The organism is Kitasatospora sp. NPDC059812, assembly GCF_042732075.1.
In the GTDB taxonomy this organism is placed as follows: domain Bacteria; phylum Actinomycetota; class Actinomycetes; order Streptomycetales; family Streptomycetaceae; genus Kitasatospora.
In genome coordinates, this window is record NZ_JBHWIO010000037.1 from 1 (window position 1) to 52,310 (window position 52,310).

Annotated in this window: 41 protein-coding genes; 23 read left to right on the forward strand and 18 right to left on the reverse strand. The window is 73.6% G+C overall.

What is annotated here, in order from left to right; genetic code table 11:
* A partial coding sequence (locus ACFV6D_RS19950; protein ID WP_380560626.1) for a mechanosensitive ion channel family protein occupies positions 1–1,239 on the reverse strand: 1,239 nt, incomplete at its 3' end.
* 436 nt (positions 1,240–1,675) lie between these two features.
* Here ACFV6D_RS19950 and ACFV6D_RS19955 point away from each other — a divergent pair.
* Entirely contained in the window at positions 1,676–2,320 is a 645-nt protein-coding gene (locus tag ACFV6D_RS19955; protein ID WP_063349454.1) for an HNH endonuclease, read from the forward strand.
* Between the two features lie 112 nt (positions 2,321–2,432).
* Here ACFV6D_RS19955 and ACFV6D_RS19960 read toward each other — a convergent pair whose 3' ends face one another.
* The gene (locus ACFV6D_RS19960; protein ID WP_380560627.1) at positions 2,433–6,485 is read right to left on the reverse strand and encodes a beta-N-acetylglucosaminidase domain-containing protein; all 4,053 of its coding nucleotides are present in this window, start codon (positions 6,483–6,485) and stop codon (positions 2,433–2,435) included.
* A gap of 295 nt (positions 6,486–6,780) precedes the next feature.
* On the opposite strand from ACFV6D_RS19960, the gene malQ reads away from it, so the two are divergent.
* Both malQ and ACFV6D_RS19970 read left to right on the forward strand, forming a co-directional pair.
* Positions 6,781–8,868 (forward strand): 4-alpha-glucanotransferase, encoded by a 2,088-nt coding sequence (malQ, locus tag ACFV6D_RS19965; protein WP_380560639.1) that lies wholly within the window; start codon positions 6,781–6,783, stop codon positions 8,866–8,868.
* A 119-nt stretch (positions 8,869–8,987) separates the two neighbouring features.
* Positions 8,988–9,221 (forward strand): hypothetical protein, encoded by a 234-nt coding sequence (locus ACFV6D_RS19970; protein WP_079135908.1) that lies wholly within the window; start codon positions 8,988–8,990, stop codon positions 9,219–9,221.
* Between the two features lie 164 nt (positions 9,222–9,385).
* Here ACFV6D_RS19970 and pepN read toward each other — a convergent pair whose 3' ends face one another.
* Together pepN and ACFV6D_RS19980 are read right to left on the reverse strand one after the other, a co-directional pair.
* The gene (gene pepN, locus ACFV6D_RS19975; RefSeq protein WP_380560628.1) at positions 9,386–11,968 is read right to left on the reverse strand and encodes an aminopeptidase N; all 2,583 of its coding nucleotides are present in this window, start codon (positions 11,966–11,968) and stop codon (positions 9,386–9,388) included.
* A gap of 165 nt (positions 11,969–12,133) precedes the next feature.
* Complete coding sequence (locus ACFV6D_RS19980; RefSeq protein ID WP_380560629.1) at positions 12,134–13,837, reverse strand: PQQ-binding-like beta-propeller repeat protein; 1,704 nt, start codon at positions 13,835–13,837, stop codon at positions 12,134–12,136.
* Positions 13,838–14,243: 406 nt separating this feature from the next.
* Between ACFV6D_RS19980 and ACFV6D_RS19985 the strand changes: the two genes are divergently transcribed.
* The 3 genes from ACFV6D_RS19985 to ACFV6D_RS19995 all read left to right on the forward strand — a co-directional run bounded on the left by ACFV6D_RS19985 (position 14,244) and on the right by ACFV6D_RS19995 (position 19,242).
* Complete coding sequence (locus ACFV6D_RS19985) at positions 14,244–15,422, forward strand: ROK family transcriptional regulator (protein ID WP_063349467.1); 1,179 nt, start codon at positions 14,244–14,246, stop codon at positions 15,420–15,422.
* Between the two features lie 245 nt (positions 15,423–15,667).
* The gene (dxs, locus tag ACFV6D_RS19990; protein ID WP_363368836.1) at positions 15,668–17,575 is read left to right on the forward strand and encodes a 1-deoxy-D-xylulose-5-phosphate synthase; all 1,908 of its coding nucleotides are present in this window, start codon (positions 15,668–15,670) and stop codon (positions 17,573–17,575) included.
* A gap of 137 nt (positions 17,576–17,712) precedes the next feature.
* A complete protein-coding gene (locus ACFV6D_RS19995) occupies positions 17,713–19,242 on the forward strand; it encodes a glycosyltransferase family 39 protein (protein ID WP_244293472.1) in 1,530 nt (509 codons plus the stop codon).
* Positions 19,243–19,318: 76 nt separating this feature from the next.
* Here ACFV6D_RS19995 and ACFV6D_RS20000 read toward each other — a convergent pair whose 3' ends face one another.
* From ACFV6D_RS20000 to ACFV6D_RS20020, 5 genes are all read right to left on the reverse strand, one after another.
* Complete coding sequence (locus ACFV6D_RS20000; protein WP_063349469.1) at positions 19,319–21,448, reverse strand: 3-hydroxyacyl-CoA dehydrogenase NAD-binding domain-containing protein; 2,130 nt, start codon at positions 21,446–21,448, stop codon at positions 19,319–19,321.
* Positions 21,449–21,450: 2 nt separating this feature from the next.
* On the reverse strand, positions 21,451–22,695 hold the full coding sequence (locus ACFV6D_RS20005) for an acetyl-CoA C-acyltransferase (protein ID WP_063349470.1): 1,245 nt from the start codon (positions 22,693–22,695) through the stop codon (positions 21,451–21,453).
* A 238-nt stretch (positions 22,696–22,933) separates the two neighbouring features.
* Complete coding sequence (locus ACFV6D_RS20010) at positions 22,934–24,178, reverse strand: ribonuclease D (protein ID WP_380560630.1); 1,245 nt, start codon at positions 24,176–24,178, stop codon at positions 22,934–22,936.
* 163 nt (positions 24,179–24,341) lie between these two features.
* On the reverse strand, positions 24,342–25,076 hold the full coding sequence (locus ACFV6D_RS20015) for a response regulator transcription factor (protein WP_063349472.1): 735 nt from the start codon (positions 25,074–25,076) through the stop codon (positions 24,342–24,344).
* Between the two features lie 320 nt (positions 25,077–25,396).
* Positions 25,397–26,059, reverse strand: coding sequence for a DUF3000 domain-containing protein (locus tag ACFV6D_RS20020; RefSeq protein WP_063349473.1), 663 nt, complete (start codon positions 26,057–26,059; stop codon positions 25,397–25,399).
* Between the two features lie 146 nt (positions 26,060–26,205).
* Between ACFV6D_RS20020 and hemE the strand changes: the two genes are divergently transcribed.
* A complete protein-coding gene (gene hemE / locus ACFV6D_RS20025) occupies positions 26,206–27,309 on the forward strand; it encodes a uroporphyrinogen decarboxylase (RefSeq protein ID WP_063349474.1) in 1,104 nt (367 codons plus the stop codon).
* A 67-nt stretch (positions 27,310–27,376) separates the two neighbouring features.
* On the opposite strand, the gene ACFV6D_RS20030 is transcribed toward hemE, so the two are convergent.
* Positions 27,377–28,339 (reverse strand): DUF4349 domain-containing protein, encoded by a 963-nt coding sequence (locus ACFV6D_RS20030; RefSeq protein ID WP_380560631.1) that lies wholly within the window; start codon positions 28,337–28,339, stop codon positions 27,377–27,379.
* 88 nt (positions 28,340–28,427) lie between these two features.
* The gene (locus ACFV6D_RS20035) at positions 28,428–28,880 is read right to left on the reverse strand and encodes a DUF523 domain-containing protein (protein ID WP_380560632.1); all 453 of its coding nucleotides are present in this window, start codon (positions 28,878–28,880) and stop codon (positions 28,428–28,430) included.
* 44 nt (positions 28,881–28,924) lie between these two features.
* Between ACFV6D_RS20035 and ACFV6D_RS20040 the strand changes: the two genes are divergently transcribed.
* From ACFV6D_RS20040 to hemQ, 3 genes are read left to right on the forward strand one after another with little or no spacing between them, the layout of a single operon-like run.
* Complete coding sequence (locus tag ACFV6D_RS20040; RefSeq protein ID WP_380491379.1) at positions 28,925–29,515, forward strand: Uma2 family endonuclease; 591 nt, start codon at positions 28,925–28,927, stop codon at positions 29,513–29,515.
* 34 nt (positions 29,516–29,549) lie between these two features.
* Complete coding sequence (gene hemG / locus ACFV6D_RS20045) at positions 29,550–30,983, forward strand: protoporphyrinogen oxidase (protein ID WP_380560633.1); 1,434 nt, start codon at positions 29,550–29,552, stop codon at positions 30,981–30,983.
* A complete protein-coding gene (gene hemQ / locus ACFV6D_RS20050) occupies positions 30,980–31,705 on the forward strand; it encodes a hydrogen peroxide-dependent heme synthase (protein WP_063349479.1) in 726 nt (241 codons plus the stop codon). The genes hemG and hemQ overlap by 4 nt, the downstream gene beginning before the upstream one ends.
* 52 nt (positions 31,706–31,757) lie before the next feature.
* Here hemQ and ACFV6D_RS20055 read toward each other — a convergent pair whose 3' ends face one another.
* From ACFV6D_RS20055 to ACFV6D_RS20065, 3 genes are all read right to left on the reverse strand, one after another.
* Positions 31,758–32,540: a TIGR04222 domain-containing membrane protein gene (locus tag ACFV6D_RS20055; protein WP_380376780.1), complete on the reverse strand. Its 783-nt coding sequence runs from the start codon at positions 32,538–32,540 to the stop codon at positions 31,758–31,760.
* A 69-nt stretch (positions 32,541–32,609) separates the two neighbouring features.
* Positions 32,610–33,707 (reverse strand): TIGR04222 domain-containing membrane protein, encoded by a 1,098-nt coding sequence (locus ACFV6D_RS20060; protein ID WP_380343866.1) that lies wholly within the window; start codon positions 33,705–33,707, stop codon positions 32,610–32,612.
* A gap of 73 nt (positions 33,708–33,780) precedes the next feature.
* Positions 33,781–35,094: a DUF692 domain-containing protein gene (locus ACFV6D_RS20065; RefSeq protein WP_380560634.1), complete on the reverse strand. Its 1,314-nt coding sequence runs from the start codon at positions 35,092–35,094 to the stop codon at positions 33,781–33,783.
* A gap of 268 nt (positions 35,095–35,362) precedes the next feature.
* On the opposite strand from ACFV6D_RS20065, the gene ACFV6D_RS20070 reads away from it, so the two are divergent.
* From ACFV6D_RS20070 to ACFV6D_RS20105, 8 genes are all read left to right on the forward strand, one after another.
* Positions 35,363–36,283, forward strand: coding sequence for a GNAT family N-acetyltransferase (locus ACFV6D_RS20070; RefSeq protein WP_380560635.1), 921 nt, complete (start codon positions 35,363–35,365; stop codon positions 36,281–36,283).
* 116 nt (positions 36,284–36,399) lie between these two features.
* Complete coding sequence (locus tag ACFV6D_RS20075; RefSeq protein WP_063349484.1) at positions 36,400–37,203, forward strand: hypothetical protein; 804 nt, start codon at positions 36,400–36,402, stop codon at positions 37,201–37,203.
* Positions 37,204–37,324: 121 nt separating this feature from the next.
* Complete coding sequence (locus ACFV6D_RS20080; RefSeq protein WP_380560636.1) at positions 37,325–38,338, forward strand: MBL fold metallo-hydrolase; 1,014 nt, start codon at positions 37,325–37,327, stop codon at positions 38,336–38,338.
* A gap of 105 nt (positions 38,339–38,443) precedes the next feature.
* Entirely contained in the window at positions 38,444–40,309 is a 1,866-nt protein-coding gene (locus tag ACFV6D_RS20085) for an ATP-binding protein (RefSeq protein ID WP_380560637.1), read from the forward strand.
* Positions 40,306–40,737 carry a roadblock/LC7 domain-containing protein gene (locus ACFV6D_RS20090; RefSeq protein ID WP_363368868.1) on the forward strand — a complete coding sequence of 144 codons (432 nt, stop codon included), beginning with the start codon at positions 40,306–40,308 and terminating at the stop codon, positions 40,735–40,737. The genes ACFV6D_RS20085 and ACFV6D_RS20090 overlap by 4 nt, the downstream gene beginning before the upstream one ends.
* On the forward strand, positions 40,734–41,087 hold the full coding sequence (locus tag ACFV6D_RS20095; RefSeq protein WP_063349488.1) for a DUF742 domain-containing protein: 354 nt from the start codon (positions 40,734–40,736) through the stop codon (positions 41,085–41,087). Before ACFV6D_RS20090 ends, ACFV6D_RS20095 begins: the two co-directional genes overlap by 4 nt.
* A gap of 55 nt (positions 41,088–41,142) precedes the next feature.
* A complete protein-coding gene (locus ACFV6D_RS20100; RefSeq protein WP_380343892.1) occupies positions 41,143–41,751 on the forward strand; it encodes an ATP/GTP-binding protein in 609 nt (202 codons plus the stop codon).
* A complete protein-coding gene (locus tag ACFV6D_RS20105) occupies positions 41,748–42,938 on the forward strand; it encodes a cytochrome P450 (protein ID WP_380427221.1) in 1,191 nt (396 codons plus the stop codon). The genes ACFV6D_RS20100 and ACFV6D_RS20105 overlap by 4 nt, the downstream gene beginning before the upstream one ends.
* 128 nt (positions 42,939–43,066) lie before the next feature.
* Here ACFV6D_RS20105 and msrB read toward each other — a convergent pair whose 3' ends face one another.
* From msrB to ACFV6D_RS20125, 4 genes are all read right to left on the reverse strand, one after another.
* Complete coding sequence (msrB, locus tag ACFV6D_RS20110; RefSeq protein ID WP_063349491.1) at positions 43,067–43,471, reverse strand: peptide-methionine (R)-S-oxide reductase MsrB; 405 nt, start codon at positions 43,469–43,471, stop codon at positions 43,067–43,069.
* 22 nt (positions 43,472–43,493) lie between these two features.
* Positions 43,494–44,924, reverse strand: a complete 1,431-nt coding sequence (gene murC / locus ACFV6D_RS20115; RefSeq protein WP_380343849.1) for a UDP-N-acetylmuramate--L-alanine ligase — start codon at positions 44,922–44,924, stop codon at positions 43,494–43,496.
* 104 nt (positions 44,925–45,028) lie between these two features.
* Positions 45,029–45,490, reverse strand: coding sequence for an indole-3-glycerol phosphate synthase (locus ACFV6D_RS20120; protein ID WP_107452931.1), 462 nt, complete (start codon positions 45,488–45,490; stop codon positions 45,029–45,031).
* Positions 45,491–45,556: 66 nt separating this feature from the next.
* Positions 45,557–46,324: a pyrimidine reductase family protein gene (locus ACFV6D_RS20125; RefSeq protein WP_380427841.1), complete on the reverse strand. Its 768-nt coding sequence runs from the start codon at positions 46,322–46,324 to the stop codon at positions 45,557–45,559.
* Positions 46,325–46,426: 102 nt separating this feature from the next.
* On the opposite strand from ACFV6D_RS20125, the gene zapE reads away from it, so the two are divergent.
* From zapE to ACFV6D_RS20150, 5 genes are all read left to right on the forward strand, one after another.
* Positions 46,427–47,473: a cell division protein ZapE gene (gene zapE / locus ACFV6D_RS20130; protein WP_380376808.1), complete on the forward strand. Its 1,047-nt coding sequence runs from the start codon at positions 46,427–46,429 to the stop codon at positions 47,471–47,473.
* A 129-nt stretch (positions 47,474–47,602) separates the two neighbouring features.
* On the forward strand, positions 47,603–47,911 hold the full coding sequence (locus ACFV6D_RS20135; protein ID WP_380343844.1) for a helix-turn-helix domain-containing protein: 309 nt from the start codon (positions 47,603–47,605) through the stop codon (positions 47,909–47,911).
* 43 nt (positions 47,912–47,954) lie between these two features.
* A complete protein-coding gene (gene uvrB / locus ACFV6D_RS20140) occupies positions 47,955–50,048 on the forward strand; it encodes an excinuclease ABC subunit UvrB (protein WP_063349496.1) in 2,094 nt (697 codons plus the stop codon).
* A 293-nt stretch (positions 50,049–50,341) separates the two neighbouring features.
* Positions 50,342–50,920: a TerD family protein gene (locus tag ACFV6D_RS20145; protein WP_063349497.1), complete on the forward strand. Its 579-nt coding sequence runs from the start codon at positions 50,342–50,344 to the stop codon at positions 50,918–50,920.
* A 279-nt stretch (positions 50,921–51,199) separates the two neighbouring features.
* Positions 51,200–52,180: a TerC family protein gene (locus ACFV6D_RS20150; RefSeq protein ID WP_063349498.1), complete on the forward strand. Its 981-nt coding sequence runs from the start codon at positions 51,200–51,202 to the stop codon at positions 52,178–52,180.
* Positions 52,181–52,310: the final 130 nt, after the last annotated feature.

Consider the following 52,310-nt stretch of genomic DNA (forward strand, 5'->3'; position numbering starts at 1 on the left):
TCTCACACCCCCCCCCCCCCACCCCCCGTGGGTGGGTATTCTCGGGGGATCGGATATGTGTAAAAGCCACAGGTCGTCGGCCGGCCTCGGCGCCGGTATCGGTTCGGTCGCCCGGTACCGGGGCGAGGTCGGGTCGGACAGCGCGGACGGCGGCGCCGGCTCGGTCGCGGGGGAGATCACCACCCCGGTGGCCGGGGCCGCCGTCGCCGCGGCGGCCACCGGCGCGGCCTCCTCCTTGACCTTGATCCCGGCCTGGTCGAAGGCCGTCTTCAGGCGCTGGCGCAGCGCCCGGGACACGGCCGGCGCCTTGCCCGGCGCGGTCCGCGCCTCGATCCGCACCATCACCGAGTCCGCCGCGACCGACTCCACGCCCAGGATCGACACCGGTGCCCAGACCAGCTCGTCGTACGGCGACTCCTTGGACAGCGCCTCGGCCGTCTCCTGGATCAGGTCCTCGACCCGCAGCAGGTCCTCCTTGTACCCGACCTGCACGTCCACCGAGGCGGTCGACCAGCCCTGGCTCATGTTGGCGATCCGCTTCACCTCGCCGTTGCGGATGTACCAGATCTCGCCGTTGGCCCCGCGCAGCTTGGTCACCCGCAGGCCGACCTCCAGCACCGTGCCGGCGGCCACCCCGGTGTCGATCTCGTCGCCGACGCCGTACTGGTCCTCCATGATCATGAAGACCCCGGAGAGGAAGTCCGTCACCAGGTTGCGGGCGCCGAAACCGATCGCCACACCGGCCACACCGGCGCTGGCCAGCAGCGGCGCCAGGTTCACGCCCAGTGCGGACAGCACCATCAGCGCGGCCGTGCCCAGGATGGAGAACGACGCCACGCTGCGCAGCACCGAGCCGATCGCCTCCGACCGCTGCTGGCGCCGCTCCGGGTTCACCACCCCGGTGTTGGCCAGCAGCCCGCCGAGCCGGCTCTCCTCGTGGTGGTCGTGCGAGCGCGCCATCCGCGTGATCAGCTGGGTGATCAGCTTGCGCACCACGGCGCGCAGCACCAGTGCCAGCAGCACGATGAAGACGATCCGCACCCCGCCGGCCAGCCAGCCCTGCCAGTGCGTGTCGAACCAGCTGGCGGCCTGCTTGGTGGTGTCGCTGACCTCCTGCGCGCTGGTCGGGATTCTCAGGTCCAGCTGCGGCAGCTGCGGCGCGGTCGGGCTGGGCGCCGGTGTCGGAGTGGAGAGCGTCGAGGACGCGTCGGCGATACCGGTGGCGCCGGAGCGGAACACGTGCGGGCCTTCCTGCAAGGGGGCGTGGCGGGCCCGCGCCGCGGCACGCGGCCCGCGGACCGTCCGCCTCAGCCTAACCGGCGCCGAACACCCGACCGGACACGCCGAAGGGCGTACGGAGCAACGCGAACGCCCCGTCAGCGCACCGGTGCGCTCCCCCGGACGACGGGGTCGGCCGCTGCTCCGACCGGCCGAGCGCTCCCCCGGGAGGGCCACGGGCGGCACCCCGAGGGCACCCGGGTGCAACCCGACCTTCCCCAGGGCATACCGGCTATGACAGAAGCCACACCGGAAGTTCACACCAGGTCCGTTACACAGGAGTGGTGGCGCCGTACAAAGGCGTAAGGCGACACTGGGGGAGATCGCGCACCAGTTGTGCGATCCAACCGCTCGTCCCGGCGCGAGCCACGCGCCGCAGGCGTCCAAGGAGGCATCCGTGCCGCATGTCCTGGTCCTCAACGCGTCCTACGAGCCACTCGGCGTCGTATCGATGCGCCGCGCACTCATCCTGGTCCTCAACCACAAGGCGGTCAGCCTGGAGGACTCGGAAGTCACTCTGCACAGCGCCACCAGCGCCCTTCCGGCGCCGTCCGTCGTCCGCCTGACCCGCTTCGTCCGGGTCCCGTTCTGCGGGCCCGTCCCGCTCACCCGCCGGGCGCTGTTCGCCCGTGACCACGGCCGCTGCGTCTACTGCGGGGCCGCCGCCACCAGCGTCGACCACGTCATCCCGCGCAGCCGGGGCGGCCAGCACCGGTGGGACAACGTGGTGGCGGCCTGCCGCCGCTGCAACCACACCAAGGCCGACCGCCACCTCACCGAACTCGGCTGGCGGATGAAGCGCCCACCGGCCCCGCCCAGCGGCCTCGCCTGGCGGATCATCGGCACCGGCATCAAGGACCCGCGCTGGCGCCCCTACCTGGAGCCGTACGGCGGCTCCGACCAGTTGCGCGCCCCGCAGTGGGGCGAGTACGAGCACCTCGACCATACCGAGCAGGGCCTCCCCGTCCCGCTCGGCCGGGCGCACTCGGCCCACTCCGCCCCCGTCCGCCGCGGTGAGCAGCCCGAACCGCTCTCCGCCTGACCCCGCTCCACAAGGGCCAGCCCGTCATATCGTCGGTACGCCTCATGGGCCGCCGCGCCCCCCACCGGGGAGCACGGCGGCCCGCCGCGTTGTCCGGTGGGGGGTGCGGTGACTACTTCTTCGGCGGCGCTGTCCCGCCCGTCGTGCCGCCTGTCGTGCCGCCTGTCGTACCGCCCGGAGTCCCGCCCGCCGGGGGCGTGGCCGGGGCGCTCGGAGCGGTCGGGGCCGTGGTCGGGGCCGTGGGCGCGGTGGTGGGCGCGGTGGTGGCGCCGCCGTCCGGCTGGGCCGGGGGGACGGTCGGCGGCTGCGACGGGGCGGGCGGGGTGACGGCGTACAGCTCGACGCCCCACAGCGAGTAGCCGTACTTGTTGGCCCGGGCCACGCCCTGCACCCGGAGGAACCGGGCGCCTGGCGCGTCGAAGCGCACGGTCTCGTCGCCACCCCTGCCGTTGTCGACCGTCGCCGCGTCGGTCCAGGTGGTGCCGTCCGCCGAGACCTGGAGCCGGTAGGCGGCGGCGTACGCGGCCTGCCAGTGCAGCACCGCAGCGCCCAGGTGGGTCGTCTGCGGCAGTTCCAGCTGCACCCAGGCGTCGTCCTTGGCGGGGGAGGACCAGCGGGTCTTCGGGTCACCGTCGGTGACCGCCGCGGCGGGGAAGTTCGGCGTCTCGTCGCCCGAGGAGGTGGCCTTCGCGTGGAGCGCCAGGTCCGGACCGCTGGTCGGCGGCACCACGTGCACCTGGAGCACCTGCTTCACGGTGGTGGCGCCGGCCACGAACTGCACCGGCACCTGGTACGTCCCGAACGGCGTCCCGGGATCGGCGCTGACCAGCAGCGGCACGCCGATGCGGCCGCCGCGCGGCACGGTCACCCCGGCCGCCGGGGTCACGGTCAGGCCCTTGGCCGCGGTCGGCACCTCGGTGCGCAGCTCGCCGGTGGTCCCCTCGGGGCGGCCGGCCTCGACGGTGGCCCGGGTCTGGGCGGGCGCGGCGGCGCCGGTCACCACGTCCAGGGTCGGGTCGGACAGGCTGAGCCGGGCCGCCGGGACGTCCGCGTACCAGGGGATCACCTGGTTGACCACCGGCGGGTCGCCGCCCGGTTTCCAGGTCAGCCGGAACGCGTCGGCGGCCTGCCCGCCGGCCGGCAGCTCGTTGTAGCCGGGCTGCACGGTGCCGATGTCCGTCCAGCCGCCGTCCGAGCGGCGCACCGAGACGGTGGCGGTGGCGTGCACGCCCGGGTCGGTGAGTACGGTGAGCCGGTCGAGCGGGCGGGCGGCGCCCAGCTCGACGGTGAGCGGCTCGTCCTGCGCGGTGGGCGGCTTGGCGGCCCGGTACGCGGTGTCCGGGTTGCCGTCCAGCACCGCGGACGCCGAGGAGCCGGGCAGCGCGGCGGGGCCGCCGGTGACGCTGGCGGGGGCGTCGTCGGGCGCGGTGACGGTGAACTCGCGCACCGCGACGGCGGTCTTCTGGGCGGCGGTGGCCCGCAGCCGCACGGCCCGCACCACCGGGCCGGCCGGCAGCTTGGCGCTGACCGACTTCTGGTTCTTGACCACGGCGAGCTGCTTCCAGCCGCCCTCGCCGGTGCTGTACTCCAGCACGCCGTCGTGGAGGTAGTCGTCGACCGCGCTCCGGCCGTCCGGCCCGTTGCCCCAGGAGCCCATCAGCACGGTGACGGCGCCGACCGGGCGCCCGCCGCCGAGGTCGACGCCGACCGCGTCGCCGGGCTGCGGGGGAGCGGAGCTCCAGTAGAACGTGTCGGCCACGCCGTCGGTCATCAGCGCGGGCAGGTGGTCGTGCGCGGTGCCCATGGTGGTGGTCGGGGTGATCCCGCCGCCGGCCACCCCGGCCCAGTTGTCGGCGGCCTGGACGGCCCGCTCCAGGAACGGGGCGAGCACGTCCGCGCCGATCGTGGCCGGGCTCTGCGCGAGCTGCTCGCGCAGCCGGTTGAGCTCCACCCGGGCCTTCCAGGCGGCCGCGCCGTCGCCGCCGTGCTGGGCCAGCAGCATGTCCAGCGAGGACTGTCCGGCCAGCCCGTAGTCGTGCAGCGGGGCGAGCCAGGGCGCGGCCTCGGCGGCGAGCTGGGCGGTGGCCTGGGTGCCGGCGAGGGTCTGCTGGGCGGTGGCCATCGCGGCGAAGGCGTCCCGCAGGGGCGCGGCGGCCTCTATCAGCTTGGCAAGGTCCGACGCGGTGCCGGAGGTGGGCTCGGCGGCGGCCCAGAACCGGTCGAGCAGCGGCGTCAGGTAGCCGGACTCCTGCTTGGACAGCGGCGAGGAGGAGCTGTTGCCGGCCAGCGCGGTGACCGCGGACAGGGCGGTGCCGGCGGGCGTGCTGCCGGCGCCGGTCGGGCCGGCGAGCGAGCGCACCGCAGCCTGCCAGGAGTCCTCCGGCCGGTAGCCGGCCGGGTTCCAGGCGAAGTCGCCGGCCGTGGCGAGGGCGATCCGGGAGGCCACCGGCTGCTGCATGGCACCGGTGAGCATCACCGCCGAGCGGGTGGCCACCTCCGGTTCGCGCCCGGTGTAGGCGCCGAGGAAGAGCCGGTCCGGGCTGGCGTCGTTGACCGGGTAGTTGTCCATGGTGACCAGCGGGTGGCCGTACAGGTCGCCGGTCTCGGCGGCCTGGGCGCCGGTGATCTTCTCCGGGATCACCCCGCCCCCGCTCCAGGCCACCTGCACGCCGTCCGGCAGCGCCGCGGCCAGCGCCTTGCGGTACGGCGTGACGCCCTGCTTGTGGTATTCGGTGGGCACGACGGACAGCGGCGCCAGGCCCGGGTTGCGCGCGATCAGCCGGTCCCGCACCTTGGTCACCAGCGCGGCCTGCGCCTTGGCGGCCGCGGCCGGGCCGGTGCCGTACGTGTCGCGGTCGTCGCCGCAGTGCCACTCGTCGTAGCTGACGTCCAGGAACTGGAGCTGGAAGGCGGTGAAGCCGAGCTTGCGCAGCCCGTCCAGCTTGGCCACCAGCGCGTCCACGTCCTTGCCGGAGCTGAAGCAGAGCGACTGCCCCGGGTCGATCGCGTAGCCGAGCGTGACGTGGTCGCGCCGGGCCAGGCCGCCCAGTTCGCGCAGCTCGTCGGCCTGGGCGGCGGGGTAGGCGTCGCGCCAGCGGGAGAGCCGGAACGGGTCGTCACCGGGGGCGTAGAGGTAGAAGTTCTGCTTGGAGCGGCCGAGGAAGTCCACCTGGTCGAGCCGCTGCTGCGCCGTCCACGGGCTGCCGTAGAACGCCTCCGCGGTGCCGCGCACCGGCGCGCCGCTCGGCCAGTCCCGCAGCGTGATCCCGGGCAGGCCCAGCCCGGCGACGCCCGGCGCCTGCCCCTGCCCGGCCGGGACGGCGGCGAGCAGCTGGCGCAGGCTCTGCGCGGCGTAGAAGGTGCCCACCGCATCCGCGCCCGCCAGCACCACCGCGCCGTACGTCCCGCCGCCCTGGGCCGGCAGCTGACCGACCGACAGCACGTACCCGCCGGCCGGCATGCCCGCGGTCGAGGGGGCGGCGCCGTCCTTGCCGCCGGCCGCGGCGGACAGCGCGCGCAGCGCCCGGTCCGTCCGGCCGTCGGCGCCCTCGGCCGGTCCGCCGACGTACACCACCAGCGACCCGGCGGCCGGCGCGTCGGCGTCCGGATCCGGGGTCACGGTCGTCGCCCCGGCGACCTCCAGCACCTCCCGGACGGCGTCCAACGCCCCGAGGTCCGCGTCCGGCGCCGGCACCAGCGTCACCGCGGCCGGCACCGCGACCGGCTTGCCGGCCACCGTCTGCTCCTGCGGCCGCGGGAACACCTGCGGGTTCGTCATGCTCCCCAGCGGCGTCTGCGGCGCGCTGCTCACCACGTCCGGCCCCGCCGACGCCGCGTACGCCGCCGACGGCACCGGCCCGGCCAGCAGCCCGCCGACCACCGCCGCCGCCGCGACCCCCGCCGCGATCTGCAGGGTCCGCCGCCCCGGCCGCCCCGCCGCCCGCCGGGCCCGCTCCGCCCGCACCGACGCCAGCAGCGGTTCCGTCCCCTTGAGGCCGGCGATCAGCCGATCCGCCGTCCTGGGCGCCAGTTGACGGCACGTCCGTGCCGTGGCCCGCCGCGCCGCCAGCGCCGCCGGGTGGTACAGCACCTCCCGCAACGCCGCACTCCGCTCCAACCGCTGCCGCAGCCGCCGCCCGGCCACAACGGACACTCGGGCTTCCACAGGAGCCTCCTCGCCAGGCCTGGACCACATCGCCGCAACCCCACCAGCTACCCAACCCGGTGTCAACGCGGCCGCCCGCTATGCCGGGTCTGCCCCGGTTCAAGCATTCGGTCCGGGGCCGCGGCAGCCCCCGGCCGCCAGGCCGATCCGACCGCGCGGTCGTGTCGCGCAGCGTCGTCGGGCCGTCACCCGGGTAGGACTGTGGTCGTCCTGACCAGGCGTTGCCGAGACATCGCAGGAGCCGCGAGTGGCCGCTTATCTCGACCGTGACGGAGCCGACGGGCTGAGGGTGCCGATGCAGGACGCGCCGCCGCCACCGCCCGAACTGGTGGCGCTGGCGCAGGCGTACGGGGTGGACACCCGGTACCCCGGGCCGGGGGGTGTGACCGTGGGGGCGCGCACGCTGGTCGCGGTGCTGGGGGCCCTGGGGGTGGCGGCGGGGACGCCGGAGCAGGCGCGCGAGGCGCTGGAGCGTCACCGGGCCGCGCAGCAGGCCCGGTTGCTGCCGCCCTGCGTGGTGGTCCGTCAAGGGCGGCGGACGGCACTGGACGTGCCGGCCGACGCGCGGCTGCACGTGGAGCTGGAGGACGGCGGGGTGTGGGAGCTGCCGCGCGGCCACTCGCACTGGCTGCCGCCGGACCTGCCGCTGGGGCGGCACACGCTCAGGGCGGAGAGCGGCGAGGGCAAGGCCCAGGCGGCGCTGATCGTCGCACCGGAGAAGCTGCCCCCGCTGCCCGGCTACAGCTGGGGCTTCCTCGCCCAGCTGTACTCCGTCCTGTCCGACCGCTCCTGGGGCATGGGCGACCTCGGCGACCTCGCCGAGCTGGCCCGGTGGGCGGGCGCCGGCCTCGGCGCGGGCTTCGTCCAGATCAACCCGCTGCACCAGGCGCTGTCCGCCGCCCCCGCCGCCCCCACCGACCCGTCCCCCTACCGCCCCTCCTCCCGCCGCTTCGCCGATCCGGTGCACCTGCGGGTCGAGGCCGTCCCCGAGTACGCCTATCTGACGGGTGACCAGCGCGCCGAGGCGGAGGAGCTGGGCCGCCGGGCCGCCCGGCTGCGCGACGAGGTGCTGGGGCACGACGGCCTGATCGACCGGGACGCCGTCTGGGCGCTCAAGCGCGAGGCGCTGGAACTGCTGCACGAGGTGCCGCGCGGCCCCGGCCGCCAGGCCGCGTACGAGGCCTACCAGCGCCGCGAGGGCGACTGGCTGCGCCGGAACGCGCTGTGGAACGCGATCGCCGAGGTGCACGGCGCCGACTGGCACGGCTGGCCGAAGGGGCTGCGTCACCCGGACGGCCCACAGGTGGGGCGCGCCTCCCGGGAGCTCGCCGACCGGGTCGAGTTCCACCGCTGGCTCGCCTGGCAGGTCGACCAGCAGCTCGCCGAGGCCCAGGGCGCGGCCCGGCAGGCCGGCATGCCGGTGGGCCTGATCCACGACCTGGCCGTCGGCGTCCACCCGGACGGCGCGGACGCCTGGGCGCTCCAGGACGTGCTGGCCGGCGGCATCTCCGTCGGCGCCCCGCCGGACGCCTTCAACGCCCACGGCCAGGACTGGGGCCTGCCGCCCTGGCGCCCGGACGCGCTGGCGGCGGCCGGCTACACCCCGTACGCGGAGCTGCTGCGCGCGGCGGCCCGGCACGCGGGCGCGGTCCGGATCGACCACGTGATGGGCCTGTTCCGGCTCTGGTGGGTGCCGGACGGCCACCCGCCGACCGAGGGCGCGTACGTGCGCTACGACGCCGAGGCGATGCTCGGCGTGCTGGCCCTGGAGGCGCACCGGGCCGGGACGGCGGTGATCGGCGAGGACCTGGGCACGGTGGAGCCGGGCGTCCGGGAGGAGCTGGCGGCGCGCGGGATCCTCGGCACCTCCGTGCTCTGGTTCGAGCGGGACTGGCAGGCGGCGGGGGAGATCCTCGCCCCGGACCGCTGGCGCCCGGGCTGCCTGGCCACCCTCACCACCCACGACCTGCCGAGCACCGCCGCCCGGCTCTCCGGCGAGCACGTCGAGCTGCGGCACCGGCTCGGGCTGCTGGCCCGTCCGCTGGGCGAGGAGCAGGAGGAGGCGGTGGCCGAGCTGGCGGACTGGCGGGCCGAGCTGACCGCGCGGGGGCTGCTCGCGCCGGGCGAGCCGCTGTCGATGCCGGTGCTGTACCGCTTCCTGCGCGCGACCCCGGCGGAGCTGGTCGGCGTCTGGCTGCCGGACCTGGTCGGCGATCCGCGCCCGCAGAACCTGCCCGGCACCTGGGACCAGTACCCGAACTGGCGCCTGCCGGTCGCCGACGGCGCCGGCGACCCGGTCACCCTCGACCGCCTGGCCGCCACCCCGGCCGCCCGCCTGCTCGCCCACCTGCTGGCCCCGCCCGGCGCCCACCCCGCCGTCTGACCCCGCCGTCCGACCCCGGCACCTGATCCCGCCGCCTGACCCCGGCACTGCGGACGGCCCCCTTCCGGAAGGCCGACCCCGACGCGCGGGGGGTCATAAGCGGCGGGTAAGTTGGAAACGTGGACAAGAGGAACGCTTTGCGAGCCGGCGCGGTCTCCGCAACGGTCACGCTGATGATGCTGCTGTCGTCGCCCGCCATGGCCCTCACCAGGGACGACGGCGACGACCCGGGTCCTGGCCTGAGCGTCGGCCAGACCATCGGCCTGTACGTGCTGATCCCGATCGCCGCCTTCGTGATCATCGCCGCCCTCGCGGGCCTGCCGTACGGCAAGGGCAAGGGCAAGAAGAAGTAACCACCGCGTCCACCAGGACCTGCACGACCCCGAAGGGGCACCGGAGATCTCCGGTGCCCCTTCAGGCGTTTCCAGCACCTTGACGGCGCCCGACGGCGCCCCAACGGAGCCCCGTCGGCGCCCGAAGGGACCCCGGACGGGGTCCCGACGGGCGCCTCAGCAGGTCAGCGGCCGGCGCCCGCCGCCCGGTCGACCGCCTGGGCCTTGAGCGCGCGCTCGATCCCGGCCCGGGCCTCGACGACCTGGCGCCGCAGCGCCGGTGCCGGCTCGGCCTCGGTCAGCCACGCGTCGGTCGCGTCCACGGTGGCCTGCGTGACCTGCAGCGCCGGGTACAGCCCGCCGATGATCTGCTGCGAGATCTCGTGGCTGCGGGTCTCCCAGACCTCCTTGACGGCGGCGAAGTACTTGGCCGCGTACGGCGCGAGCAGCTCGCGCTGGTCGGACTGCTGGAAGCCCGCGATGGTCGCTTCCTGGACGTAGTTGGTGAGGGTGTCCGACTCGACGACGGCGGTCCAGGCCTCGGCCTTGGCCTCGGCGGTGGGCCGGGCGGCGCGGCAGGTGGCGGCGTGCTCCTGGCCGGCCGCGGTGTTGTCGCGGGCCAGCTCGGCCGTCACGGCGGCCTCGTCGGCGCGCCCGGTGGCGCAGAGCCGGGTGAGCAGGGTCCAGCGCAGCTCGGTGTCGACGGCGAGGCCCTTGATCTCGGCGGTGCCGTCGAGCAGGCCGGCGAGCAGGCCGAGCTGCCCGTCGGTGCGGGCGACGGAGGCGAGGGTGCGGGCCCAGGAGAGCTGGTGGTCGCTGCCGGGCTCGGAGGAGCGCAGGTGCTCCTCGGCGGCGTCGGCCCACTGGGCGAGGCCCTGCTCGCGCCAGTCGGGGTCGGTGTAGGCGTCGAGGGCGAGCCGGACCTGGCGCTGCACGGACTGCACGACGCCGATGTCGCTCTCCCGCCCGATGCCGGAGAGGGCGAGCGCCAGGTAGTCGCGGGCGGCGAGTTCGCCGTCGCGGGTCATGTCCCAGGCGGAGGCCCAGCACAGGGCGCGCGGCAGCGACTCGGTGAAGCCGCCGAGGTGCTCGGTGACGACGGCCATCGAGTCCTCGTCGAGCCGGATCTTGGCGTAGGAGAGGTCGTCGTCGTTGAGCAGCACGACGGCCGGGCGGTGCCGGCCGACGAGCTCGGGCACCTCGGTGCGCGGGCCGTCGACGTCGAGCTCGATCCGGTCGGTGCGCACCAGCGCGCCGTCGGCGAGCTCGTACAGGCCGATGGCGATGCGGTGCGGGCGCAGCACGGCCTCGCCCTTGGCGCCGGCGGGCAGCGCGGGGGCCTCCTGGAGGACGGCGAAGGACTCGATCTCGCCGTCGGTGTTCAGCGTGATGGCGGGCCGCAGCACGTTGATGCCGGCGGTCTCCAGCCAGGCCTGGGACCAGGTCCGCAGGTCGCGGCCGCTGGCCTCCTCCAGGGCCCCGAGCAGGTCGGCGAGCCGGGTGTTGCCCCAGGCGTGGCGCTTGAAGTAGGTCTGCACGCCCTGGAAGAAGGCGTCCTGGCCGACGTACGCCACCAGCTGCTTGAGCACCGAGGCGCCCTTGGCGTAGGTGATGCCGTCGAAGTTGACCTGGACGTCCTCCAGGTCGTTGATGTCCGCCATGATGGGGTGGGTGGAGGGCAGTTGGTCCTGCCGGTAGGCCCAGGTCTTCATCTGGTTGGCGAACGTGGTCCAGGAGTTCGGCCACTTGGAGCCGGGGGCCTCGGCCTGGCAGACGGCCTCGGCGAAGGTGGCGAAGGACTCGTTGAGCCAGAGGTCGTTCCACCACTCCATGGTGACGAGGTCGCCGAACCACATGTGGGCGAGCTCGTGCAGGATCGTCGCCGCGCGGGCCTCGTAGGCGGCGTCGGTGACCTTGGAGCGGAACACGTACTGGTCGCGCAGGGTGACGGCGCCCGCGTTCTCCATCGCGCCGGCGTTGAACTCCGGGACGAACAGCTGGTCGTACTTGGCGAACGGGTAGGGGAAGTCGAACTTCTCCTGGAAGTAGTCGAAGCCCTGCTTGGTGACGGTGAAGATGTCCTCGGCGTCCAGGAACTCGCGCAGCGAGGGGCGGCAGTAGACGCCCAGCGGCACCTTCTGGTCGCCGTTCTCGTAGGTGTCGAAGACCCCGACGTACGGGCCGGCGACGAGCGCGGTGATGTAGGTGGAGATCCGGCCGGTGGGCTCGAACGTCCAGACCTGCGCGGCGCCCTCGCCGACCGGGGTCGGGGTGGGCGAGTTGGAGACCACGACCCAGCCGGTGGGGGCGGTCACGGTGAACGCGAACGCGGCCTTCAGGTCGGGCTGTTCGAAGGAGGCAAAGACGCGGCGGGCGTCCGGCACCTCGAACTGGGTGTACAGGTAGGTCTCGCCGTCGACCGGGTCGACGAACCGGTGCAGGCCCTCACCGGTGTTGGTGTAGGCGCAGTTGGCGACGACGCGCAGCTCGTTCTCGGCGGCTAGGTTCGGCAGCGGGATCCGGCTGTCGGCGAAGCTCTCCGGGTCGAGCGGCGCGCCGTTGAGGGTGATCTCCTCGACGCTCGGCGCGACGAGGTCGATGAACGTGTCCGCGCCGGGGGTCGTGGCCGTGAACCGGACCACGGTGGTGGACCGGAAGGTGCCTCCTTCGCGGGCCGAACTCAGGTCGAGCTCGATGTCGTACGCGTCCACGTGGAGGAGGTCGGCCCGGGTGCGGGCCTCCTCGCGGGTCAGGTTGGTGCCGGGCACTCGCTGCACTCCTTCGTCAGGCTGATGGGGCGAATCCTCCCATGACCCAACGGACGGGCTCCCGGAATAATCACAGGCGGGGCGGGTCCGGACAGATCGCCCGTTCCCGCCCCGCCAGGACGGGCCCCGAGGGCCCGCGTTCGAGGAGTGCTCAGCCCCCCGCCGTCACTTCTTCCACTTGGTCAGCGGTGCGTCGGAGCTGCCGCGGCGGAAGGCGTACACCGCGCTGCCGTCGTTGGAGAGGACGTACTCGGACATGCTCATCCCGATGTCCAGGCCGTTGGGCATGGCCATGGTGCCGAGGTCGGTCATCGAGCCGTCGGCCGGCGAGAGCGTCACCAGCCGGGCGGGCTTGTTGTAGCCCTGGCTGACGATGGCGCGGACCTTGCCGTCCTTGTCGGTGCCGGACACCAGCCGGATGTCCTGGCTGGACGTGGCGCTGGCGGCGGACCAGATCCGCTTGCCGGTGGTCAGGTCGTACGCGTTGACGGCCGACTTGGCGCCGGTGATCTGGGCGTACAGGGTGGTGCCGCTGACCACGTTCTGGGTGTAGGCGTCGGACTGGCCGGACAGCCGCAGGCTGTCCGCGCCGGGCTCCTTGACCGACATCTGGTTGCCGGGCTTGTTGCTCTTGTCGAACGGCAGGATGTAGTCGCCGTTGGGGCCGCTGCTCATCAGCAGCACCAGCGGCTGGTCCTGGACGACCTTGTCGATCCGCTCGATGCTGCCGGTGAGGGTGATCGGCGTGCTGGCGGCCTTGCCGCTGTCGGCGTCCACGACGACCAGCTGCGACTTCGGGCCGGAGCCGCCGTAGCAGCGGTCGCTGACCGCGATCTGGCTGCCGGCCGCGCGGCCGTAGAGGCTGCAGTCCTTGTCGCGCGGCTGGAACTGCCAGGCCGCCGAGCCGTTGTCGATGTTCAGGCCGCCGACCACGTTGCCGCCGATGGCGACCACCTTGTCGGTGACGCTGAGCGTCGGCGAGGACATCCGGTCGGTGGAGACCTTGACGCTCCAGAGCAGCTTGCCCTGGCTGACGTCGACGGCGCCGATGGTGGAGCAGTCGCTGTCACCGGTGTTGAAGGAGACGGCGGCGATGTTCTTCGAGTTGGTCGAGTAGGAGGCGGTGCACACCTCCTTGCTGCCGGCCGGGACCGGGATGTTCCAGGCCTCCTTGCCGTCGGAGGTGTTGTACGCCCGGATGCCGGTGCTGTCGGCGCGCACCGCGACCTTGTCGCTGCCCCAGATGCCGAGCAGCTGCGAGCCGCTGTCCCCGGTGGCGGCCTTGGGGGCGTTCCAGGCGATGTTGTACCCGGCCCCGCCGGTGTTGCCGCCGGTGCTGCTGCCGGTGGTGCCGTCGGCGGTCGGGGCGTTGGTGACGGTGCCTCCGGAGGTGGTGGTGCCACCGGACGTGGTGGTGCCGCCGGAGGTGGCGTTCGGCGTGGGGTCGGGGTCGTTGCCCTTGAGGAGCACGACCAGCCCGGCGACGATGGCGATCGCCAGGACGCCGCCGATGATCCCGCCCCACAGCATCACGGGGTTGCGCTGCTTGGGCGCGGGGGGCACCGGCGCGCCCGGGTAGTACCCGGGCTGCTGCTGCGGGTATCCGTAGCCGGCGCCGTAGGCCTGCCCGCCGTCCGGCGCGCCGTAGGCGCCACCGGGCATCGGGTCGTACGGGCCGACCGGCGCACCGGCCGGCGGCGGCGGAGCCTGGCTGGGGAAGGCGGCCGCGGTCGGCGCGTACGGCTGGTAGCCGGCACCGGCACCGGCACCGGCGGCGGGCGGCTGCGCGGGCGGAGCCGGCGGCTGGGCCGGCGGCGGCCCGGCGGGCGAGGCCGGGCGCGGGATCGCCGCGCCGTCGAGCTGTGTCATCTGGTCCGCCACGGCGGCCGGGTCCACGCCGCCGGGCGGGCGCCCGAACGAGACGCCCCGATTGTCCTGCGGGCTGCTGCCCGACGCTTCGCCTGCCCCCGGCGTAGGGTGATCCCCTGCCATCTGATTCCCCGTCATTCCTGGAAGCGTCCCCCTGCCGATACCGCCCCGCGGTCCGGGGGGACGCGTGAGATAGGGCACCATGCTAGTGGCGAGTGTTTTTCGGTCGAACCCAGGACTCCGCAGGCCCGTTTCCGTCCGTTCCCCCGCCGCTTCCGGGCCCGCCGCCACCGGCCCCCGTCGTACCGCCCAGGTCCGATCCGCGCCGATCCACGGCACAGGCCCTACCCTTCAGGAGTTGAAGGGGACGTCCGGCGGAGGGGTCCCCGCCCTGGGAGGGTGGATCATGTCGACGGACACACCGGGCTCGCAGTCGTCCTTGCACCGGGCGAACCTGGAGCGGGTGCTGCGCGCGGTGCGGACGGCCGGTTCGCTGACCCAGGCCGAGATCGCCCGCGGCACCGGCCTGTCCGCGGCCACCGTCTCCAACATCGTGCGGGAGTTGAAGGAGAGCGGCACCGTCGTGGTCGCCGACACCTCCTCCGGCGGCCGGCGGGCGCGCAGCGTCTCGCTCAGCGGGGACGCGGGCATCGTGGTGGGCATCGACTTCGGCCACACCCACCTGCGGGTCGCGGTCGGCAACCTCGCGCACCGGGTGCTCGCCGAGGAGAGCGCCCCGATCGACGTGGACGTCTCCGCCGCGCAGGGCTTCGACCGGGCCGAGGCGATGGTGGAACGGCTGCTCCGCCAGGCCGGGTTCCGCCCGGAGAAGGTGATCGGCGTGGGCCTCGGCGTGCCCGGCCCGATCGACGTGGAGACCGGCGCGCTGGGCTCCACCGCGATCCTGCCCGGCTGGACGGGCATCGCCCCGGGCCGGGAGCTGGCCGAGCGGCTCGGCATGCCGGTGCATGTGGACAACGACGCCAACCTGGGCGCGCTCGGCGAACTGGTCTGGGGGGCCGGGCGGGGGCTGAGCGACCTCGCGTACATCAAGGTCGCCAGCGGGGTCGGCGCCGGACTGGTGGTCAACGGCCAGATCTACCGCGGGCCGGGCGGCACCGCCGGTGAGATCGGGCACATCACCCTGGACGAGGCCGGGCCGGTCTGCCGCTGCGGCAACCGCGGCTGCCTGGAGACCTTCGTGGGCTCCCGCTACCTGCTCTCCCTGCTGACCCCGACCCTCGGGCCGGACCTCACCCTGCCCCGGGTGGTCGAGCTGGCCCATCAGGGTGACCTCGGCTGCCGCCGGGTGATCGCCGACGCCGGCCGGCAGATCGGCACCGGCGTCGCGACCCTGTGCAACCTGCTCAACCCGCGCCGGGTGATCCTCGGCGGCGACCTCGCCGAGGCCGGTGAGCTGGTGCTCTCCCCGATCCGCGACTCGGTGGCCCGTTACGCCATCCCGAGCGCCGCCCGCCAGCTCTCGGTGGTCCCCGGCACGCTGGGCGGCCGGGCCGAGGTGCTCGGCGCGCTGGCGCTGGTGATGAGCGAGATGGGGGAGTCCGGGGCGCTGGGGCGCGGCTGAGCCGCCGCGGCCCGGATCGCGCCCGAACATTCATTCGTCAATCCAGGGTGACGCGCGACCCCCGGGCCGACCTCCGGGAATGGCGGTAACGGGTCGGTGGCACCGGCCGCGCCGCTCGGTGTCCGGCAAGCGGACATTAGACTCGACCGGTCGGCACCGGCCGCGACCGCCGGCCCGCCGCCAGACCGGGCAGCGACGCCCGTCGGACCGCCCGCGGTCCGCGAACACTGAACGAGGAGGAACGGGTGGCCCTGCTGACCCGCATTCGGGGACCGCGTGATCTCGACCGGCTCACGCCGGGACAGCTGGCCGCACTGGCCCAGGAGATCCGGACCTTCCTGGTGACCGAGGTCGCCAAGACGGGCGGCCACCTCGGCCCCAACCTCGGCGTGGTGGAGCTCACCATCGCGCTGCACCGGGTCTTCGACTCGCCGCGCGACCGCATCCTCTTCGACACCGGCCACCAGAGCTACGTCCACAAGCTGCTCACCGGCCGCCAGGACTTCTCGATGCTGCGGATGAAGGGCGGCCTGTCCGGCTACCCGTCCCGCGCCGAGTCCGAGCACGACGTGATCGAGAACTCGCACGCCTCCACCGTGCTCTCCTACGCCGACGGCCTGGCCAAGGCCAACAAGATCCTCGGCAAGCCGGATCCGGTCGTCGCGGTCATCGGCGACGGCGCGCTCACCGGCGGCATGGCCTGGGAGGCGCTCAACAACATCGCCGACGCCAAGGACCGCCCGCTGGTCATCGTCGTCAACGACAACGAGCGCTCCTACTCGCCGACCATCGGCGGCCTGGCCAACCACCTCGCCACCCTGCGCACCACCCAGGGCTACGAGCGCTTCCTCTCCTGGGGCAAGGACGCGCTGCAGCGCACCCCGGTGGTCGGCCAGCAGCTGTTCGAGACGCTGCACGGCGCCAAGAAGGGCCTCAAGGACTTCATCGCCCCGCAGGGCATGTTCGAGGACCTCGGCATCAAGTACATCGGCCCGATCGACGGCCACGACCTGACCGCCCTGGAGTCCGCGCTGACCAAGGCGCGCGGCTTCGGCGGCCCGGTGATCGTGCACTGCCTCACCGAGAAGGGCCGCGGCTACCACGCCGCGGAGAACAACGACGAGGACCGCTTCCACGCGGTCGGCAAGATCCACCCGGAGACCGGCCTGCCGATCCAGAACGCCGGCGGCCGGAGCTGGACCTCGGTCTTCGCCGAGGAGATGGTCGCGCTCGGCCACGAGCGGGACGACATCGTCGGCATCACCGCCGCCATGCTCCACCCGGTCGGCCTCGCGCCCTTCGCCGAGGCCTTCCCGGACCGCATCTTCGACGTCGGCATCGCCGAGCAGCACGCCGTCACCAGCGCCGCCGGCCTGGCCACCAACGGGCTGCACCCGGTCTTCGCGGTCTACGCGACCTTCCTGAACCGGGCCTTCGACCAGGTCCTGATGGACGTCGCCCTGCACAAGCTGGGCGTCACCTTCGTGCTCGACCGGGCCGGCGTCACCGGCGACGACGGCGCCTCGCACAACGGCATGTGGGACATGTCGATGCTGCAGATCGTCCCGACCCTGCGGCTGGCCGCCCCGCGCGACGCCGACCAGGTCCGCGCCCAGCTGCGCGAGGCCGTCGAGGTCAAGGACGCCCCGACCGTGGTCCGCTACTCCAAGGGCACCGTCGGCCCGGCCGTCCCGGCGGTCGGCCGGATCGGCGGCATGGACGTGCTGCGCGCCGCCGAGGAGCCGGGCGGCACGCACCGCGCGGACGTGCTGGTCGTCTCGGTCGGCGCGATGGCCGCCACCAGCCTGGAGGTCGCGGACCTGCTGGCCGCCCAGGGCATCACCGCCACCGTGGTGGACCCGCGCTGGGTCAAGCCGGTGGACGCCGCCCTGCCGGGCCTGGCGGCCGAGCACCGGGTGGTCGTCACGATCGAGGACAACGGCCGGGTGGGCGGTGTCGGCGCCGCGGTGGCGCAGGCGCTGCGCGACGCGGACGTGGATCTGCCGGTGCGCGACTTCGGGATTCCGCAGGAGTTCCTGGACCACGCGAGCCGGAACGAGATCCTGGCCGAGATCGGCCTGAACGCCCCGGACATCGCCCGAAAGGTGACGGCCCTGGTCGCCAGCCTGGACGCGGCTCGGGTCGAGGCCTGAGAACGGGCCCGGAACGCGTTCCACCGACGACTGTTCGTCGTAACTCCGTAACAGTTCGTCACGAAACAAGCTGACAATCGCACCGAAAGGCGGGACCGGCGCCGCCCGCGCCGATCCCGCCCGGTAGGTTGTCATCCGTGCCCACCCCCACCCGCTTCCGCCTCGCCGGACTGGCCGAGCGCCTGCCCGAGCGCGTCCGTACCCATGTGCAGACCGGGTACTGGACGAGGCTGGTGCCGGTGCTCGCGCTGGTCGCACTGCTCACCCACATCCCGTCCTTCGCCCGGCCCGTCTGGAGCCCCGACGAGGGGTTCCTGGCCACCCAGGCCCGGATGCTGGCCGACGGCGGAGTGCTGTACGACACCGTGGTGGACCGCAAGCCGCCGTTGCTCCCCTGGCTCTACCAGGCCTGCTTCACGATCTTCGGCTCCGCCTCGCTGTGGCCGCTGCGCACCCTGGCGGTGGGCGCCCACCTGGTCACCGCGATCCTGCTGGCGTCCATCGCCCGCGGCCGCTGGGGCAACCGGGCCGGGGCCGGCGCGGGACTGCTCTACCTGCTGGTCTCCATCGGGCTCTCCCCGGAGGACACCCAGGCGGCGACCTTCGAGGTCTTCATGCTGCCCGCCATGGTGGCCGCGTTCCGGTACGCCGAGCGCCGCCGCTGGCTGGCCGCGGGCATCGCGGTGGCGCTCTGCTCGCTGACCAAGCAGACCGGCGGCGCGGTGCTGCTGCCGGTGCTCTGGATGCTGTTCCAGGACGCCCGCCGGCGCGGGGTGCGCTGGCCGCCCGCCCTGTTCAAGATCGGCTTCGGCTTCATCCTGCCGATAGCGCTGGTCGCGGTCATCCTGACCAAGCCCAAGGGCTTCCTGTTCTGGGTGGTCACCGGCAGCGGGGACTACGCCTCCTTCGGCGGCGCCTGGCTCCAGATGATCGGCCGCGCGCTCGGCAACTCGGCCATCCTGGTCGCGGCCGGGCTGGGCTTCCTGCTCCCGGTCGGGCGCCGGCTCTGGCTCAAGCACCGCCACCGGCCGCTGCCCGTCGCCGGGGAGGAGCACGGCTCCACCGGGGACCTGTGGGTCTGGCTGGCCTCCTCGGTCGTCGCGGTCAGCGTGGGCTTCCACTTCTTCGGCCACTACTACCTTCAGCTGATCCCCCCGCTGGTGCTGCTGGGCACCGGGGCGGTGGCCACCTCGGCGGTCCGCTGGAAGCCCGTCCTGGTGTACACCACGGTCGCCTCGACGGTCTTCTGGGCGCTGGCCCTGGCCTGGCCGGGGGAGCGGCTCAACCGCACCACCGAGGTCGCCACCGCGGTCGCCGCCCAGACCACCCCCAAGGACACCGTCCTGGTCTGGGGCATGCACCCCGAGCTGTACTGGCTGGCCGACCGAAAGCCCGCTACCCGCTACCTGACCGCCGGCTTCCTGACCAACTACAGCGGCGGCAAGGACGGCAACGCCAACGTGGGCGAGCAGTTCAGCGTCAGCAACGCCTGGCAGACCTTCGACAAGGAGCTCGCCGACAACCTGCCCGAGGTCGTGGTGGACGACTCCGGCATCGCCCCGTACCAGCCGGTGCTGGTCCCGCGGATCGAGAACCTGCTGGACACCCACTACGAGATGGTCGGCGTCTTCGCCGACACCGTGGTCTACCGCCTCAAGAAGAGCTGACCACCCCCCCCGCACACGCCGGAGCCCCGGTGACCGTCCAGGTCACCGGGGCTCCGGCACGCGGTGGCGCTGCGCGTTACGCGGGCACCGAGGCCACGCCGGGGGCGAGGAAGCGCTTGCCGTTCACCCGCTCCGAGACGCCCTCACGGTCCAGGTACGGGGTGATCCCGCCCAGGTGGAAGGGCCAGCCGGCGCCGGTGATCATGCAGAGGTCGATGTCCTGCGCCTCGGCGACGACACCCTCCTCCAGCATCAGGCCGATCTCCTGGGCCACGGCCTCCAGGGAGCGGTTCAGGACCTGCTCCTCGGTCAGCACGGTGTCGCCGAAGGACAGCAGCTCCAGCACCTCGGGGTCGAGGACCTGCTTGCCGTCCACCCAGGTGTAGAAGCCGCGCTTGCCGGCCTTGACCACCTTGCCGAGGTTCTCGGAGACGGCGAACCGCTCCGGGAACGCGCCGTGCAGGGTCTCCGAGACGTGCAGCGCGATGGCCGGGCCGACCAGCTCCAGCAGCACGATCGGGGACATCGGCAGGCCGAGCGGCTCGACGCCCTTCTCGACGGTGGCGATCGGGGTGCCCTCGTCGATGATGGTCTGGATCTCGCCCATGAAGCGGGTCAGGATCCGGTTCACCACGAACGCCGGGGCGTCCTTGACCAGCACCGAGGTCTTCTTCAGCTTCTTCGAGACGCCGAAGGCGGTGGCCAGCGAGGCGTCGTCGGTCTGCTCGCCGCGGACGATCTCCAGCAGCGGCAGGATCGCGACCGGGTTGAAGAAGTGGAAGCCGACGACCCGCTCGGGGTGCTTCAGCTTCGAGGCCATCTCGGTGACCGACAGCGAGGAGGTGTTGGTCGCCAGCACGCAGGTCGGCGAGACCACGTTCTCCAGGTCCGCGAAGACGGTCTGCTTGACGCCCATCTCCTCGAACACGGCCTCGATCACGAAGTCCGCGTCGCCGAAGGCGGCGGCCTTGTCGAGCGAGCCGCTGACCAGGCCCTTGAGACGGTTGGCCTTGTCCTGGCCGATCCGGCCCTTGCCGAGCAGCTTGTCGATCTCGGCGTGGACGTAGCCGACGCCCTTGTCGACGCGCTCCTGGTCGATGTCGGTGAGGACCACCGGCACCTCCAGACGGCGGGCGAACAGCAGCGCCAGCTGCGAGGCCATCAGACCGGCGCCGACGACGCCGACCTTGTTGACCTGGCGGGCCAGCGACTTGTCCGGCGCGCCGACCGGGCGCTTGGCCCGGCGCTGCACCAGGTTGAAGGCGTAGATGCCGCTGCGCAGCTCGCCGCTCATGATGAGGTCGGCCAGGGCGGCGTCCTCGGCGTCGAAGCCGGCCTGGAGGTCGGAGTCCTTGACCTGCTGGATGATGTCCAGCGCCTTGTAGGCGGCCGGCGCGGCGCCGTGCACCTTGGCGTCGGCGACCAGGCGGCCCCAGGCGACGGCGTCGTCCCAGGCCTTGCCGCGGTCGATCTCCTCGCGCTCGACGACCACGTCGCCCTTGAGGACCTTGGCGGCCCACAGCAGCGACTGCTCCAGGAAGTCGGCCGGCTCGAAGATCGCGTCGGCGATCCCCAGCTCGAACACGTCCTTGCCTTTGAGCTGCTTGTTCTGGTTCATCGAGTTCTCGATGATGACCTTGATCGCCTTCGAGGGGCCGATCAGGTTCGGCAGCAGGGTGCAGCCGCCCCAGCCGGGGACGAGGCCCAGGAAGACCTCCGGCAGCGAGAACGCCGGGACGCCCGCGCTGACCGTGCGGTAGGTGGCGTGCAGGCCGACCTCGACGCCGCCGCCCATCGCCGCGCCGTTGTAGAAGGCGAAGGAGGGGACGGGCAGCGCGGCGATCCGCTTGAAGACCTCGTGGCCGCCCTTGCCGATGGCCAGCGCGTCCGCGTGCTCCTTGAGCAGCTCGACGCCCTTGAGGTCGGCGCCGACCGCGAAGATGAACGGCTTGCCGGTGACGGCGACGGCGACGACCTTGCCCTCGGCGGCCTCGGCCTCGACCTGGTCCAGCGCGGCGGACAGCTTCAGCAGCGAGCCCGGGCCGAAGGTGGTCGGCTTGGTGTGGTCGAAGCCGTTGTCCAGGGTGATCAGGGCCAGCTTGCCGGCCTGCAGCGGCAGGTCCAGGTGGCGCACGTGCGCGGTCGTGACGACCTCGCCCGGGAACAGCTCGGCGCCGTGCTGCAGCAGCTCAGTGGTGCTCGTCATGTTCACTTACCACCCTCGAGCTCGGACGACTTTTCCGCTCCGCTCCAGTGCGGGTTCTCCCAGATGACGGTCCCGCCCATGCCGAACCCGATGCACATCGTGGTGAGGCCGTAGCGGACGTCCGGGCGCTGCTCGAAGCGGCGGGCCAGCTGGTTCATCAGGCGCACGCCGGAGGAGGCCAGCGGGTGGCCGAAGGCGATCGCACCGCCGTACGGGTTGACGCGCTCGTCGTCGTCCGCGATGCCGTAGTGGTCCAGGAAGGACAGCACCTGGACGGCGAAGGCCTCGTTGACCTCGAAGGCCTGGATGTCGTCGATGGTCAGACCGGCCTTGGCCAGCGCCTTCTCGGTGGCCGGCACCGGGCCGATGCCCATGACCTCGGGCTCCACGCCCGCGAAGGCGTAGGAGACCAGGCGCATCTTGACCGGGAGGCCGAGCTCCTCGGCGACGTCCTCGGCGGCCAGCAGCGAGGCGGTGGCGCCGTCGTTGAGGCCGGCCGAGTTGCCCGCGGTGATGTTGCCGTGCGGGCGGAAGGGGGTCTTCAGGCCGGCCAGGCTCTCCATCGTGGTGCCCGGGCGCATCGGCTCGTCCACGGTGGCCAGGCCCCAGCCGGTCTCGCCGACCTCGGGGTTGGTGTTGCGGATCGAGATCGGCACCAGGTCGGGCTGGATGTCGCCGTTGGCGTACGCCTTGGCGGCCTTCTCCTGCGAGCGCACGGCGTAGGCGTCGCAGCGCTCCTTGGTCAGGTGCGGGAACCGGTCGTGCAGGTTCTCCGCGGTCATGCCCATGAACAGGGCGGACTCGTCGACCAGCTTCTCGGAGACGAAGCGCGGGTTCGGGTCGACGCCCTCGCCCATCGGGTGGCGGCCCATGTGCTCGACGCCGCCGGCCACGACCACGTCGTACGCGCCGAAGGCGATGCCGCCGGCGGTGGCGGTCACGGCCGTGAGCGCACCGGCGCACATGCGGTCGATCGAGTAGCCGGGGACGGACTTGGGCAGGCCGGACAGCAGGGCGGCGGTGCGCCCGATGGTCAGACCCTGGTCGCCGATCTGCGTGGTGGCCGCGATGGCGACCTCGTCGATGCGCTCGACGGGCAGGTTCGGGTTACGGCGCACGAGCTCCCGGATGCACTTGACGACCAGGTCGTCGGCGCGCGTCTCGTGGTAGATGCCCTTCGGGCCGGCCTTGCCGAACGGGGTGCGGACGCCATCGACGAAGACGACGTCCCTCGCGGTACGAGGCACGGGGGCTCTCCTCCCAGGGACCAACATTTGAGGTGGGCAGGCTGCCGCCGGTGAAGACCCGAGCGGCGCCGCTCCACCGCCATGCTACCGGTCGGTAACCAACCTGCCCAGGCCTCACGGAGGGTTCACCCCGTGTGTCCCGCGACACGTCCGACCGGCGGGGTTCGAAAGACGGACCCCGGATACGCCGAAGGGGGCGCCGTCACAAGGACGGCGCCCCCTTCGGAGGCGCTCCGGGTCAGTCCTGGGCGGCCGCGGCCTCGGCGAACGCGGTGGCCATCACCGGCGCCACCAGGTCGACCTGCCACTGCCGGGCGCCGAGCCGGCGCAGTGCGGCGGCCACGCCCGTGGCGGCCGGATCGGCCGGCGGCTCCCAGGAGACCCGGCGCACCAGGTCCGGGGTGATCAGGTTCTCGGCCGGCAGGTTGTGCCGCTCGGCGAGGTCCGCGACCGCGGCGCGCGCCCCGGACAGCCGGGCGGCGGCCACCGGGTCCTTCTCGGCCCAGGCCCGCGGCGGCGGCGGCCCGTCGTGCGGCGCGGAGGCCGGCGGCAGCTGGTTCTCCGGGACTTCCCGGCCCCGCTGGACGGCCGCCAGCCACTGCTCCAGCTGGCGCCGGTGGACCCGCGGCCCGAAGCCCTGGACGCCCTGCAGCGCGGCGATGTTCAGCGGCATGGCCAGCGCGGCGTTGACGATCGCGGCGTCCGAGAGCACCCGGCCCGGCGAGACGTCGCGCTCCTGCGCCAGCCGGTCCCGGGCCAGCCACAGCTCGCGCACCACGGCCAGCTGGCGGCGCCGGCGGACCTTGTGCAGCTGCGAGGTGCGGCGCCACGGGTCGGTGCGCGGTGCCGGGCGCGGTGCGGCGGCGATCGCCGCGAACTCCTCCAGCGCCCAGCCGAGCTTGCCCTGGGCGTCCAGCTCCTGTTCGAGTGCGTCGCGCAGCTCGACCAGCACCTCGACGTCCAGAGCGGCGTAGCGCAGCCACGGCTCGGGCAGCGGGCGGGTGGACCAGTCGACCGCGGAGTGCTCCTTGGCCAGGCTCAGCCCGAGCACGCTCTCGGTCATCGGCCCGAGGCCGACCCGGGCGAAGCCGGCGATCCGCCCGGCCAGCTCGGTGTCGAACAGCTGCCGGGGTCTCATACCGACCTCGGCCAGGCAGGGCAGGTCCTGGGTGGCCGCGTGCACCACCCATTCGGTGTCGGCGAGGGCATCGCCCAGGCCGCTGAGGTCGGGGCAGGCGATCGGGTCGATCAGCGCACTGCCGGCGCCCACGCGGCGCAGCTGGATGAGGTACGCGCGCTGGCCGTAGCGGTAGCCGGAGGCCCGCTCGGCGTCGACGGCGACCGGTCCGGTGCCCCCGGCGAAGGCGGCGACGGTGGCGGCCAGCGCCTGCTCGTCCGCCACGACGGGCGGGATCCCCTCCTTCGGTTCGAGGAGCGGGACCGGGGCTGCTTCTTCTGGGATGGCTGCTACGGCGTCGGTCACCCACCAAGGGTACGACGGTCCTCGCGGCCGGGAGTGTTGTCGGACTGGTCAGACCGGGTCCGTGACTATGCCACGGGGCCCGGGCGGTGGCCGAGGGGCACGGCTACGGCGGCCGAGGAGGAAACGTTCCTCCTCGGCCGCCGTGGCGGGGCCGTCCGAGGACTCAGTGGATGATGCCGGTGCGCAGCGCGACCGCGACCATCCCGGCGCGGTCGCCGGTGCCCAGCTTGCGGGCGATCCGGGCGAGGTGGCTCTTGACGGTGAGTGCCGACAGGCCCATCGCCACCCCGATCGCCTTGTTCGACTGTCCTTCGGCGACCAGCCGCAGCACCTCGACCTCACGGCCCGACAGCTCGCGGTAGGCGGACTGCTGCGTGCCCGGCGCACCGGGCGCACCGGGGGCTCCGTGGGTTCCGTGGGCGCCCGGCGCACCCACGGCGCCCGGCATGCCCGGCATGCCGGGGCGGCGCATCCGCCCGGCCAGCCCGGCGGCGCCGAGCGGCAGGCCCGGGCGGCCGGGCATCGCCACGTTGGTGCGGGTGCCCGTGACGACGTATCCCTTGACGCCGCCGGCCAGCGCGCTGCGCACGGCGCCGATGTCGTCGGCGGCGGACAGGGCCAGGCCGTTGGGCCAGCCCGCGGCGCGGGTCTCGGCCAGGATGGTCAGGCCGGAGCCGTCCGGCAGGTGTACGTCGGCGACGCAGATGTCGCGCGGGGTGGAGACCCGGGGGCGGGCCTCGGCGATCGAGGACACTTCGATCACGTCCCGGACGCCGAGCGCCCACAGATGGCGGGTGACGGTGTTTCGGACACGGGGATCGGCGATGACCACCATGGCGGTGGGCTTGGTCGGCCGGTAGGCGACCACGTTTGCGGGGTGCTCAAGAAGGACCGACACCAGGCCTCCTGCGGGGAGTGGCGGACGGAACCCCGAGGGGGCGGTCGGAGTGTTCCGCGTTCGGAAAGGGTCACAGTCTGCTTCGGCAGCTACCGTGCCCGGCTTTAGCGAAAGATCACGATCTAGTGAGTAACAATACGGACAAATCGCGCATATGAGTGATGCGACCCGTCCTGAATTCGCACAAAATCGATCAGATCTGGTGCTGATCGGTCGGTTTCAACCGGTTAATTGACCCAGAGCGGGATCGAAGTCACACTCCGTCAGCCCTGGGGGTGGCATCGGGGCCGCCGGGGCCGCCCGGCCCGGGGCGCCACTCCTCAGTGCGAACGAGGACGCCGCCGCGCGGGCATCGGGACCACCCCACCGAGTGACGGCACATCGGCCGGCGCCTGCGGGGCCGGCGAGGCCGGCGGCAGGCCGGCGCTGATGCACAGCAGGTCCCCCCAGGCCGCCAGGTGCCGCTCGAACCGGCCGTCGGCCGGCGTCCAGGAGGCCCGGATCTCGATCTCGGTCGAGGACGGGCGGTCCGCCAGCCCGCCGAAGTACTGCGAGGCGCAGTGGCTCACCGTGCCGGACGGCTCCGCGTACCCGGCCCCGTGCGCCTGCAGCGAGTCCAGCAGCCAGGCCCAGCCGACCTCCGAGAGCATCGGGTCGCCGGCCATCTCCGGCTCCAGCTCCGCCCGGGTCATCGTCACCACCCGGAACTCCCCGTTCCAGGCCTCCTGCCCGGCCGGGTCGTACAGCAGCACCAGCCGGCCGTCCGCCAGCTCCTCGCCGTCCACCTCCACCGAGGCGGTCACCGCGAACGCGTACGGGGCCAGCCGGCGCGGGGCCGGCGCGGGGGAGAGCTGGATCTCGGGCCGCAGCCGGGCGCCGTCGAGGGCCTCCACGGCGGCCCGGAACTCGCTCGGAGCCCCCTCCCGACCTGTTCCGCCACCTGCTCCGCCACCCTGCGCGGGGTGCCCGCCGACCGCTGCCATGACCCGAAGACTAGGTCGAAAACCGCGGTTAAGGCCGCAACTTCCGTCCGAGCGGCGTGCCGGAACGGCAAACCCGGCCAGATCTTGGAGGAACCGACGAGACCGGCCGGGAAGAGCGCCCCGAGGCGCATGCGAAGATTTGGACCGTGAGCGAGACTACGGCAGACACCACGGCGGCCACCCCCGACGGCCGGCCCACCCCCGCGCGCCGCGGCGCCGCGCACGACTCCGCGTTCCTGCGCGCCTGCCGGCACGAGCCCGTGCCGCACACCCCGGTGTGGTTCATGCGCCAGGCCGGCCGCTCGCTGCCGGAGTACCTGAAGGTCCGCGAGGGCATCCCCATGCTGGAGTCCTGCATGCGGCCCGAGCTGGTCAAGGAGATCACCCTCCAGCCGGTCCGCCGGCACAAGGTGGACGCGGCGATCTTCTTCAGCGACATCGTGGTGCCGCTCAAGGCCGTCGGCATCGACGTCGAGATCAAGCCCAACGTCGGCCCGGTCATCGCCGACCCGATCCGCACCGCCGAGGACCTCAAGCGGCTGCGCCCGCTGGAGCCCGACGACGTCCCCTACATCACCGAGGCCGTCGGCCTGCTGGTGGACGAACTCGGCGAGACCCCGCTGATCGGCTTCGCCGGCGCCCCCTACACGCTGGCCAGCTACCTGGTCGAGGGCGGCCCGTCCAAGAACCACGAGCACACCAAGGCCATGATGTACGGGCAGCCCGAGCTGTGGGCCGCCCTGGTCGACCGGCTCGCCGACATCACCTCCACCTTCCTGAAGGTGCAGATCGAGGCCGGCGCCTCGGCCGTCCAGCTCTTCGACTCCTGGGTCGGCTCGCTCGCCCCCGACGACTACCGCCGCTCGGTCATGCCGTCCAGCACCAAGGTCTTCGACGCCGTCGCCTCCTACGGCGTGCCGCGGATCCACTTCGGCGTCGGCACCGGCGAGCTCCTCGGCCTGATGGGCCAGGCCGGCGCGGACATCGTCGGCGTCGACTGGCGGGTGCCGCTGAACGTCGCGGCCGAGCGGGTCGGCCCCGGCAAGGGTCTCCAGGGCAACCTCGACCCGGCCGTGCTGTTCGCCCCCACCAAGGTCGTCGAGACCAAGGCCCGCGAGGTGCTGCACGCCGCCCAGGCCCTCGGCACCAGCGGCCACATCTTCAACCTCGGCCACGGCGTCCTGCCGTCCATGGACCCGGACGCCCTCTCCCGTCTCGTCGCCTTCGTCCACGAGGCCAGCGCCCGCTGACCCCGGCGGCGGGCTCCCTCCCGGCCGGGAGGGAGCCCGCCGTGTTCAGTCCTCGCCCAGTCCTCGTTCAGTCCTCCGCGGGCTCTTCCTGCGGGCCGGACTCCGGGGGCGGCGCGGCCGCCGGGCGGCGCCGGCGCCACAGCCGGTACAGCAGCGCCCCCGGGACGCCCAGCACCAGCAGGAACGGCGCCACCGCCGCGAGCCCCACCGCCAGGGCGCGCACGATCGCCACCAGTACGTGCCAGCCGCCGCCCAGCGCGGAGCCGACCGACGCCCCGAAGCCCTCGCCGCCACCCTTCGGCGGTCCCGGGGTGGGCGTCGGCGAGGCGGCCGCACGGCGCACGTCCAGCGTGACGGTCGAGAGCGAGGTCTTGCCGGCCAGCTCCTTCTGCTGCTTCTGCAGCGACTCCAGATCGGCCTCCCGGCGGCTCAACTCGGCCTCCAGCGTGGTCACCTCGCTCAGCGACTTCGCCTGCCCCATCAGGGCCCGCACCCGCTCCACGCTCGCCTGCTGGGTCTGCACCCGGCTCGCCACGTCCGCGACCTGCTGGGTCAGGTCGTCCGCCTGGCTCCTACGGGACACCACCTGGCCCAGCGCGGCCAGCTGGTCCAGCGTCTGCTGGTAGGCGGCGGAGGGGATCCTCAGCGTCAGCTGGCCGCCCGCCTCGCCCCCCGCCGTGCTCCCCGGCCCGCCCTCCACCGCGCCGGAGACCGACTCGGCGGCGACGTAGCCGCCCGCGGCCGCCGTCAACTCCCGGGCCTTCGCCAGCACCTGGGCGACGTCCCCGGTCCGCAGCGTCAACTGCGCGGTGTACGCGATCAGCCGGTTGTCCGCGACCGGCTGGGCACTCGCCCCCGCCGCCGGCGCCGTCCCGGCGGCGCTCGGCGCGGCCGCCGGTGCCGCCGGGGCGACGGCGTCCGCCTTCGCCGCCTCCCCCGCCCGGTCCGCACCGCCTGCGCTGCACGCCCCGACCAGCAGCACGCCCGCGGTCGCTACCGCCAGCGCCCCCGCCCCTGCCCGTCTCCCCATTCCGAAGCCCTCCCCAAGTCCGTTGTGAGATCTCCCCATTGGACGAAGGAACGCCCCGGGCGGACCCCGCCGGAAGGTCGCGACTCGATCACAGCTCGGCAGCGGACCGGACAACCTCGATGCCCGCCCGCCGCAGCAGCGCCGCCGTCACCCCGTCCCCGGGGCGCAGCTCCCCGGTGAACGTCCCGTCGTACACCCGCTCGCAGCCGCAGGACGGGCTGCGCGCCATCAGCACCGCCCGCCGCGCCCCCGCGGCCTCGGCCGCCGCCAGCGCCGCCCGGGCCCCGGCCACGAACTCCGCCGTACAGTCCGCGCCCGTCGCGTCCACCACCCGGGCCCGCCCGTCCAGCACGTCCGCCCCGTCCCCGCCCAGGATCTCCGCCGGCGGGCGCGGGGTCGGCAGCCCGCCCGCCCCCTCCGGGCACACCACCACCGCCCGCCCCGCCTCGACCAGCCCCACCACGTCCGGCGAGGTCTTCGCCCGCCCGTCGTACCGACACGGCACCCCGGCCAGACACGCACTCACCACGATCGGTTCCATGGACCGAACCTTACGGGGCGTGCCCGATCCGCTACGTTGGGGCCATGGATGAGCTGCCGGAGTGGATGTACGCACCCCGAGTCGAAGGCTGGTTCGCCGAGGACCTCGACCACCTGCCCGATGCGCCCAAGCACACCGAACTCATCGACGGCGCCCTGGTGTTCCGCAGCAGGCCCCAGTCGTTCTGGCACAGCCATGTCGGGTCGCAGCTGACCGCAGCACTGGACGGGCTGGTGCCGGCCGGGCAGCGGGCGACCGGGGGCATGACGATCACGCTGGACCGGCGCAGCCGCCTGGAGTCGGATGTGCTGGTCACCGACGCGGACTTCGACCCCGATCGGACCTGGTTCGCGCCCGGCGAGGTCCCGCTCGTGGTCGAGGTCGTCTCCCCGGAGTCCGCGCACCGCGACCGTACGGTCAAGGTCCGCAAGTACGCCGAGGCCGGGATCCCGCACTGCTGGATCGTCGAGGAGGAGGACGGCCTGCCGGTCGCGCACGTCTTCGAGCTGGAGCCGGCGACGTCCTCCTACGTCCCGGCCGGGATCTTCCGCGGCAAGCTCGAACGCCGGGTGCCGTTCCCGATCACGATCGATCTGGACGCGCTGGTGCCGAGCGGGCGGCGTGCAGCGGATTGAGGGCCCGGTGTAAAGACCTGCGAGACTGCGAGGCATGTCGGATGCACAGGTCGTCGTCGTCGGTGGTGGGATCGCGGGGCTGGCTGCGGCCGCTTTTCTGAGCGGGGCCGCCGGGGGGCCGGTGCGGGCGCGGGTGACGCTGCTGGAGGCGTCGGAGCGGGTCGGCGGGAAGCTGCGGGGCGGCGAGGTCGGCGGGGTCCGGGTGGACCTGGGGGCCGAGTCGATGCTCGCGCGGCGGCCGGAGGCGGTGGAGCTGGCCCGGGCGGTCGGGCTGGGCGAGGAGTTGGAGCCGCCGACCACCGCGAAGGCCTCGATCTGGACGCGGGGCGCGCTGCGCCCGCTGCCGGGCGGGCAGGTGATGGGCGTCCCGGGCGATCTGGACGCGCTGGCGGCCTCCGGGGTGCTCACCGCCGAGGGGCTGGAGCGGGCCCGGCACGAGGGCGCCACCGAGGTCGGGGACGACGTGGCGATCGGCCGCTACGTCGCCGACCGGCTGGGCCAGGAGGTGGTGGACCGGCTGGTCGAGCCGCTGCTGGGCGGCGTCTACGCCGGGCGGGCCGAGGAGATCTCGCTGCGCGCCGCCGTGCCGCAGCTGCTGGCGATCGCGCGGGGCGGCGGCTCGCTGGTCGACGGGGTGCACGAGCTGGCCTCGCGGCCGAAGGTGGTCGGCACCCCGGTGTTCCAGGGCCTGCGCGGCGGGCTCGGCACCCTGCCGGAGGCCGTCGCGGCCGCCTGCCGGAAGGCGGGTGTGGACCTGCGCACCGGTACGGCGGTGGACGGGCTGCGCCGCACCCCCGGGGGCTGGCGGGTGGTGACCGGCGGCGGCGAGGTGCTGCACGCGGACGCCGTGGTGCTGGCCGTCCCGGCGCCGGCCGCGGCCCGGCTGCTGCGCGCGGACGCGCCGGCGGCGGCCGCCGAGCTGGACGCCGTCGAGTACGCGGGCATGGCGCTGGTGACCCTGGCGTTCCGCCGGGCCGACCTGGCGGAGCCGCCGGCCGGCAGCGGGTTCCTGGTGCCGCCGGTGGACGGGCGGCGGATCAAGGCGTCGACCTTCTCCTCCAACAAGTGGGGCTGGCTGGAGCGTTCCGCCCCGGACGCGTTCCTGCTGCGCACCTCGCTGGGCCGCTACCGCGAGGAGGAGGCGCTGGAGCTGCCGGACGAGGAGCTGGTGGCCCGCTCGCTGGCGGACCTCGGGGAGGCGATCGGCCTGACCGCCCGGCCGTACGACACCGCCGTCGCGCGCTTCCGGGCGGGCCTGCCGCAGTACCCGGTGGGCCACCTGGACCGGGTGGCCCGGATCCGGGCGGCGGCCGCCGGGGTGGGGGGACTGGCGCTGTGCGGCGCCGCGTACGACGGGGTCGGCATCCCGGCCTGCATCGGCTCGGCGGCCGCCGCGGTGGCGGCCCTCGACAAACTGTTGACCCCGGCAACCGGGGAAGGTTCCACGGAGAGGACAATGGGCGCATGACTGAGACCGTTGAGCGGCAGCCGGAGCAGCAGCCCGAGAAGAAGAAGGCGCGCGACCTGAACCAGGTCATCCGCTACACCATGTGGTCGGTGTTCAAGCTCAAGGGCACGCTGCCCGAGGACCGCACGGCGCTGGCCGCCGAGGTGGACGAGCTGTTCGCCCAGCTGGCCGCGAAGGACGTCACGGTGCGCGGCACGTACGACGTGTCCGGTCTGCGCGCGGACGCCGACCTCATGGTCTGGTGGCACGCCGAGGACTCGGACGACTTGCAGGAGGCGTACAACCGCTTCCGCCGCACGGGCCTCGGCCGCCAGCTGGAGCCGGTCTGGTCCAACATGGCGCTGCACCGCCCCGCCGAGTTCAACAAGTCGCACATCCCGGCGTTCCTCGCCGACGAGCGCGCGCGCGACTACGTCTGCGTGTACCCGTTCGTCCGCTCCTACGAGTGGTACCTGCTGCCGGACGCCGAGCGGCGCGCGATGCTCTCCGAGCACGGCCAGATGGCCCGCGGCTACCCGGACGTGCGGGCCAACACGGTGGCCTCGTTCGCGCTCGGCGACTACGAGTGGCTGCTCGCCTTCGAGGCGGACGAGCTGCACCGCATCGTCGACCTGATGCGCGACCTGCGCCCCTCCCGGGCCCGGCTGCACGTCCGCGAGGAGGTGCCGTTCTTCACCGGCCGCCGCAAGCCGGTCAGCGAGCTGCTCAACGGCCTGGCCTGAGTTCCGCGGGATCGGTGAACGGGGTCCGCTTCGGCGGGCCCCGTTTCGCGTGTCACGTCCGGTGGGGGCGGAGGGCGGCGCGCAGGCGGGGGTCGGGGAGGACGGCGGGGCCGTTCATGGCGACGGCGGTGAGCAGTTCGCGCTCCTCGTCGTCGGCGAGGCCGTGCTGGCGGGCCGGGCGGACCTCGCGCAGCACCTCCTGGCCGACCGGGGACGCCCAGCGGGTGTAGGGGTAGACGTCGACCCGGGCCATCAGCAGGGTGCCCGAGGTGAGCACCAGCGGCAGCGAGAACCAGGCGAGCGGGGCGACGGTGTCACCGCCGGTGAAGCCGGTGAGGGCCAGCGCGGCGGCCAGCAGGAGGAGCGTCAGCAGCAGTGCGTGCCGCACCTGCCGGACCACCAGGACGGTGCTGCGCTGGACCAGGGCCGGGGTGGCCAGGCCGGCCAGCGAGAGCCGGGCGCCGATCTCCAGGACGGTCGGGTGCTCGGCCATCGCCTGGCGCAGCCCGTCGGTGCGGCACTGGCCGTCGGGGCCGACGGTGACGATGACCGCGCGTTCCAGGCGGCTGCGGCCCCGGGGGTCGACCACCGTCGTCCAGCCGGTGTGCGCCAGGTGCAGCCGGCCCCGGCCGGCCATCAGGACGAGGGCGAGTTCGACCACCCGGTCCGGGCCGCCGGCCAGGTAGGCCGTCTCGTACAGCCCGATCCCGACGGCCTCGGGCGGGCGCAGGCCGTCCGCCTCGGCCAGGGCGTCGGCGGTGGCGGTCGTCCGGACGAGCCGGAGACACGAGAGGACCGCCGCGACGCACGCCGGTATCAGGAACAGCAACCACATGGGCTTGTTGTATGCCTGGGCCGACGGCGCGGGGAACGGCTTCCCGGACCGCGATACCGAACTGTGACGTCAGGAGCCGCAGCCGCCGCCGCCACCGCAGCTCGACGAGGACGACCCGCAACTGGACGAGGACGACCCGCAGCTCGACGAGGAGGAGCCGCAACTGCTGGAGCCGGAGCCGCAGCTGGAGGACGAGGATCCGCAGCTGCTACTGCTTCCCCCGCAGCCGGAGGAGCCGGAGTGGGAGGAGCCGCACCAGGCCGTGGAGCCCCCGCAGGAGGACCCGGACGAGCTGCACGAGCTGGGGGGAAAGCTGCTGGAGGAGCCCGTCGAGGAGGAGGCGGCGTAGGAGCTCGCGGCGGCCGACTTCATCGCCTCGTCCTGGGCGGCCGCGGCCAGCATCGCGGACTGCAGCTCGTCGTCCTCCAGCCCGGCGGCGGCCAGCCCGCCGAGCGCGAGGGCGCCCAGCAGCACGCCGCCGGTCGTCTTCGGCGACAGGCCGGCGCTCGGCGTCCACGGCGTGCCGACCTTCATCAGGGAGAGCTGGCGCCGCCCGGCCGGGGTGATCCGGCCCTTGACCGGCCAGGTGACGAGCAGGCTCATCCCGCCGAAGACCAGGAGCACCACCGGGACCCACGGCGCGGGGCGGTCGGAGCCGGCGCCGCCGTCGTCCAGCACGTGGGCGAGGACGGTCGAGACGGCGACGCCGAGCAGCGCGAGCCAGAGCAGCCGCCGGGCGGTGCGGGCCCGCCGCAGCCGCTCGGGGCGGCGCATCAGGCCGCGGTCGGCGAGCCGGTTGCCGATCTCCTGCACGGCGGCGGAGCGCATCACGGCCCGGCGCAGCGGGGCGAGTTCACGGCTGCCGCCCGGGCCGACGGCGTCCAGGACGGCCTGGTCGACGGCGTCGTACGGCTTGTGCCCGGTGAGGGTGACCAGGCCGGCGCGGCTGATCACGGCCCGCTCGGAGAGGTGCATCCGGATCAGGGCGGTGTCGAAGACCCGGCCGGGGCCGCCGGACAGGAAGGCGGTGTCCATCAGCGGCAGGCCGCGGCCCGGCAGGCCCCGGACGTGTGCGACGTGGCCGACCCGATGCTTGGTCCGGGACGCGTACAGCGAGGCCGCCACCAGCAGGACGGCGGGGATGACGAAGTAGGTGTTGTGCCACATGGGCGGGTTCCCCCCGAAGGTGTGCGGTGAAGACGGGTGCTCAGCGCCTGCTCAGCGCCTGCTCAGTGCCTGCTCAGTGCCGCAGGGCTCGGCGCAGGCGGGCGAACGCGCCGGGCGGCCGCTCGGCGGCAGGGTGGAGCCACTGCTCCAGGGCCCGGCGGTGGTCGGCGGCGAGCGGGCCGCCGTCGGCGAGTGCCCAGGCGGCGAAGGCCCGGGCGTCGGTGCGGTAGCCGCCGGTCTGCGGGTGCCGGCGGGCGTAGTCGAGGAACAGCGGCCCGTACGGTCGGCCGAGCAGGCGGGGCAGTTCGGGGGCCACCTTGGCGACGGTGTCCCGCCGTTTGGTGGCCAGGCCGGTGGACTGGGCGCGGACCTGGCCCGGGTCGAAGCCGGGCGGGACGGGCCCGCCGGCCACCAGGGCGGCGAGCAGGTCCTCCTGGCGCCGCGCCAGCCGGGCGCGGGTGCCGCTCGGGCACGCGCCCGCCGCGGTCTCCCGGGGCTCGGTGCGGGGGGCCGGTGGGGCCGTCCGCGGGGTGCTCCCCTCCAGCACCCGGCGGATGGCGTCCAGTTCGCCGGCCAGCTCGCTGGGCGGCGGGAAGGCGGCGTCCCGTTCCAGCAGGACGCCGGGTGGTGCGACCCGTGCGCAGAGTTCGGCCAGGACCTCCAGCACCGGTTCGGTGACGGGGTGGGCGTGGGTGTCGTGCCAGACGCCGTCGACCAGGGTGCCGCCGGCGATGTGGACGTAGGCGAGCGCCTCCAGCGGCAGGCGGTCCAGTTCGGCGGCCGGGTCGATGCCGAGGTTGACCCGGTTGGTGTGCAGGTTGGCGACGTCGATCAGCAGCCGGACGCCGGTCCGCTCGACCAGTTCGGCGAGGAACTGCCCCTCGGTCAGCTCGTCGTCGGGCCAGGCCAGCTGGGCGGCGATGTTCTCCAGCGCGAGCGGCACCGGGAGCTGGTCCTGGGCGATCCGGACGTTCTCGGCGATCACCCGCAGCGAGTCCCGGGTGCGGGGGACGGGCAGCAGGTGGCCGGCCTCCAGGCCGCCGGCCCGGACGAACGCCAGGTGCTCGGTGACCAGCGGGGAGCCGAGGGCGAGCGCCGCCCCGGCGAGCTTGGCGAGCCGGGCGGGGTCGGGCAGGTCGGCGCCGCCGAGGCCGAGCGCCACGCCGTGCGGGATGACGGTGACGCCGCGGGCGAGCAGGACCGTCAGGGACTCGGGCAGGTGGTCGGCGCAGATGTTCTCGGCGACCACCTCGACCCAGTCCAGGCCGGGTTGGCGTTCGACGACGGTGTCGATCTCGCTGCGCCAGCCGAGGCCGACGCCGAGGCGGGGTGCGCCGCCCCGCGCCGGGGTGGCGGAGCCGGGCAGGTCCAGGGCAGGGGAGGTCATCGGTTCGCCCCCTTTCGGAGGGCCGGGTGGGGAGGCCGTCGGGTGGTGCGGGCTTCGTCGCCAGGACCGCGCGGCCGTGTTGCTGAGGATGTCCCCGGGTGGGGCGGCTGCCAAGCCCCGCCCGGTCTTCTCAGAGCATTATTTGAGCTTGCCGCCGCGGGGGTGAGGGACTTTGGTCCCGAGCCGGGGCCGTTGCCGCAGGTGAGGCGCACCGGCGAGGGAAAATTCGCAGGCGCCGGACGGGCGGGCGGGGCTAGCGTGGGAACCCATGACTTCTTTGACGATCCGTGACTTCCGCCCCGACGACGCCGAGGCCGTGGCCGCCGCCCACCGGGCCGGGCGCGAGCACCTGGTGATGACCTCCGAGGCCCTGCTCTGGATGAACGGCCGGCAGAGCCCGGGCGAGCACTTCCGCACCTTCGTCGCCGAGCTGGACGGCCGGGTGGTCGGCGCGGTGCGCTGTGCGGCGGTGCTCGGGACGACGACCGCCGGCGTCGGGTACGCCAACGGCAGCGTGCTGCCGCGGTTCCGGCGGCGCGGCGCGGCGACCGCGCTGCTGGCCGCGGCCGAACGGCACCTGGCCGGGCACGGGGTGAGCGAGCTGCACACCTGGCTGGACGACGAGCCCGCCTCGCTGGCCTTCGCCACCGCCCGGGGCTACGAGCTCGGGCGCGCGGCGCAGTTCGGCGGACGGGACTTGGCGCTGCCGCTGCCGCAGGCGCCCGTACGGCCGGCCGGCGTCGAGCTGCGCCCGGCCGCCGACTGGGCGGCCGACCCGCGCCCGCTGTTCCTGGTCGAGGCGGACGCCGTCCGGGACGAGCCCGGCGAGGTGCCGATGGACGCCCTGGAGTACGAGGACTGGCTGCGGGGCGACTGGGCCCGGCCGGACCTGGACCGGGCACTGACCGTCGTCGCCGTGGTGGACGGCGAACCGGCCGCGTTCAGCATGGCGCAGACCGACGGGGTGGACCGCTACTGGTCCGCGTTCACCGCCTGCCGCCGGGAGTTCCGCGGGCGCGGGCTGAGCAAGCTGGCCAAGCTGGAGTCGCTGCGCCTGGCGGCCGGGGCGGGCTACCGGCGCGCGTACACCTCCAACGACGAGACCAATGCGCCGATGCTCGCGATCAACGCGTGGCTGGGGTACGAGCGGTGCGCCGGGGAGCGCAAGGGGATCAAGCGCTTGAAGTGACGCCGGGTGTGGCAATCCTGATGGTCGGAATTGCCGCGAGGGGGGTATTTCCGGCCACGGAGGGGACTTAACCAGGGCACACAGTTCGTGGTCGAGTCTTTCTCCGTGGGGATGATATGGAGATCCTGCTCCAGGTGTTCATCGCATCGGTTCCGGCCGTGATCGGCTTCCTCGCGGCCCGCTCCCTCGCCCGGACCAGACTGTTCCTGCGCTACGGCTTCCTGCGGGCGCTGCTGGCGCCGTACAGCCGGGTGCAGATCATCACGCCGAGCATCGAGGTCGCGGAGTTCGCCTTCACCACGGACGGCTGCCAGCTGACCAGCCGCGGGCCGAAGAACGTGCTGTTCATGCCGATGGCCGAGGCCAGGGCGATAGCGGGGCTCACCGACCTGCTGCGGAAGGTCAACCGGAAGGCGACGATCGAACTGGTGGTGGCCGGTGCGCAGGATCCGCGGATGCCGACGTTCTCGATCGGGGGCCCGAGCGTCAACTCCTATTCCGGCGGCGTGCTGGACGCGGTGTTCCCGGATTTCGCCATCGAGTACCCGGACGAGGCCCGTGCCCGGTGGGGCGCAATGACCTTCGAGGCGCTGTACAACCCGGCCGGGGAACTGATCCGCGACCACGGTTTCATCTTCGTGACCCGCACGCCCCGGCAGGCGCCCTGCGTTGTGCTCTGCGGGGTGTTCGCCTTCGGCTCCGCGATGGCGGTGGAGGCGTTGACCGCGGCGAGCCGCAACTCCCCGCTGGCGGCGCTCTTCCGCTCGGGGGAGAAAGGATTCGTCGCGGTGGAGGGGCGGGTGATAGGCCTGGACACCGTCGACGTCACGGTCGAGGTCTGCCGCACCCTGCCCGCGCCCCGGTCCGACGTCCCGTCGGGATTCCGGGGCGAGGTGTCCACGGGTCGTCCCGACGGTTGAGACGATTGGTCTCGACCACAGGGGGCGAAACCGGACAGCTCGGGAGAGTCTGGGGCAGTAACTCCTGGCGGCCGTACAGGTTTTGCCCCGCCCCTGACACGCTTTGGGCATAATCGCGCACATGACGATCAACCGTGCGAACGTGAGCGCGATTGCCGAGGACCTGTACGTGTGGCTCCCCCCGAAGCGGGGCTGGGGCCTGGCCAACTGCGGGCTGCTGGCCTCGGCGAAGACCGCGCTCTGGATCGACACCCCCTACGACCCCACCCTGGCCGGGGAGTTCCTCGCCGCCAGCCGCCGCCTGCTGCCGGCCGGGGTCGAGGTCGACCGGGTGATCGTCACCCACGCCAACGGCGACCACCTGTGGGGCGCCGGAGTCGTCCCGGACGCCGAGGTGATCTCCACCCGCGAGGCGCTGGAGCACATCCACTACGAGCCCACCCCGCAGCAGCAGCACGCCCTCGTCGTCGGCGGCGACCCGGACTCCCCGCTCGGCGGCTACCTCAGAGAGCACTTCGGACGGTTCGACTGGTCCGCCACCGACCCCGTGCACCCGGACACCGTCTTCACCGGCGAGCTGGAACTGCGGGTGGGGGAGTACCCGGTGCAGGTGACCGGCCTGCCCGCCGCCCACACCAGCGGCGACCTGATCGTCCACCTCCCGTACCAGCGCGCCGTCTTCACCGGCGACGTGATCTTCGGCTCGACCCCCGAGTACCCCGGCGACCACCCGGTGCACTGGGCCGGCCCGCTGGAGAACGTGATCACCGCCTGCGAGCGGATCCTGGCCACCGGCGCCGAGATCTTCGTCCCCGGCCACGGCCCCGTGCTCGACCGCGACGGCGTCCGCCACCACATCGCCTACCTGACGTACGTCCGGGAGCGCGCGCACGCCCTGCACACCGCCGGGATCCCCGCGCTGGACGCCGCCCGACGGGTGATCGCCGAGCAGCGCCACCCCGAACTCGGCCTGCCCGAGCGGCTGGTGCTCACCGTCGCCGCCGAGTACCGGCACCTGGACGGCACCGAGGTGCCGAACGTCCTGGAGGCCATGGGCCAGGTCGCCCAGGTGGCCCGCGAACTGGCCGAGGACGCCGCCCGCAGCCCGCGCCCGCGCGCCGCCGCCCGGGACTGACCGCCCGGGACTGACCGCCCGCCGCGCCCGGGCCGGACCACCACCGGCCCCCGGCCCGGCAGCAGCCGACCAGCCAGGACCCCCAGAGGACTCCCGAGGACTTCGATGACGCAGATCGCGCAGATTGCGCTGATCGCCCTGGCGCTGGTCGCCGCCGCGACGGCGGGCGTGCTCGCCCGCGGCCGGGCCCGGGCCCTCACCCGGGCGGTCGCCGCCGAGACCGCCCGCGGCCACGGCGAGGAACGCGCCCGCGCCGCCGAAGGCCGGCTGGCCCGCGCCGAGCAGCAACTGCGCGAGGCGCAGGAGGCCGCCCGGCGCGCCACCGAGGAGACCCACCACGCCGAGAGCCGCTACCGGGCCGCCGAGGAGCGCACCCGGGAGGCCGAGAGCCGCGCCCGCACCGCCGAGGACGCCACCCGGGAGACCGACCAGCGGGCCGCCGCCGCGAGCACCCGGGCCGGGGAGGCCGAACGGCGGCTCACCGTCGCCGAGGAGCACACCGCCGCCCTGCTCGCCGAGATCGGCCACCTCGCCCAGGAACGGGTGGCCGCCACCGCCGTCCGGCTCAGCCACGCCAACGCCCCGCTGGTCGGCCCGCTGGACTCGCAGGCCGTCGGCCCCGAGGCCGTCCGGGCGCTGCAGTCCGTCCTGGACGCCGCCTCCGCCGCCCTCACCGACGAGCGCGAACGCGTCGACGCCGCCGCCCGCGCCGCCATGCGCGGCGCCACCTCCCGGATCCAGACGCTGCTCTACCAGATCCAGAGCCTGGTCCAGCAGCTCCAGCACGACAACGACGACCCCCGGCTGCTGGAGGTCGACTTCCGCAACGAGGTCGCGCTGCGCCGGATCCAGACCGTCGCCGTGCTCTGCGAAGCCTGGCCCGGCCTGGCCCGCACCGACTCGCCGCTCGCCGAAGTGGTGGTCGGCGCGCTCTCCCGGGTGCCCGGCTACGCCCGGATCAAGGTCGCCAACCACCTGCGCGAGCAGCGGCTCGCCGTGGTCGCCCGGGCCGCCGAGCCGCTGGCCATCACCGTCGCCGAACTCCTCGCCAACGCCTCCGCCTACTCGCACCCGGAGACCGACATCCCGGTCACCGTCCAGCAGGGCGGCCGTGGCGCGCTGGTGATCATCGACGACAGCGGCATCGGCATGGACGACGACCAGCTGCGCCGGGCCCGCCGACTGCTGGCAGGCCCGCCCGACGTCCTGCTCACCGAACTCGGCAACCCGCCCAAGACCGGCTTCGCGGTGATCGGCAAACTGGCCCGCCAGTACGGCTTCTCCTGCCACATCGAGCCCTCGCCGTACGGCGGGATGCGCACCATCCTGCGCATCCCGGCCGCGCTGGTGACCGTCGTCGACGACGAGCAGCCGCTGTCGGTGCTCACCCCGCTGCCGCTGCGGGCCGGCGCCGGCCCGGCCCCCGCGCCCACCGTCCAGGCCGTCCCGCCGATGCGCGACGCCGACGAGGGCGACGGGCCGCCCCCGCTCGCCGACCGGCACAACCAGCCGGGCCCGCACCCCGCGCCCGCCATCCACGCGGTGCCCGACGCGCCGGCCGGCCCCGCCGACCCGGTCGACGACGGCACCGGCCTGCCCAGCCGGCGGCGCCGCCGACCGGTCACCGCCGACGGCCCCGGCGCCCCCGAGCCCGCCGCCAGGCCGTCCGCCGTACCGGCCGAGCCGCCCGCCCGGGCCCCCGAGCGGACGCCCGAGCGCGCTGCCGCCCACTGGCAGGCGCTCCAGGAGGGCACCGACTCCGGCCGCGCCGCCGTGGCACAGGCCGCCCGCGGGACCAGCACGACCGGCGAGTCCAGCACGACCGCCGGGACCAGCCCGGCCGCCGGGACCAACACGACCGGCGAATCCAGCCCGACCGGCGGGAGCGGCCCGACCGCGGCCGCCCGCGACACCGGTGCCCGCACCACCGTCCGTCCGCCCGCCCCGACCCCCGAAGGAGCCGAGCAGTGACCAGCACGCCCAGCCCGACCACCACCGACGAGATCTCGTGGGTGCTGACCCCGCTGCTGGAGCTGCCGGGGGTGCTGCACGCGGTCATCGCCACCGGTGACGGCCTCGTCGAGGGAGCCTCCGACGGGCTCGACCGCGCCTCCGCCGAGCGGGTCGCCGCGATGACCGCCACCGTGCACGCCGCCGCCCGCGCGTTCACCAGCGCCTTCACCGACACCGAACGGCCCCGGCTGGCCCAGACCGTCGTCGAGTCCGACCTCGGCTACGCCGTCGTCGTCCCGGCCGGGGAGAACACCTCGCTCGCCGTGTTCACCTCCCCGGAGGCCCAACTCGGCAACGTGGCCTACCAGATGCAGGTGCAGGTCGCCGCCCTGGGCCGTGCCCTCGCGAGTCCGAGCCGGCAGCAGGACACCACCGTCCGATCATGACCGCCGTACCCCGCAGGCGGATGGTGCCCGCCTACCTGGCCACCGGCGGCCGCAGCCGCCCCGGCACCGCCGGCTTCGACCGGCTCACCGTGCTGTTCGCGGACCGCACCGAACCGCCCCGCGAGCTGGAACCCGAACACCAGCGGCTCTGGGAACTGCTGCGCCCCGGCGCGCTGACCGTGGTGGAAGCCGCCGCGCACCTGTGCCTGCCGGTCAGCGCCACCGTCTTCCTCGCGGCCGATCTGGTCGAGGCGGGCTGCCTGCGCGCCCGCGCGCCGATCCCGCGCGCCCAGCAGACCGACCGCTCCATCGTCGAGAGGCTCCTCGTTGGACTCCGTGCGCTCCGGTAGCCCGGCCGACCGGCCGAGCCGGGTGGGCTACCTGCCCGACCGGGACCAGACGCTGATGAAGCTGGTGGTGGCCGGCCCGTTCGGGGTCGGCAAGACGACGCTCATCCGCACCCTCTCCGAGATCGCCACCCTGCACACCGAGGAGGCGATGACCGAGACCGGACGGCCGGTGGACGACCTGGCCGGCCTGCCCGAGAAGGCCACCACCACGGTCGCCGTCGACTTCGGCCGGCTGACCCTGCCCGGCAACCTCGTGCTCTACATGTTCGGTACCCCCGGCCAGCGCCGCTTCTTCCCGCTCTGGCAGGACATCGCCCGCGGCGCCCTCGGCGCGCTGGTGCTCGCCGACACCCGCCGGCTCGCCGACTCCTTCGAGATCATGGACATGGTCGAGGAGCAGGGCCTGCCCTACGCCGTCGCCGTCAACTGCTTCCCGGACGCGCCGGTCCACTCGATCGAGGTGCTGCGCGCCCACCTGGACCTGCACCCCACCACCCCGCTGCTGCTCTGCGACGCCCGCGAGCGCGGCGCCAGCCTGGACGCGCTGATCGCGCTGGCCGAGCACGTCCTCGACGGCCTGCCCGCCGCCCCCGCGGACGCCCCCGACCCCGCAGACCAGGTAGCGACCGTCCCTGCCGCCTCCGCCGCCGAGGAGCGCCCGTGACCACCGACACCCGCCCGACCCCGATCTACGGCCCGGTCTTCGCCGCCGACCCGCAGCTGGTCTACGACCGGCTGCGCCGCTACGGGGCCGTCGCCCCGGTGGAGATCGCGCCCGGCGTCGAGGCCCTGCTGGTCACCGACTACCAGGCCGCCCTGGACCTGCTGCGCGACACCGACACCTTCTCCAAGGACTCCCGCGCCTGGCAGCGCACCGTCGCCCCCGACAACCCGCTGCTGCCGGTGCTCGGCTACCGCCCGACCGCCCTGTTCAGCGACGGCGAGGTGCACGCGCGCTACCGCGCGGTGATCACCGACGGCCTCGCCCTGCTCGAACCGCACCGGCTCCAGCGCCGGGTCGCCGAGGTCGCCCACCAACTGGTCGACCGCTTCGAGGCGGCCGGCACCGCCGACCTGATCGCCGAGTACGCCCGCCAGCTGCCGGCCTTCGTCCTCACCACCTGGTTCGGTGTGCCCGAGGAGCACAGCGCCCGGCTGGTCGCCGGGATCGCCGGGATGATCGAGTCCACCGAGAAGGCCGTCGTCGCGTACGGGGACCTCGTCGCGGTGGTCACCGCCATGGTCGCCGAGCGGCGCGAGCGGCCCCGGCACGACCTCACCTCCTGGTTCGTCACCCACCCGGCCGGGCTGGAGGACGACGAGGTGATCCGGCAGATCACCCTCACCATGATCGCCGGGCACGAGCCGACCACCAACCTGATCGGCAACGCCCTGCTGCGCCTGCTCACCGACGCCCGCTACGCCGGCTCCCTCATCGGCGGCGCGATGACCGCCTACCAGGCGATCGACGAGGTGCTCTGGCACGAGCCGCCGCTGGCCAACCTCTCCGCCCACTACCCGCGCTACGACATCACCTTCCACGGCCGGGAGATCCCAGCCGGCACCCTGGTGCTGGTCTCCTACGCGGCCGCCAACTCGCAGGCCGCGCCGCCCACCGACGGCACCGAGCTGCGCAGCGGCGAGAGCGCCCACCTGGCCTGGGCGGCCGGCCCGCACGGCTGCCCGGCCCGTGACCCGGCGCTGCTGATCGCGATCACCGCGATCGAGCAGCTGACCAGCCGGCTCAGCGACCTCGAACTGGCCACCCCGGCCGAGGAGCTGCTCTGGCGCCCCGGCCCGTTCCACCGGGCCCTGGTCCACCTCCCGGTCCGCTTCGCCCCGACGGCCTGAGCCCCGGTGCTCTGAGTGGTCCGAACCCGAGCGGTCCGAGCGGTTCGGGCCCTGGCGGCCGGGACGGACGAGGGCCCGGGTGTCCGTCCGTACGGAAACCCGGGCCCTCGCGGCGCGACCGGCCGGCGCTACTCGGCCGGCTTCAGCGTCAGCGAGACGCTGTTGATGCAGTACCGCTGGTCGGTCGGCGTGCCGTAGCCCTCGCCCTCGAAGACGTGGCCCAGGTGCCCGCCGCAGCGGGCGCAGCGCACCTCGACCCGGCGCATGCCGAGCGTGGTGTCCTCGATGTACTGGACCCGGTCCCCGGCCAGCGGCGCGTAGTACGACGGCCAGCCGCAGTGGCTGTCGAACTTGGTCTCGGAGCTGAACAGCTCCGCGCCGCAGGCCCGGCAGCCGTAGACGCCGACGGTCTTGGTGTCGGTGTACTCACCGGTGAACGGGCGCTCGGTGCCCGCCTCGCGGAGCACGTGGTACTCCTCGGGGCTCAGCTCGTCCCGCCACTCGGCCTCGGTCTTCTCGATCTCGTAGCTCATCACGGCTCCCGGTCGGGGTACGTCAGACGTTGGAGGCAACGTTCGAGAGGTGCTGCACGCTTCCCCGGATCTCCTCCAGGATGGCGGGGCCCAGGTTGGTGACGTCGCCGGCGCCCATGGTGAGCAGCAGGTCGCCGGGGCGGGCCAGGCCGGCCAGCACGGCGGGGGCGGCGGCGAAGGAGTGCTCGGCGGTGACGTCGGCGCCGGCCCGGTGGGCGGCGTCGATGATCAGCTCGCTGGTCACGCCGGGGATCGGGTCCTCGCGGGCCGGGTAGATGTCCAGCACCACCGAGGCGTCGGCCAGCGCCAGGGCCTGGCCCATCTCCTCGGCGAGCTGCTGGGTGCGGCTGAACAGGTGCGGCTGGAAGACCACCAGTACCCGGCCCTCGCCCTCCAGGCCCTCCCGGATCGCCTCCAGGTCGGCGGTCATCTCGGTGGGGTGGTGGGCGTAGGAGTCGATCACCTGGACGCCGCCGGCTGCGCCCTTGAGCTGGAGGCGGCGCCGCACGCCGGTGTAGGCGCCGAGGGCCTTGGCCAGGTCGGCGGCCGGGACGCCCAGCGCGACGCCGGCGGCCAGCGCGGAGACCGCGTTGTGCGCGTAGTGCCGGCCGGGCACCGAGACGGTGAAGGACAGCTCGGCGCCGTCCAGCTCGACGGTGACCTCGCTGGTCATGCCGCGGGCGACCACCGAGCGGACCCGGACGTCGGCGTCCTCGGCGGCGCCGACGGTCACCACGGTGAGGCCCTCGCGGCCGGCCACCCGGGCGGTCAGCTCGCGGGCGCCGTCGTGGTCGGCGGAGACCACCAGGGTGCCGCCGGGGGTGATCCGGCCGACGAAGGTCTCGAAGGACTCGTAGATCTCCTCGATCGAGGCGTAGTTGGCGTGGTGGTCCAGCTCCACGTTGAGCACGATCGCCACCTCGGGCGCGTACTTGTGGAAGCTGCGGTCGCTCTCGTCGGCCTCGGCGACGAAGATCTCGCCGGCGCCGTGGTGGGCGTTGGAGCCGGGCGCGTCGAGGTCGCCGCCGATCGCGTAGGACGGGTCCAGGCCCAGCTCGCCGAGGGCGACGGCGAGCATGCTGGTGGTGGTGGTCTTGCCGTGGGTGCCGGCCACCGCCAGCGCCCGGCGGCCGCCCATCAGGGCGGCCAGCGCGTCGGAGCGGTGCACCACCGGGATGCCGCGCTCGTGGGCGGCGGCCAGCTCCGGGTTGTCGGCGCGGATCGCGCTGGAGACCACCACGCTGCTGGTGCCGTCCGGCACGTGCTCGGCGGCGTGGCCGACGTGCACGGTCGCGCCGAGGGCGCGCAGCGCGAGGACGGTCTCGGACTCCTTGGAGTCGCTGCCGGAGACGCTGGCGCCGCGCACCGCGAGGATCTTCGCCAGGCCGGACATCCCGGCGCCGCCGATGCCGATGAAGTGCGGGGCGTGCAGGTCGTGCGCGGCGTCGTTCAAGGCGGGGCTCCGTAGGGCGGGGGCGGAATGGTCGGGCGGACGGGATGGGGAATCGTCCTCGCGGGCGGACCGCAAGGACGATTCTGCACCACCGGCCGGGATCCCTAGGAGTCGCTGGCGAACAGCCGCAGCACCGGGACCCCCACCTTGTGCCGGGCCTGGGAGGCCCAGTCGCGGTGGAAGAACTCCTCCACGAAGTGCGGTGAGGTGAGCACCACCACCTCGTCCGCGCGGTGCTCCTCGACCGCCGTCCGCAGCCGGTCCAGCGGCTTCTCCTCGACCAGCTCGCCGACCGCCTCGGCCCCGGCCGCGCGCAGGTGGCGCAGGCTGTGTTCGAGCGACTCGGTGGCCACGGTCGGCCCGGACTCGGACTCGTCGTGCTCGTGCACCACCTTGTCGAGGTGGCCGAGCGCCACGTCGTCCAGCGCCCGCAGCAGCTCGTCCTGCTTGCCGCGCGGCTGCATCAGGACGACGAAGGAGACCTTCTCGTCGCTGTGGAGCGTGGTGACGAGTTCCACGTCCGCGTCGGAGAGAGCCTTTTCGATCATCAGTACCGTCTTGAACACGTGAGTCCCTTCCAGTGGCCGGCCCCCGGGCCCCGGCATCGCATTAACGGGATCACGACCCGTCGGTCACGGGGTCGGCGGACGCAGGTAGCGGGTGAAGAGGAATCCTTTCTGCTCGATCAATGAGACCAGCCGCATCCGCTGCACGTCAGGCATTTGCGCATCGCGGATGATGCGCGGCGCGTCGCCGCCCGTGATCAGCGGAGCCAGCGACAGGCACAACTCGTCCAGCAGACCCGCCGCCGCCAGCTGTCCCAGCAGCCGCGGGCCGCCCTCGCTCAGCAACCGCGTCCAGCCCCGCTCCGCCAGCGCCGACACGCCCGCCCGCAGGTCCACCGACCCCTCCCCGGCGAGCACCAGGTCGGCCACCTCGGCGACCGCCCGGCGGCGCTCCTCGGGCGCGTCCGCGGTGGTGATCACCACCGTCCTGACCAGCGGGGCGGTGAACAGCGGCGCGGTCAGGTCCAGGGTCAGCGAGCGGCTCACGATCGCGATCGCCGGAGCCGGGGCCTGCCCGGCCGCCGCCCGCGCCGCCGCGAACTCGGCCCGGGCCCGGGCCGGCCGGTAGCCCTCCGCGCGGACCGTCTCCGCGCCCACCAGCACCACGTCCGACAGCGCGCGCAGCACACCGAAGATCCGCTTGTCGGCGTCCCCGGACAGGCCCTCCGAGAGGCCCTCCAGCCTCGCCCCGCCGTCCAGACCGGCCACCATGTTCGCGCGCAGCCAGGGCCGCCCCCGATTCACCTGGTCGGGGTACGCGTAGACGGCGGCGAGCGACTCCAGCGAGGCCGGGTCGGCGACCGGCTCGCCCAGCGGGCTGATCAACTGTTGCATGCCCTCAGTCTTCCACCGGCCGCCGTCCCGAGGGGCCTGGGACCAGGCGTACCCTCTACTAACGTGCCAGCAGCCCCCCGCCCCGACACCGCGACCGAGTCCATAGCCGCCGCGAGCGCGGCCGGCTCCCCGATCGCGCTCGCCGACCGCCGCCCCGTCGTGCCCGCCGAGCGGCTGGTCGCCGAGATGGTCCCGCCGCCCCGGTTCTCCGACGTGAGCTTCGGGACGTACATTCCGGACCCGAACCAGCCCAGCCAGTACGAGGCCGTCCAGGTCCTGGAGCAGTTCGCCACCACCCTCGGCGGGGGAAACGGTTCCGCGCCCAGGCGCAGCTGGTTCCGCCGCTCCGCCCCGGCGCCCACCGGCCCGGCCGGCGTGTACCTCGACGGCGGCTACGGCGTCGGCAAGACCCACCTGCTCGCCTCGCTCTGGCACGCCGCCCCCGGCCCCAAGGCCTTCGGCACCTTCGTCGAGCTGACCAACCTGGTCGGTGCGCTCGGCTTCCAGCAGGCCGTCCGGACCCTCTCCGAGCACACGCTGCTGTGCATCGACGAGTTCGAGCTCGACGACCCGGGCGACACCGTCCTGGTCTCCACGCTGCTCACCCGCCTCGTCGACAACGGCGTCAAGCTCTGCGCCACCTCGAACACCCTGCCGGAGAAGCTCGGCGAGGGCCGCTTCGCCGCCGCCGACTTCCTGCGCGAGATCCAGGGCCTGTCCGCGCACTTCCGCCCGATGCGGATCGACGGCCAGGACTACCGCCACCGCGGCCTCCCGGACGCCCCGCCGCCCTACCCCGACGCGGCCGTCGACGCCGTCGCCGCCCGCACCCCCGGCGCCTCCCTGGACGACTTCGACACCCTCCTCGCCCACCTCTCCGCGGTCCACCCCAGCCGCTACGGCGCGCTGCTCGACGACGTCACCGCCGTCTGCCTGCGCGGCGTCCGCCAGGTCGACGACCAGTCCACCGCCCTGCGCCTGGTCGTCCTCGCCGACCGCATGTACGACCGCGAGCTCCCCATCACCGCCTCCGGCCTCCCCTTCGACCAGGTCTTCCCCGACGACATGCTCCGCGGCGGCTACCGCAAGAAGTACCTCCGCGCCATCTCCCGCCTGGTCGCCCTCGCCCGCGACAGCGCGAAGACCTGACCCCGTAACCCCCGCCCCGGCCGGGCGTTGCTCCCTAGCGGAGCAGAGGGGGGACGCATGGCCGGTGGCGGGTGAGGCCGAGCATCTGCCCGCCGCCGACCACGACGTCTACGACCGGGAGGAGCAGCGGTGAGCAGCGGTTATCACACGCGGTGGGTCGTGCCGCCGGAGCATCGGGAGAGCGAGCAGTACCGGGCGGCTGGGCGGCGGATGGCGCTGGCCGAGGCCGTGTACGCCCGCCGATCCGCTCTCGGCTGGACGCTCGCCGAACTCGCGGAGCGGGCCGGGCTGGACGAGGCGACGGTCGAGAGCATCGAGGAGAGCGGTGTCGATCCGACCCTGCCGCTGATCGAACGCCTCGCCGCCGCGTTCGACTCGGTCGTCCGCATCGACCCGGCCCGCGAGCCCGCCATGAGGTTCGAGGGGCACGCGGCCTGAGGAAGCCGCACCGCTTGTCGGTGGTGGGTCGTACGGTGGACTCGTGCGACCCATCACGAGTATTGAGCGGTCAGTGACGCCCTTCGAGGTCGTCAGTCCCTTCCAGCCGAACGGGGACCAGCCGGCGGCGATCGCCGAGTTGGAGCGGCGGATCAAGGGCGGGGAGAAGGACGTCGTCCTGCTCGGTGCCACCGGTACCGGGAAGTCGGCCACCACGGCCTGGATGATCGAGCGGCTGCAGCGGCCCACCCTGGTGATGGCGCCGAACAAGACGCTGGCCGCCCAGCTGGCGAACGAGTTCCGCGAGCTGCTGCCGAACAACGCGGTCGAGTACTTCGTCTCGTACTACGACTACTACCAGCCCGAGGCGTACGTCCCGCAGACGGACACCTACATCGAGAAGGACTCCTCGATCAACGAGGAGGTCGAGCGGCTGCGGCACTCGGCGACCAACTCGCTGCTGACCAGGCGGGACGTGATCGTGGTCGCCTCCGTCTCCTGCATCTACGGCCTCGGCACCCCGCAGGAGTACGTGGACCGGATGGTCCCGCTCAAGGTCGGCGAGGAGATCGACCGGGACGTCCTGCTGCGCCGTTTCGTGGACATCCAGTACGCCCGCAACGACGTGGCGTTCACCCGTGGCACCTTCCGGGTCCGCGGCGACACCATCGAGATCTTCCCGGTCTACGAGGAGCTGGCCGTCCGGATCGAGATGTTCGGCGACGAGATCGAGGCGCTGTACACCCTGCACCCGCTCACCGGCGAGATCATCAGCCAGGACGAGTCGGTGTACGTCTTCCCCGCCTCGCACTACGTGGCCGGCCCGGAGCGCATGGAGCGGGCGATCACCGGCATCGAGAAGGAGCTGGAGGAGACGCTCGCCCGGCAGGAGAAGCAGGGCAAGCTGCTGGAGGCCCAGCGGCTGCGCATGCGCACCACCTACGACATCGAGATGCTGCGCCAGATCGGCACCTGCTCGGGCGTCGAGAACTACTCGATGCACTTCGACGGCCGCGAGCCCGGCTCCCCGCCGAACACCCTGCTCGACTACTTCCCGGAGGACTTCCTCCTGGTCATCGACGAGTCGCACGTCACCGTCCCGCAGATCGGCGCGATGTACGAGGGTGACGCCTCGCGCAAGCGCACCCTGGTGGAGCACGGCTTCCGGCTGCCCTCCGCGATGGACAACCGCCCGCTGAAGTGGGAGGAGTTCCTGGGGCGGATCGACCAGACGGTGTACCTGTCGGCGACGCCCGGCCCGTACGAGCTGTCCCGCGGCGACGGCCAGGTCGAGCAGATCATCCGCCCGACCGGTCTGATCGACCCGGAGGTGATCGTCAAGCCGACCGAGGGCCAGATCGACGACCTGGTGCACGAGGTCCGCACGCGGGTGGAGCGGGACGAGCGCGTCCTGGTGACCACGCTGACCAAGAAGATGGCCGAGGACCTCACCGACTACATGCTCGGCCTGGACATCCGGGTCCGGTACCTGCACAGCGACGTGGACACCCTGCGCCGGGTGGAGCTGCTGCGCGAGCTGCGCGCGGGCAGGTACGACGTGCTGGTCGGCATCAACCTGCTGCGCGAGGGCCTGGACCTGCCCGAGGTGTCGCTGGTGGCGATCCTGGACGCGGACAAGGAGGGCTTCCTGCGCTCCGGCACCTCGCTGATCCAGACGATCGGGCGGGCCGCCCGAAACGTCTCGGGCCAGGTGCACATGTACGCGGACCGGATCACCCCGTCGATGGAGAAGGCGATCGACGAGACCAACCGCCGCCGGGTGGTGCAGCAGGCGTACAACAAGAAGCACGGGATCGACCCGCAGCCGCTGCGGAAGAAGATCGGCGACATCCTGGACACCCTCGCCCGCGAGGACGTGGACACCGACGAGCTGCTCTCCACCGGCTACCGCGGGGCCGCCGGGAAGGGCAAGGCCCCGGTGCCGGCCCTGGGCATGGAGCGCAAGCAGGGCGAGAGCCTGCCGGCCGCCGAGCTGGCGGAGCTGATCCAGTCGATGACGGACCGGATGCACGCGGCCGCCGCCGACCTCCAGTTCGAGGTCGCGGCCCGGCTGCGCGACGAGGTGAAGGAGCTGAAGCGGGAGCTGCGCCAGATGCGGGAGGCCGGCGTGGCCTGAGCGGGGGCCGAGGGGGGCCGACGGGGGCCGACGGGGGTCTGAGGCGGGTCGAGGCGGCCGCCGGGCCGGGCCGGTGTGACACCGGTCAAGCCCGGCGGTGTCTCAGCCTTGCCACAATGCGGCGACCGCCGGGAGGTGCGGGGTGCCGCAGGCCCTAGGCTGGCCTGCGGCATCGACCTCGGGACGGGGTGGTGCGACAGCAACAGGGGGCCTCAGCCGGGGGACGGCACGGGGTGTTCCACCGTGGCGCCGCGCGGGGAGCGACCGCGTGGCCGGGTAGAGAGGACAACGCCGTGTCGGTGAACCTTGCCAAGGGCCAGCGGGTCAGTCTCCAGAAGGGGCCGGGCGGCGCGTTGACCGTGGTCCGGATGGGCCTCGGCTGGCAGGCCGCGCCGAAGCGGGGCCTGTTCGGCAGCCGCACCAGGACGATCGACCTGGACGCGTCGGCGCTCCTGTACGCCGAGAAGACCCCGTCCGACGTGGTGTTCTTCCAGCACCTGGAGAGCACGGACGGTTCCGTCCGGCACACCGGGGACAACCTGGAGGGCGGCTCCGGCACGGAGGACGACGAGGCGATCCTGGTGGACCTGCTGCACGTGCCGGCGCACATCACCCAGGTGGTGTTCACGGTGAGCTCGTACACCGGGCAGACCTTCGCGGAGGTGCAGGGCGCCCACTGCCGGCTGGTGGACGAGACCACGGGCGAGGAGCTGGCCCGGTACGAGCTGGCCGGGGGAGGGCCGCACACCGGGCAGATCATGGCGAAGGTGTTCCGTGACGGGGCCGGCGGCTGGGAGATGCAGGCGATCGGCGCGCCGGCCAAGGGGCGGACCTTCCAGGACCTGCTGCCGGCGATCGAGCCGTACCTCTGACGGCATCCCTGACGGGCATCCCGGACGGCATCCCTGACGGGCGCCCCGGACGTCATCTCTGACGGTTCTTTACCTTCTTTACCTTTACTTGGGCTTCCTGTTACTCTCGATGGCAGCGGAGGGGAGTATTCCCCCGCAGTTGTCCCCGTCATCACGGGCGCCCACGAGTGGCGCCCCGGGGCGCTGGTCCGTGCGGACGCCCCGAGAGCGGGCCCGACGGGCGGAAGAGACCTCCGGCAGTGACGATGACTGTCTCGCCTACCTGCCGGAGGAGCAGTAGTGGACGTTTCCGTAACCATGTGGGTCACCACGATCGGTGTGCTGATCGCACTGATCGTGGCGGACTTCTTCATCGGAGGGCGCAAGCCGCACGAGGTCTCGATCAAGGAGGCCGGGATCTGGACCGCGGTCTGGATCGTGCTGGCGCTGATCTTCGGCGGGTTCCTCTGGTGGCACTCCGGCGCGCAGCCGGCCGGTGAGTTCTTCGCCGGTTACATCACCGAGAAGTCGCTCAGTGTCGACAACCTGTTCGTCTTCATCCTGATCATGGGCAAGTTCGCGGTGCCGAGGATCTACCAGCAGCGCGTGCTGATGTTCGGTGTGATCATCGCGCTGGTGCTGCGGGCGGTCTTCATCGCCGGCGGCGCGGCGCTGGTCACCCAGTTCTCCTGGGTGTTCTTCATCTTCGGCGCCTTCCTGATCTGGACCGCCTGGAAGCTGATCAAGGAGGCCCGGGCCGGCGAGGAGGAGGACGAGTTCGAGGAGAACCGCCTGCTCAAGTCGATCGAGCGGCGATTCCCGTCCACCGACACGTACCACGGCACGAAGTTGTTCATCCGGGAGAACGGCCGCCGGCTGATGACCCCGATGCTGATCGTGATGCTGGCGATCGGCACCACGGACGTGCTGTTCGCGCTGGACTCCATCCCGGCGATCTTCGGCCTGACCCAGGACCCGTACATCGTCTTCACCGCCAACGCCTTCGCCCTGATGGGCCTGCGTCAGCTGTACTTCCTGATCGGCGGCCTGCTGAAGAAGCTGGTCCACCTGTCGTACGGCCTGTCGGTGATCCTCGGCTTCATCGGCGTGAAGCTGGTGCTGCACGCGGCGCACGAGGCGGGCGCGAACGTGCCGGAGATCGGCATCCCGCTCTCGCTGGGCGTCATCGTGGTCGTGCTGGCCGTCACCACGGTGACCAGCCTGATCGCCTCGAAGAAGCAGGAACGGGCCGAGCGCGAGGCCCAGAAGCTGGACGCCTGACCCCCGCGTGACGGCCGAGGCCCCCGCCCCCCGCCGGGGGGGGGGGGGGGCGCGGCGGGGGCGGGGGCCCCGGCCCCCAAGCCGCGGGGCCCCCCCCCCCCCCCCCCCCGCGGGGCGGGGGGGGGGCGCC

Coding starts and splice junctions, on each gene's coding strand:
- ACFV6D_RS20075 (WP_063349484.1), top strand. CDS start 36,400: ATGGAGATCCTGCTCCAGGTGTTCATCGCATCGGTTCCGGCCGTGATC.
- ACFV6D_RS20000 (WP_063349469.1), bottom strand. CDS start 21,448: ATGACGAGCACCACTGAGCTGCTGCAGCACGGCGCCGAGCTGTTCCCG.
- ACFV6D_RS20085 (WP_380560637.1), top strand. CDS start 38,444: ATGACGCAGATCGCGCAGATTGCGCTGATCGCCCTGGCGCTGGTCGCC.
- ACFV6D_RS20125 (WP_380427841.1), bottom strand. CDS start 46,324: ATGCAACAGTTGATCAGCCCGCTGGGCGAGCCGGTCGCCGACCCGGCC.
- ACFV6D_RS20080 (WP_380560636.1), top strand. CDS start 37,325: ATGACGATCAACCGTGCGAACGTGAGCGCGATTGCCGAGGACCTGTAC.
- msrB (WP_063349491.1), bottom strand. CDS start 43,471: ATGAGCTACGAGATCGAGAAGACCGAGGCCGAGTGGCGGGACGAGCTG.
- ACFV6D_RS20040 (WP_380491379.1), top strand. CDS start 28,925: ATGGATGAGCTGCCGGAGTGGATGTACGCACCCCGAGTCGAAGGCTGG.
- ACFV6D_RS20030 (WP_380560631.1), bottom strand. CDS start 28,339: ATGGGGAGACGGGCAGGGGCGGGGGCGCTGGCGGTAGCGACCGCGGGC.
- ACFV6D_RS20020 (WP_063349473.1), bottom strand. CDS start 26,059: ATGGCAGCGGTCGGCGGGCACCCCGCGCAGGGTGGCGGAGCAGGTGGC.
- ACFV6D_RS20055 (WP_380376780.1), bottom strand. CDS start 32,540: ATGTGGTTGCTGTTCCTGATACCGGCGTGCGTCGCGGCGGTCCTCTCG.
- ACFV6D_RS20095 (WP_063349488.1), top strand. CDS start 40,734: ATGACCGCCGTACCCCGCAGGCGGATGGTGCCCGCCTACCTGGCCACC.
- hemG (WP_380560633.1), top strand. CDS start 29,550: ATGTCGGATGCACAGGTCGTCGTCGTCGGTGGTGGGATCGCGGGGCTG.
- malQ (WP_380560639.1), top strand. CDS start 6,781: ATGCAGGACGCGCCGCCGCCACCGCCCGAACTGGTGGCGCTGGCGCAG.
- ACFV6D_RS19985 (WP_063349467.1), top strand. CDS start 14,244: ATGTCGACGGACACACCGGGCTCGCAGTCGTCCTTGCACCGGGCGAAC.
- ACFV6D_RS20070 (WP_380560635.1), top strand. CDS start 35,363: ATGACTTCTTTGACGATCCGTGACTTCCGCCCCGACGACGCCGAGGCC.
- hemQ (WP_063349479.1), top strand. CDS start 30,980: ATGACTGAGACCGTTGAGCGGCAGCCGGAGCAGCAGCCCGAGAAGAAG.
- ACFV6D_RS20060 (WP_380343866.1), bottom strand. CDS start 33,707: ATGTGGCACAACACCTACTTCGTCATCCCCGCCGTCCTGCTGGTGGCG.
- ACFV6D_RS20035 (WP_380560632.1), bottom strand. CDS start 28,880: ATGGAACCGATCGTGGTGAGTGCGTGTCTGGCCGGGGTGCCGTGTCGG.
- ACFV6D_RS20065 (WP_380560634.1), bottom strand. CDS start 35,094: ATGACCTCCCCTGCCCTGGACCTGCCCGGCTCCGCCACCCCGGCGCGG.
- ACFV6D_RS19980 (WP_380560629.1), bottom strand. CDS start 13,837: ATGACACAGCTCGACGGCGCGGCGATCCCGCGCCCGGCCTCGCCCGCC.
- ACFV6D_RS20100 (WP_380343892.1), top strand. CDS start 41,143: ATGAAGCTGGTGGTGGCCGGCCCGTTCGGGGTCGGCAAGACGACGCTC.